We start from the raw sequence: 40,808 nt of genomic DNA on the forward strand, positions 1-40,808 counted from the left end.
AACAGCGGATCGATCGGAAAGGCGATGTCGCCACAGAATTGCTGCACCGATCCGGCCCCATTCCTGGCCGCAAGACGCGACAGCAGCGACGATGCTGGCTCGAACGCGGCATGGGGAACCGTCAGCGGCAATGGGGCGAAGCTGGTACCGGCGAGGGCTGGAAGGCTTTTGGCCAAGCGCGTCCTCCAAGCGGGAAAGAGGAACGGGTCTCCCTCAAGACTACGATCGGACGCTCAGTTGAGCAACGCCGCTTAACCGCCGAAGGACGGCCCTGTGGGTCAGCGATCTGACAGGAAAGTCATCTTTGCTTGACAGCCCACAACGGTTTTAATGGCGCGCTGGGGAGGATTCGAACCCCCGACCCCTTGATTCGTAGTCAAGTACTCTATCCAACTGAGCTACCAGCGCGTGGGAGGCTCATGTAACGCCGTTCGGAGGGGGGTGCAAGGGGCAAACCGACCGAAAGGGCGCAGTTTTTTTGCCGACGACCGGCAGGTCGTCAGCCGGGCAGATCGCCCTCGCCAGGCAAGGCCGCCGCAGCCTTCGGCAGGCGGATCTCGAAGGCGGTGCCGGAGGCGTCGCTGCTGCGCAGCTCAAGCGCGCCGCCATGGCCGCGAACCAGCTCCATCGCGATCGCGAGGCCCAGACCCGTGCCGTCCTTCCGTGTGCCGCCATGGAACGGCTGGAACAGATGCTCGCGCGCCTTGGGCGGCAGGCCCGGACCGGTATCGGTGACCTTGATCACCCAATCCTCTTCGGTCTCGTCGGCACGGATGCCGATCTCGCCGGGTTTGCCCGACGCCACGATGGCCTGGCGGGAGTTGCGCACCAGATTGGTCAGCACCCGCAGCAGCTGTTCGACATCGGCGCGCAGCGTCAGACCGGCCGGCACATCCTCGGAGAAGCTGATGTCGTAGTCGCCCGCCGCCAGCCGCTCGCCGTCGACGACCTCGTTGACGATGGGCGCCAGCGCCACCCGTTCGAGCCGGGGCGGCGGCTCCTGTGCGCGCCCGAAGGCCAGCGTCGCCTCGCACAGATGCACCGCGCGGCTGATCGCGCCGACGATCTTGGGCGCGGCGCGCTTGACCGCCGGATCGTCGCTAAGCTCCATCCGGTCGGCGAAAAGCTGGGCCGTGGTCAGGATGTTGCGCAGATCGTGGCTGATCTTGGCGACGGCCGCGCCCAGCTGGGCCAGCCGATCCTTCTGGCGCAGCGCGCCGGTCAGCTCTTCCTGCAGGGCCCGTAGCGCTGTCTCGGCCTCGTTCAGCTCGCGCACCCTGGCCGAGGGGACGATGATCCGCCGGTTGTCCTCGGGGGCCTCGGCATAGACCAGCATCGCCCGCACCACGCGCCGGATCGGCACCACCAGAAGCCGCCGCGCCGCCAGGAACAGCAGCAGCGCCGACAGCACCGAGATCACCGCCGACAGCACCAGAATCCTGAGCCCATAGTCGATCATCGCCTTGCGCAGTTCGGCCGTGCTCATCGTGACCTCGATCAGCAGGCCCGCGCGCTGGACCGGCTGGCCGATCACCCGGATCACCCGGGTCTTGGGGTCGACCAGCCGGATCAGCGCATCGGGGATGAGGTCGAACACGCCCGCCTCGCGCAGATCGAAGCTGCGATAGACCGGCTCGGGAATCGGCGAGGACAGGACCAGCTCGCGCGCCTGGTCGCGGCGCAGCACGACGTTGTAGACGCCCGCGTTCTGCAGCAATTCGCGTTCGAGCTCGTCGCTGATCATGCCGTCGCTGGCCAGCAGCGCGAGCGAGGCGATCTGCGACCGTTCCAGCCGCGCCAGCAGGAAATCGACGCGAAACCGGGCAACCGACGGCACGAAGATCAGGACCTCGGCCAGCATGACGAAGACGATCGTCAAAAGCAGGAAGCGTCCCGACAGGGAATTGAGAAACATGTGCCTCGCCCTCGCCCCGGCCGGGCATCAGGGCAGCAGGCGCTGAATCGCCCTCACCCCCCGCTTGACCCAGGGATTCTCGAACAGTTTTGGGGAAAAATAGGCGCCCGCTGCCCGCTTGTTAAGCTCACCCAGTGTCGGATAGGGCGCAACCATGCCGGTCATGGCGGTCATCCGCTGACCGCTGGCGATGGCAAGGGCCCAGGGGGAGACCAGTTCGCCGGCCTCGGCGCCGACCAGGGTCACGCCCAGCGGACGGCCGCGATGGACCACGACCTTGACGAATCCCTCGGTGCGGCCGCTGGCCACGGCGCGGTCATTCCCGGCGTAATCGGCCCGCACCACATCGATCGCATCGCCATGGGCGGCACGGGCCTCGGCCTCGGTCGGGCCGATCTGCGCCAGTTCGGGGTCGCAATAGGTGACGCGCGGGATGTGGCCGGTCCGGGCCCGGGCGGGCAGACCGAACAGGATCGGCCGGATCACGACGCCCGCGTGATAGCCCGCCAGATGGGTGAACTGCCCCTGCCCCGCGGCATCGCCGATGGCATAGATCCGGCGGTTGGAGCTGCGCAGGCCGACACCGACCCGGATTCCCCGGGCATCGGTCTCGACCTCCGCCGCGGACAGGTTCAGCCTGTCGAGCGCCGGACGGCGGCCCGCCGCGATCAACAGGTGGCTGCCCTTAATCGTGCCTCCCTCGGTCTGCGCCGAGATCGCTCCCGGCCCGCCCGAGACGCGCCGCAACTCGGTATCTTCAAGCACCTCGACCCCTTCGGAGCGGAGCCGGTCCAGAACAAGCGCCGCAGCCTCGGGGTCTTCGCGGCCAAGCGCCTTGCGGCCTTCGATCACCGTCACCGGCACACCCAGCCGGGCATGGGCCTGGGCCATCTCGATGCCGACGGGCCCGCCGCCCAGGATCAACAGGCGTTCGGGGCGCTCGCGCAGGTCGAACAGGGTCTCGTTGGTCAGGTAGGGCACCTCGTCGAGGCCGAGGATCGGCGGGATCGAGGGCCGCGAGCCGGTGGCGACGACGAAGCGGCGGGCACGGATCACCTCTCCCCCCGCCTCGAGCTCGCGCGGTGAGAGAAACCGCGCCCAGTCGCGGATCACCCGCACCCCGAGCCCCTCGAACCGCTCGACGCTGTCATGGGGGGCGATGGCGGCGATGGTGGCATGCACATGCGCCATCACCGCGGCATGATCGATCCGGGGCGCGGTCCCGGCGATGCCGCAACCGCCCGTCCGCATCATCTGGGCCTGGGCCGCAGCCGCGATCAGGGCTTTCGACGGCACGCAGCCATAGTTCAGGCAGTCGCCGCCCATCTTGTGGCCTTCGATCAGCACGACGCGCGCGCCCATCTGCACCGCGCCAGCCGCCAGCGACAGCCCGGCGGACCCCGCCCCGATGATGCAAAGATCGGTCTTCGTCGGTGCCATCGGGCTAGCGCCTCCGCCGCAGGGCCCGGAGCACGATGGGCAGCGCGGCCAGCGCCGCGAGCCCCAGAAGCGGCCCCAGCACCTGCGGCTCGAAGACGATCCCCAGATCGGGCCGCTCGCCCCGGGCGAAGACCTCGCCCAGCCCGGCGCCGACCCAAGTGTAGACCAGCGCCCCCGGCATGATCCCGAAGAAGGTGGTGACGGCAAAGCGCCCGGCCGAAACGCCCACCAGCGCGGGCAAAAGGTTCGCAACGAAGAAGGGCACGGCTGGCACCAGCCGGATCAGGAAGAGGACAGACAGCTCGTTTTCGCGCAGCCCCTCGCGAAGTGCGGCCACGCGGCCCTCGCTGGCGTCGAGCCGGGCCGCGAGCCTGTCGCCCAGCCCCCAGCGTGCCGCAAGGAAGATCAGCACCGCGCCAAGCGTCGCGGCGGTCACGTTGAAAAGCACGCCCGGGAAGACCCCGAACAGGAAGCCGCCCGCCAGCGTCGCCACTGTCGCCCCGGGCAGCGAGAAGGCCACGATCGCGACATAGGCCAGCATGAAGCCCAGCGCCGCCCCGGCATAATTTGCATCGCGCAGCGCGATCAGCGCCTCGCGATGGGCGGCGAGCGCCTCGAAATCGAGCTGGTCGCGCAGGGTCAGCGCGCCGACAACGGCCACCGCGGCAATCGCGATCAGCGGCAGGTGGCGGGCTCGGGTCGGCCGGGTCTGGGGCGTCTCGGTCGTCTCGGTCATGTTCCTCTGGGCCGCTCTGGCGGAGAATGAAGGGTGGGATGCGTCCCTGAAAGGGTGGGATGCGTCCCTGAACAAGATGCATGGCGCCTGCCGCCCTGCACAGGCCGTTCACGCCGCATTGATCGTCGGTGACCGGCCCCGGCCCCTTCGGAGCCACTTGCGCGGTGCGGACGCAGCCGATTGCAACATTTCCCGCGCGGGACGAATTGACTTGCCCGCGCCAAGCCCCTAAAGGACGGGCTTCGAACACCATGGGGCCTTCGAATCCGCACGCGGTTTGGGTCCATCTCGACGGAGCGACGCGCGATGAAACGCACCTATCAACCTTCGAACCTGGTCCGCAAGAAGCGTCACGGCTTCCGGGCCCGCATGGCCACCAAGAGCGGCCAGAAGATCCTGAACGCCCGCCGTGCCCGTGGCCGCAAGCGTCTGTGCGCCTGAGACCACGCCTGACGGCGAACGTGACATGACACCGCCGGGGATGGGCGGGGCCTCCGATATGCCGGAGCGTTCCGAAACGTCCCCGGCGGTTTCGTCATGCCTGACGGTGTTGTCCAAGCGCGCCGATTTCCTGCTGGCCGCGCGCGCCCGGCGGCAGTCGGCCCCGGCCTTCACGCTGCAGGCGCGGCGCCGGGACGAGGCGCCCGGGGGCGGCATCCGGGTCGGCTTTACCTGTTCGAAGAAGGTCGGCAATGCCGTCGCCCGCAACCGCGCCAAGCGCCGGTTGCGCGAGATCGCCCGAGCCGAGCTGCCGCGGCATGGCCGCCCGGGCTGGGATTACGTGTTGATCGGCCGCCCCGACGTGACCGCGACCCGTGAATTCGAGGCGCTTCGCGCCGATCTGCGCCGCGCCCTCGACCGGCTGCATGCCGACGCGCCATGAGCCCGCTTGCCCGCCTTTTCGCCCTGCCGATCCGGGCCTACCGGCTGGTGCTGTCGCCCTGGATCGGGTTCAACTGCCGCTATCAGCCGACCTGTTCGGCCTATGCGCTGGAGGCGCTGGAACGGCACGGCGCGCTGCGCGGCGGCGCGCTGGCGATCTGGCGGATCCTGCGCTGCAATCCCTGGGGCGGCTGCGGCTACGACCCGGTGCCGCCAAAACCCGGCGAACCGCCGCCAGAGCGCTGACGGCGGGCCGCACTCTGGCGCCGCGCCTTTCCCCTTCCCCGGCGGCGGGCGATCTGGCATAGCCAGCGCCATGTTCGACGAGCCAGACGATATCCATCCGCTGTTTTACGGCGCGCCCTCGACCACCGAGTTCAAGAAGCTGCGTAAGCGGATCATCCGCGACACCCGCGAGGCCATCGAGCAATACGGGATGATCGAGCGCGGCGCGCGCTGGCTGGTCTGCCTGTCGGGCGGCAAGGACAGCTTTACCCTGCTGGCCGCACTCTACGAGCTGAAATGGCGGGGGCTGCTGCCGGTCGATCTTCTGGCCTGCAATCTCGATCAGGGCCAGCCGGGCTTTCCGGCGACGGTCCTGCCCGAGTTCCTGACGAAGATGGGCGTGCCGCACCGGATCGAGTACCAGGACACCTATTCCATCGTCATGGACAAGATCCCCGAGGGGCGCACCTATTGCGCGCTATGCTCGCGGCTGCGGCGCGGCAACCTCTACCGGATCGCCCGCGAGGAGGGCTGTTCGGCGGTGGTGCTGGGCCATCACCGCGACGATATCCTCGAAACCTTCCTGCTGAACCTCTTTCATGGCGGGCGGCTGGCAACGATGCCGCCGAAGCTTGTGAACGAGGAGGGCGACCTGTTCGTCTACCGCCCGCTCGCCCATGTCGCCGAGGCCGATTGCGCGCGCTTCGCCCAGGCGATGAGCTATCCGGTGATCCCCTGCAATCTTTGCGGCAGTCAGGACGGGCTGCAGCGGATGCAGGTCAAGGCGATGCTCGACCAGTGGGAGGCGAACCATCCCGGGCGCCGGCAGAAGATGTTCCGCGCGCTGATGCATGTGCGGCCCTCACATCTGCTTGACCCCGCGCTGTTCGATTTCGCGGCGCTGGCGCGTCCGGCGGCCGGGACGCCCGGCGCCCTGCCCGGGGAGGCGCCCGACCCCTGACGGCCAGCCCCTTGCCTGTGTTGCGTATCGGGTATTTTATCCAAGAAGAAGAACGCACTGTCGTCTTCGCGGTCCGGATACCCCCAGAGGACGCCCGAGCCGGGCGATCCGCCGGGACGAGGCCGGGCCAAGGCCCTCGCCGCCCCGGCCCGGGTGCCGTGCGTCGGCAAAACGACTTGACCTCCCCGGCCTCAATCTGTTGAAGCACCCACACCTTTAAAAGGACGGGGTGGCGGTCTGCCATGGACGATCAGAACAAGAATCTCATTCTCGCAACGGCGCTCAGCTTTCTGGTAATCCTCGGATGGTTCCTGCTGTTCCCGCCCGAACAGCAGACCCCGAGCGAGGAACCGGCCGTCGCGACGACGACCGCGACCGACAGCGGCACGACGCCGGACGTCGCCGCCGCCCCGCCCGCGACCCCGGGCACCGGCGCGCTCGCCACGCCCGAGACCGCCGCGCCCTCGCTGGCCTCGGAGGCGCCCCGGCTGTCGATCGAGACGCCGCGCCTGACCGGGTCGATCTCGCTTCTGGGCGGGCGCATCGACCGGCTGGCGCTGAAGGGCTATCACGAGACGCTGGACCCGGACTCGCCGCTGGTCTCGCTGCTGGAGCCGGTCGGGACGGACCGGCCCTATTACGCGCTTTACGGATGGGCGCCCGCGGGCGATCTGGGCTACGAGGACGTGCCCGGCGCCAACACGCTCTGGACGCTCGACGGCAATGACGCGCTGAGCGTCGAGACCCCCGTCTCGATGCATTGGGACAACGGCAAGGGCCTGACCTTCCACCGCACGATCAGCATCGACGAGAACTACATGTTCACCGTCGCGCAGAGCGTCGAGAACGCCACCGGCAGCGCGGTGCGCCTGGCCCCCTACGGCATCGTCGCGCGTCATGGCCAGCCCGAGGGCAGCCGGTTCTACATCCTGCACGAAGGTGTCGTCCGGCAGACCGACGAGGAACTGGAAGAGATCAAGTACAAGAAGATGCCCGACATGGATTATGTCGAGCGCGAAGGGGCCAATGCCGAGGTCACCGACGTTCAGGAGAACGGCTGGATCGGCTTTACCGACAAGTACTGGATGACCACGCTGATCCCGGAACCGGGTCAGCCCTTCACCTCTGTCGCGAAATACGTCTCGGGCCCCGACATCTATCAGGTCGAGGCGCGGCTGCCGGTCGTGACCGTCGCCCCGGGCGCCACCGAGGGCACCTCGACCATGCTCTTCGCGGGCGCCAAGGAATGGGAGACGATCCACCATTACCAGACCGATGACGGCATCTTCCGCTTCATCGACTCGATCGACTGGGGCTGGTTCTTCTTCTTCACCAAACCCATCTTCCGCGTCCTGCACTGGCTGAACGGCGCGATGTCGGGTCTGGGCGTTCCGGGCTCGATGGGCTGGTCGATTATCCTTCTGACCGTCATCATCAAGGCGATCGTGCTGCCGCTGGCCTACAAGTCCTACAGCTCGATGGCGAAGATGAAGGAACTTCAGCCCAAGATGGAAGAGCTGAAGGAGCGCTGCGGCGACGACCGCCAGAAGCTGCAGCAAGAGATGATGACGCTCTACAAGAAAGAGAAGGTGAACCCGGCCGCGGGCTGTCTGCCGCTCTTCGTGCAGATCCCGATCTTCTTCTCGCTCTACAAGGTGATCTTCGTCACCATCGAGCTGCGCCACGCGCCCTGGATCGGCTGGATCCACGACCTGTCGGCGCCCGATCCGTCCTCGATCCTGAACCTGTTCGGCCTGCTGCCCTATGCGCCGCCGGAGCCGGGCTCGTTCCTTGCGATCCTGTCGCTCGGTGTGCTGCCGATCCTGCTGGGGATCTCGATGTGGCTGCAGCAGAAACTGAACCCGACGCCCACCGATCCGACGCAGGCCATGGTCTTCGCCTGGCTGCCATGGGTGTTCATGTTCATGCTTGGCAACTTTGCCAGCGGGCTGGTGCTGTACTGGATCTGCAACAACACGATCACCTTCATCCAGCAATATGCGATCATGCGCATCCACGGCTATCACCCCGACGTGCTGGGCAATATCAGGTCGAGCTTCCGCAAGAAGAAGCCGGAACCGGAGCACAAATGACGGCACGGCTGGCCCGGATCTATCGCCACCCGATCAAGGGCCACGGCGCCGAGGCGCTGGAGGCGGTGGATCTTGAGGCCGGCCGGACCCTGCCCTGGGACCGCACCTGGGCCGTGGCGCATGAGGCGTCGCGAACCGACGGAACCGGCTGGGCGCCCTGCGCGCACTTCTCGCGCGGGGCGAAGGCGCCGCAGCTGATGGCCATCGGCGCGCGGCTGGACGAGGCGGCCGGGCAGGTGACCCTGACCCATCCCGACCGGCCCGATCTGACATTCTCTCCCGACAACGAGGGCGCGGCCCTGATCGACTGGGTCCGCCCGCTGATGCCCGGGGACCGCGCCGCCTCGACCCGGATCGTCCGGGCGCCGGGGCGGGGCATGACCGACAGCGCCTTTCCCTCGATCAGCCTGCTGGGGCTCGCCTCGCTCGCGGCGCTGTCCGACAGGGTTGGCCAGAACCTGTCGCCACTGCGCTTTCGCGGCAATTTCTGGATCGAGGGGCTTGCCCCCTTTGCCGAATTCGACTGGGTCGGACAGAAGCTGCGGCTGGGCCGGGCGGTGATCGAGGTGCGCGAGCGCATCACCCGCTGTCTGGCCACGGCCGCCAACCCCGAAACCGGCGAACGCGACGCCGACACGCTGGGCGCGCTGCAGGCCGGCTGGGGGCACAAGCAATTCGGCGTCTATGCCGAGGTGATCGAGGGCGGCCGCGTGGCCCTTGGCGACGCTGTGGAGGCGCTATGACCCCCCTTCCCTTCCCCCTGACCCCCGAGCCAGATGCCGAGGCCGCCGAACGCGGGCGCAAGCTGTTCGCGGGGCCCGTCGAATTCCTGAAAGGCGTCGTTGCGATGGACGGGCTGCCGCCCGCCGACCGGCCCGAGCTGTGCTTTGCCGGGCGCTCGAATGTCGGCAAGTCGAGCCTGATCAACGCGCTGACCGGGCGCAAGGGGCTGGCGCGGGCCTCGAACACGCCGGGCCGGACGCAGGAGATCAACTACTTCACCCTGGGCGACAGCCATTACCTGGTCGACCTGCCGGGCTATGGCTATGCAGAGGCCCCGGTGAAGATCGTCGAGAAATGGCAACGCCTGCTGAAGTCCTATCTGGCCGGGCGGCAGACGCTGCGCCGCGCCTTCGTGCTGATCGACGCGCGGCACGGGGTGAAGGCGGTCGACGACGAGATCATGAAGCTGCTCGACGGCGCCGCCGTGACCTTCCAGACGGTGCTGACCAAGGCCGACAAGGTGAAGGCCGCCGATCGCGAAAAGGTTCTGGTCCAGGTGAGGGGCGCGTTGGCGCGCCACCCCGCCGCCTTCCCCGAGATCCTGCTGACCTCGTCCGAGAAGGGCGACGGGATCGCCACCTTGCGCGCGGTGATCGAGGGTATCGGCTAGGGCCGGCAGCGCGCCCCTGAGCCTCCACGGCGCCCCGGCCCACCGCGCCCCCGGGCCAGCCTAGACGTGCTGGCCCGCATTCACCTCGATCTCGGTGCCGGTCACGTAGCTGGCCTCGTCCGAACAGAGGAAATGGATGACGCTTGCCACCTCCTCGGGCTGGCCCAGACGGCGAAGCGGCAGGCCCTCGACGATCTTCTCGGTGCCGGGCGACAGGATCGAGGTTTCGACCTCTCCGGGCGCGATGGCATTCACCCGGACGCCGAGCGGGCCGAAATCATGGGCCATCTCGCGGGTCAGCGCCGCCAGCGCCGCCTTGGATGTCGCATAGGCCGCGCCCGCGAAAGGGTGCACCCGGCTGCCCGCGATCGAGGTCACGTTGACGATGGCGCCCTTGGCGGCGGCCAGTTCGTCCTGCAGCCCGCGCGCCAGCACGATCGAGGCGAAGAAGTTCACGTTGAAGACCTGCCCCCAGGTCCGCATGTCGGTGTCCAGCGTGTTCAGCCGCCCGCCCTCTTCGGTCTTGGGCGAGATCCCGGCATTGTTGACCAGCGCGTGCAGCTTGCCGTCGGTCAGCTTGCCGCGCACCACCTCGATGGCGCGTTTGGTCATGGCGGGGTCCGCGAGGTCGATCTGGATATGGTTCTCGGCGCCGCCTGGCCAGGGGCAGCGCGGGTCGAAGGGCTGGCGCGAACAGGTCAGGACCCGCCAGCCTTCGGCCGAGAACCGCTTGACCGTCGCATGCCCGATGCCCCGGCTCGCCCCGGTCAGCAACATTACCCTCTGTTCCATCGCACCCTTCCCGTTCTGCGGCGTGCTGAACGTAAGCCCGGCGCGCCAAAAGACAATCGCCCTTGGCCTGCGGCTGCGCAGGCGCTAACAGAAGTTCAGCAAACGGACCCGCAGGATGAGAAAACAGACGGCCATGAATCGCGACTGGATCGCCACCGCCCGGACCCTGTCCGAGGCGTTGCCCTATCTTCAGCGCTATACCGGCGCCATCGTCGTCATCAAGTTCGGCGGCCACGCCATGGGCGACGACGCCGAGATGGAGAGCTTTGCCCGCGACGTGGTGCTGATGCGCCAGGTCGGCGTGAACCCGGTGGTGGTGCATGGCGGCGGGCCGATGATCAACGAGATGCTGGCCAAGCTCGGTGTCGTGTCGGAATTCGTCAAGGGCAAGCGGGTGACCGATGCCGCCACCGTCGAGGTGGTCGAGATGGTGCTGTCGGGCCGGGTCAACAAGCGGATCGTGCAGGCGATCAACGATCAGGGCGGCAAGGCGGTCGGGCTGTCGGGCAAGGATGCGGGGCTGATCGTCTGTGACCAGACCGACCCGGCCCTGGGCTTCGTCGGCACGCCGTCGGAGGTCAACCCGCTGGTGCTGCGCCAACTCTTCGAGGCGGGGATGATCCCGGTCGTGGCGCCGCTGGGCGCGGGGCACGAGGGCGAGACCTTCAACATCAACGGCGACACCGCGGCGGGTGCCATCGCCGCCGCGCTGAAGGCCGACCGGCTGCTGCTGCTGACCGATGTGGCCGGGGTCAAGAACGCGGCCGGCGAGGTGGTGACCGAACTGACCCCCGATCATATCCGCAAGATGACCGCCTCGGGCGTGATCGCGGGCGGGATGATCCCCAAGACCGAAACCGCCCTGATGGCCATCGAGGGCGGCGTGCGCGCGGTGGTGATCCTTGACGGGCGCGCGCCCAATGCCTGCCTGCTGGAGCTTTTCACCGATCACGGGGCGGGGTCGCTGATCCGCGCGCCGCGTCCCTGACGCCGAACGCGCTGGCCGGGAGACCCGAGCTGTGACAGGATGCGCCCGACCCGCGACACGCAAAGCGGCCTGCCGATGAGTTTGCGCCTGATCCTCGTCCGACACGCGAAATCGAGTTGGGACGACCCGAGCGAGGACGATCACGACCGCCCGCTCAACCCGCGCGGCCGCGAAGCGGCGCCGAAGATCGGCCAATGGCTGGCCGAACGGGGGCATGTGCCCGCCGAGGTCGTCAGCTCTACCGCCCGCCGCACGCTGGAAACCTGGGACCGGATGGCCCCGGTTCTGGGCGAATCGACGGTGATGCGGCGCGATCCGGGGCTGTACCACGCGCCTGCCGAACGGATGCTGGAGGCGCTGAACAATTGCGCGGCCTCGCCGGTCCTGATGCTGGGCCACAATCCCGGCATCGCCGATTTCGCGCTGCGTCTGCTGGACGGCCCGCCCGACCCGCCGCCCTTCGCGACCTTTCCCACCTGCGCGACGCTGGTCGCCGATTTCGACGCCGCCGACTGGACCGCGGTCGAGTTCGGCACCGGGCGGATGATCGACTTCATCACCCCCAAGCAGCTTGTGCCCTGACCCGCGGGCGCGACCGGTCGCGCCCGCAAGCCGGTATCAGGCTTAGTCGCCGCCGCCGGGCGTGCCGCTGAAGGTCACGGTCACGTCCTCGTCGCGGGCGATGAACTGGCAGGCCAGGCGATAGCGCGGCGGCATGTCCCGCACTTCGGCATCCTCGATTTCCTCCTGGGTGAGCTTGCCCAGATCCTTCAGCTTCTGCTTTTCCTTGTCGGTCAGCATGATCGCCTTCTTCTGGTCGGGGTTGTCATAGGTGACCTCGATCAGGCACGAGCCGCAATTTCCGTCCCGGCAGTCGAAGGGAATCGGAATCCGGTTGTCCTCGGCCAGAGCCAGGATGGTCTTGGTATCTCCCGCCACGCCGTAGACGGCCTTGTCCTTGTGCATCAAGGGGGAGGAGAAGGTGATGATCGCCATGTCGCTAGATCCCTTGGCTGGGGCCGCCCGCACCCGAAGGCCCGGACGGCAGATGGTTGGTTCGAACCGTGTGCGCGCCTCCACCCTTGGGGAAGCAGCATTCATGCCAGCGCCGGGCGCGGCTTTCGCGGTCCTCGCCCCGCCAAAGTGGGGGAAATCCGACATCGCCCCCGCCAAAGACGACAAGGGCGCCCGGGCAGACCCGGGCGCCAGTCGCGGAGAGGTCGCGGAAAAAATGCGGTCAGTGCCCGAGGATCTGACTGAGGAAAAGCCTGGTCCGGTCGGAGCGCGGGTTGTTGAAGAAGGCCTCGGGTTCGTTCTGTTCGACGATCTGGCCCTGATCCATGAAGATCACCCGGTTCGCCACCTGCCGGGCAAAGCCCATCTCGTGGGTCACGCAGATCATCGTCATGCCCTCTTCGGCCAGCTGGATCATGGTATCGAGCACCTCCTTGATCATCTCGGGATCGAGCGCCGAAGTCGGCTCGTCGAAGAGCATGATGTTGGGCCGCATGCAAAGCGAGCGCGCGATGGCCACCCGCTGCTGCTGGCCGCCCGACAGCTGACCGGGATACTTGTTCGCCTGTTCCGGGATCTTGACCTTCTCGAGGTAGTACATGGCGGTTTCCACCGCTTCCTTCTTCGGCACCTTCCGGACCCAGATCGGGGCGAGGGTGCAGTTTTCCAGGATCGTCAGATGCGGGAAGAGATTGAAGTGCTGGAACACCATCCCGACCTCGGACCGGACCTGGTCGATATGTTTCAGATCGTTGGTCAGTTCGATCCCGTCGACGACGATCTTGCCCGACTGGTGTTCCTCCAGCCGGTTGATGCAGCGGATCAGGGTCGACTTGCCCGACCCCGAGGGGCCGCAAACGACGATCCGTTCGCCCTTGTTGATGGTCAGGTTGATGTCGCGCAGGACGTGAAACGCCCCGTACCACTTGTTCATGCCGAGGATCTGGATCGCGACCTCGTCCGAAACGGTCAGCCTGGACCGGTCGATGGCAGTGTCAGACATGGATGGACCTCCTCAGCGGTGCCCGGTCCGGAGCCTGCGCTCCAGATACATCGAGTAGCGGGACATGGAGAAACAGAAGATGAAGAACATCAGCGCGATGAAGCCGTAAAGCTCCCAGACGATGCCGTTCCAGTTGACGTCGGCCCGGATCGAGTTCGAGAAGCCGACCGGGTCGAGCAGCCCGATGATCGACACCAGCGTCGTGTCCTTGAAGACGCCGATGAAGGTCGAGACGATCCCGGGGATCGAGATCTTCAGCGCCTGCGGCATGACGATCAGCCGCTGCGCCTTCCAGTAATCGAGCCCCAGCGCATCGGCCGCCTCGTACTGCCCCCTGGGCAGCGCCGCCAGCCCGCCACGGATCACCTCGGCAACATAGGCCGAAGCGAACAGCGTCACCATGATGATGACCCTGAGGATGATGTCGAAATTGGTGTTCGGCGGCATGAAGTAGTTCAGCAAGAGCCAGGCCACGAAGAGCAGCGTGATCAACGGCACGCCGCGCACGAACTCGATAACGCCGACGCAGATCACCTTGACGATGAACATCCGCGACTGCCGCCCCAGGGCCAGCAGGATGCCGATCGGAAGCGATAGCGTGATCGCCGTCAGCCCGATGGTGATCGACAGCATGAAGCCGCCGAAATTGCGGCTCGAGACAGGCTCGATGCCCAGCGGCAGGATCTCCTGCAGCCCACCGGCGGCCTTCCCCGCCAGCAGCAGCCACCACAGCACGGGCACAAGCCCCGCCGCGATCGCGCCGAGAATCCCGCCCGCCCAAGGCGCAACCACCCGGAAGCCCGCATAGCCCAGCACGAAACCGAAGGCGACCGCGACCGGCAGCCAGACCGTGCCGCCCCACAGCAACCAGGGCACCAGAAAGGGCGCAGCCGCTGTCAGGTAAAGCGCCCTGCGCGGAACGCCGGGGAACAGGACCGGAGCCAGTCCGCCCAGCGCGGTCCCGAAGGCCAGGATCGGGCGCCAGTAGATCTCGGACGGGTAGAAGCCGAAGATCAGTTGCGACCAGCGCTCGCGTATCACCGCCCAGCAGGCGCCGCTTTCCTCGGGTCCGTAGGCCGCCTTGATCTGTTCGCGACACTCGGAAAGCGAGTTGGCGGTCCAGCTGGAATGCACGACCCAAGGCAGGACCGCCGCCAGCAGGGCCCCGATCAGGGCCAGAGACACCAGGGTCAGTGCCGCATTCAGCCAGGACGAGAACAGGTTCTGGCGCAACCATCCCAGCGCACCGATCGAGCGGTCGGGGGGCGGTTCCTGGGGTATCATGCGGTCGCGGACGAAGGCGGCGCTATGGGCATGGGTTCCGCTCATCTCACCGCTCCACCAGCCGGACCCGGGCATCGTACCAGTTCATCGCCGTCGAGATGACCAGAGAGATCGCCAGATAGAACGCCATCATCAAGAGCACGCATTCCAGCTCGCGCCCGGTCTGGCCCATGGTGATGCCGCCGAGCGTGCCGGTGATGTCCATGTAGCCGACCGCGATCGCCAGCGACGAGTTCTTCGTCAGGTTCAGGTATTGCGAGATCAGCGGCGGGATGATGACCCGAAGCGCCTGCGGCAGGATCACCAGCGACATGATCCGGTTCGGCCGGAGGCCCAGCGCCGCCGCGGCCTCGGTCTGGCCCTTCGATATGGCCAGGATGCCGCCCCGCACGATCTCGGCGATGAAGGCCGCGGTATAGAAGCTGAGCGCCAGCCAGAGCGCGATCAGCGAGTTCCGCATGTAGATCCCGCCGCGGAAGTTGAAGCCCTTGAGTTCGGGATAGCCAAGGTGAAACCCCAGTGCGACCAGCACGATCAGCACCGGCACCGCGACCACGCCGAGGCGCAGATACCAGGTGGTGGGCCGGAGGCCGGTCTGGTTCTGGATCCGGTCGGCCCGCGCCCGGATTCGCGCCGAGGCCCAGAGCCCGGCTGCAAGGACCGCAAGGAACGCGATCAGGTCGAGGCTGATGTCGAAGGCTCCGAAGACCGAAATATCGCCCAGGCTGCGGGAAAACAGCGGCTCTGGGATGTAGAAGCCGCGATTGGTCAGCGCCACGCTGTCGCCCAGAAGCATCGAGGCGGTGGCATTTTCGCCCCGGAAGGCGTTCGGCGGCGGCAGGGTCTCGATCAGGATCGCCATGAAGAACACGATCCAGAGCAGCACCGGCACGTTTCGGAACAATTCGACATAGACGGTCATCAGCCGCGCCACGAGCCAGTTGCGCGACAGTCGCAGCACGCCGATGATGACGCCGAGGACGGTGGCCAGCGTGCAGCCGAGGGCCGCCACCAGCAGGGTGTTCAGAAGTCCGACGAAGGCGGCCCTCAGATGGCTGTCGCGGTTGGTGTACTCGATGAGGGTCTGGTTGATGTCGTATTGCGCCGCCCCCGTCAGAAAGCCGAAGTCGATGGGCTTGCCCAGATCGGCGAGGTTCTGCACGGTGTTGCTGACGATCCAGGCCACCAGCAGCATGAAGGCGATCAGCGCGACCACCTGGATGGTGAGCGATCGGTAGCGGGTATCGAAGATCAACATGCGCAGACGGAACGTCTCGCGCGATACGTCCGGATAGCTGGTCATGCGGGCGCTCCCTGTAGCTCCCTCCCGGCAATAGAATATCATGCGCGGACCGTTGCGGCCGCGTCCCTCCGGGATTCTCTTGTTCTTGGTCCAGATAGGCGAAGGGCGCGGTCTGGTGCCGCGCCCTTCGAAGTCTGGTCTTACCGGAACGGCGGCGCGTACATCAGGCCGCCATCGGTCCACTGCGCGTTCAGCCCGCGGGCAAGGCCGATGGGCGTGTTCTGGCCGATATATTTCTCGAACAGCTCGCCGTAGTTGCCGCCCGCCTTGATCGCCTTCACCGCCCAGTCGGCCGGCAGGCCCAGCATCTCGCCAAGGCCACCCTCGGTGCCGAGCAGACGGTTGATTTCCGGGTTGGTGGTCGGCGCAGCGGCCAGTTCGTCGATATTGGCCGAGGTCACGCCATATTCCTCGGCGGCGATCAGCGCGTTCAGCGTCCAGCGGACGATATCGGCCCATTCGTCGTCGCCATGGCGCACCAGCGGGCCCAGCGGCTCTTTCGAGATGATCTCGGGCAGGACCACATGCGCGGTCGGGTCCTCGAAGGTGGCGCGCGTCGCGGCCAGACCCGAGGCGTCGGTGGTGTAAACGTCGCAGGCGCCTGCCAGATATTGTTGCTGCGCCTGTTCGTTGGTCTCGATCGGGACCGGCTCGTAGGTGATGTTGTTCACGCGGAAGAAGTCCGCGAGGTTCAGCTCGGTCGTGGTGCCGGTCTGGATGCAGACAGTGGCGCCGTCGAGTTCCTTGGCCGAGCTGACGCCCAGCGCCTTCGGTACCATGAAGCCCTGACCGTCATAGTAGTTCACGCCGACAAAAGTGAACTTGAGGTCGACATCGCGCGAGAAGGTCCAGGTGGTGTTGCGCACCAGCATGTCGATCTCGCCGGAGGCCAGAGCGGTAAAGCGGGTCTTGCCCGTGGTGGGCACGAATTCGACGGCGGAGGAATCCCCCAGCACGGCGGCGGCCACCGCGCGGCACACCGCCACGTCGAAGCCCTGCCAGTCGCCGTTGGCATCCGGCGCGGCGAACCCGACAAGGCCCGTGTTGGTGCCGCAGTTCAGCTTGCCGCGTGCCTTGACATCGTCGAGGGTCGCCGCTCCCGCCGCCCCCGCGGCGCAGGCGGCCACGGTCAGCGCGCCAAGAATAACGGATTTCTTCATGTTTACCTCTTCCTGAATATCCGTCCGTTCAGACGGCTTATAGTTCACCCCCCCGGCGGGCAGGAGCGTGGCTATGAGAGATCCCAACCCCTCTGCGCCTCAAGTTTGGGCAAAATACCGCCATCAGGTCAAGGGCACAGGGGGTCCCCGCGCTTTCCCCGGCGGGCAGGGCTGCGACCATTGTGGCTTGCACAGTATTTAGGCAGCCGGGATCACCCCGGCGGCATCAGCGCGATGCCCGGGACAGATCGAGAAAACGCCGGGCCTGCAGGAAGTCGCGCCGCCGGGCGGCCGCGGCCTCGGCGGCCTCGGCATCGCTGCCCCATTGCTCTTCCTGCCAGGTTTCGTCGATCCGCGACAGATCCCACAGCCGTTCGGGGGTCTCGACCGTCTCGGCGGCCGCCAGTCCGATCACCAGGGAACCCGAGAGCCCGACCAGATCGTGCAGCGCGGTCAGTTCGAACGGGTCGAAACCGGCGACGCGGGCCCGGAGCCGTGCCAGGCTCTCGGCCGGTTGACGCATCGGAATCACCCCCACCGTGGGGGTTAGCGGCGCGCCCAGCGCCTCGGCCGCCCAGGCCAGCAAGGGGTCCCAGGCCGCGGCCTGACGGCGGGCCAGCGCGGGCGGGCTTTCGGCGCGGTGGCACAGCAGGTCGCTTTCGCCATAGGCGGCGATCAGCTCGGCCACCTCTGCCCGCTGCACACGCACCTTGTCGATGGCGGCATTGGCGGCCCGGGTGACCGGCATGGTCAGCGGCGCAACCTGGGCGTCCTGCGCGTCCCATTCAAGCGCGATGGCCTCGGCCATGGCGCGGGTCGGCACCACCAGCGGCATCTTGGCGGGGGTCTTGACCGGGCGTCCGTCCAGCAGCACCGCATAGCCGCCCTCGGCCGCGTCGATGCCCGCCTCGGTCCAGAAGCGTTTGAGCGCCCATTCGGTCATGCCATCTCTCCCACCAGCGCCAGTACCGCCGCGGGCAGGTCGGCAAAGCGCTCGACCACCGCATCGGCCGCGCCCAGACGGTCGGCCGGGTGATAGCCCCAGGCCACGGCCAGGGTGCGAACACCGGCCGCGCGGCCCATTTCCATGTCGAATTCGGTGTCGCCGATCATCACCGCCCGGTCGGGCGCGACCCCGGTCTCGGCCAGTGCCGCCAGCACCATCGAGGGATGCGGCTTCGAGGGGTGATCGTCCGACACCTGCCGGGTGGCGAACTGTCCGGACAGCCCATGCGCCTCGAGGATCGCGTCGAGCCCGCGCCGGGACTTGCCGGTGGCGATGCCCAATTCCATTCCCTCGACGCCAGCCAGCGCCGCCAGCGCTTCTCTTGCACCGGTGAAAAGCGGCGACGCCGCCTGCCCGACCCGGAGCGCGAAGAATTGCTGCCGGTAGGCCTCGACCATGCGGTCGAGCCGCTCTGCGGGCGCATCGGGGGCAAGCGCCGCCAGTGCCAGCGGCAGCGACAGGCCGACGACGCCAAGCACCTCGTCATGGGGCGGCAGCGGCAGGCCCTCGGCGGCAAAGGCCGCCTCCATCGCCCCGGCGATATGGGCCTGACTGTCGACGAGGGTGCCATCGACATCGAAAAGGGCAAGACGGCGAACGGTCATTCCAGATCCTCGAAGGGGTCGATCGGCACATCGGTCTCGGACCAGCCGAGCATGTCCCAGGTGCGTTTCATATGCGGCGGCAGCGGCGCGGTCAGTTTCAGATGCGCCCCGGTCACCGGATGGGTCAGCGACAGGTGGCGGGCATGCAGATGCAGCTTGCGGCTGATCTCGCCGCCCAGCTGGGCGCCCCAGCCCTCGCCCAGGTTCTCCTGCCCCGAACCGCCATATTTGCCGTCGCCGACGATGGGGTGCCCGATCTCGGCCATATGCGCGCGCAGCTGGTGGGTGCGGCCCGTGACCGGGACCAGCGCGCACCAGCTGGCCCGCGTGCCCAGCGCCGACAGAACCGCGTAATCCGACGTGGCGCGCTTGGCGCCCTCGGTCTGGTCGACCTTGGCGGGATGGATGCACAGCATCTTTTCGCCCTCGCCGCCCGAGCCGTGCCCCGGCGCCTTGACCAGCCCGAAGCGGATCGTGCCCATCCGGGGATGCGGCACGCCCGCCACCACGGCCCAGTAGATCTTGCGGGTCTCGCGAGCGCGGAAGGCGGCGGTCAGGTCCTTGGCGACGGCGCGGGTCCGCGCGAGGATCAGCACGCCCGAGGTGTCGCGGTCGAGCCGGTGCACGAGGCGCGGGTTCTCGTCATAGCCGAAGCGCAACGCCTCGCCCATGCCGTCGACATGGCGCGCCTGCCCGCTGCCGCCCTGCACCGGCAGGCCCGGCGGCTTGTTCAGCACGAGGACATGGGCGTCGCGGAAGATCACGCAGCCGCGGATCATCTCGGCATCGGCGTCCGAAACCCTGGGTTTCGGCGCGGCTTCGATCTCGCCCGGGTCGGGCAGCGGCGGCACCCGCACCTGCTGGCCCGCCTCGAGCCGGGTCGCGGGCTTGACCCGGCCGCCATCGACCCGGATCTCGCCCTTGCGGCAAAGCTTTTCGATGCGCCCCTGCGAGACATGGGGAAACTGCCGCCGGAACCAACGGTCGAGCCGCTGGTCGCCATCGCCGGGGGCCACGGTCAGGGTCTGCACACCGCTCATGCCAGAAGGCTCCGCATCAGCCAGAAGGCCAGCGCGATAGCCCCCAGCGACAAGATCAGCGACCCGGCCACATAGGCCATCGCCAGTTCGGCCTGGCCGCGTTCGTAAAGGGTCAGCGCGTCCAGCGAGAAGGACGAAAAGGTGGTGAACCCGCCCAACAGACCGATCTGGAAGAAGGGCGCGAAGGGCGCGCCGCCCTTTTTGGCCAGAACCACGATCAGCACCCCCATCAGGAACGAGCCAAGGATATTGACGAAGATCGTGCCCCAGGGAAAGCCGCGCCCCAGAAGCGAGGTCATCGCCACGCCGGACAGATAGCGGCCCACGGAGCCGATCGCGCCCCCGAGGGCGACTTGCAGGAGTGTCGCGCCAGTCATGGGCTTCCCATCGCGCCGCCGCGCGGGCTTGTCAACTGTCCTGCCGCCGGTCGCGCAGCTTTGAGAAATAGTCCAGCCGCCGTTTCAGCTCGCGTTCGAACCCGCGCTCGACGGGCGTGTAGTAGACCCCCCGCTTCATGCTGTCGGGAAAGTAGTTCTGGCCCGAAAAGCCGTCCTCGGCGTCGTGGTCGTACTGATAGCCCGCGCCATAGCCCTGGTCCTTCATCAGCCGGGTCGGCGCGTTCAGGATATGCTTGGGCGGAGGTTCAGACCCGGTCTTCTGCGCCGCCTGCCGCGCCGCCTTGTAGGCGCTGTAGCCCGCGTTCGATTTCGGCGCGAGCGCAAGATAGATCACCGCCTGGGCCAGCGCCAGTTCGCCCTCGGGCGAGCCCAGCCGTTCATAGACCGACCAGGCATCGAGGCAGATCGTCTGGGCCTGCGGATCGGCAAGGCCGATATCCTCGATGCTCATGCGGGTGATGCGGCGGGCCAGAAAGCGCGGATCTTCGCCGCCCTCCAGCATCCGGGTCAGCCAGTAAAGCGCGGCGTCGGGGTCCGAACCGCGCACCGACTTGTGCAGCGCCGAAATCAGGTTGTAATGGCCGTCGCCGCTTTTGTCGTATTGCGCGGCGCGTTTCTGCAGCCGCCGCGCCAGATCGGCGGGCGCGAGCGACCCCGTCACCTTCCAGGCCATGACCTGCTCGATCAGGTTCAGAAGGGCGCGCCCGTCGCCATCGGCCATGGCGATCAGGTCGTCCCGGGCCTCGCCGGTCAGGGGCAGCGGGCGGCCAAGCTCGTGCTCGGCGCGCTGCGCCAGCAGCTCCAGATGCGCGGGGTCGAGCCGTTCCAGCACCAGCACCTGCGCCCGGGACAGCAGCGCCGCGTTCAGTTCGAAGCTTGGGTTCTCGGTCGTGGCCCCCACCAGAAGGATCGTCCCATCCTCCATATGCGGCAGAAACCCGTCCTGCTGGGCCTTGTTGAAGCGGTGGATCTCGTCGACGAACAGAAGCGTGCCCTGCCCGTTGGCATGGCGCAGCCGCGCCGCCTCGAACACCTTCTTGAGATCGGCCACGCCCGAGAAGATCGCGCTGATCTGCACGAAGGCCAGATCGGTCTCGTCGGCCAGCAGCCGGGCGATGGTGGTCTTGCCGACGCCGGGCGGCCCCCAGAACACCAGCGAGGACAGCGTGCCCGAGGCCAGCATCACCCCCAGCGGCGCCTCGGGGCCCAGCACATGGTCCTGCCCGATCACCTCGGCCAGCCGCCGCGGCCGCAGCCGGTCGGCCAGCGGGCGCGGCCCGGCCCCGGTCCGGTCCGGCGCGGTCTTGGGGGTCTGGTCGAAAAGGTCAGCCATCGGCAGAGCCTACGCCGAAGCCGTCAGACACGAAAGCGCAAGACGCTGCGCCGCCCGCCCCGGAGATATTCGACATACCAGCTGCGCCCACCCTCACGCGCGGCCCGGGCCACATCTGCGGTGGTGGCAACGGGCCGGTCGTTGATCTGCAGCAGGATGTCGCCGGGCGCCAGCCCGACGCGGCCGCCGACCGATCCGGGATCGGTGACCAGAACGCCCGAAAGCCCTGAGGGCAGGCCGTTTTCCTGCAAAACGGCGGGATTGAGGTTCACCACGGAAAGACCCGCCAGCACGCTTTGCCCGCGCACCGTCAGCGGGTCGCGCGGCGGCGTCTCGGGCGGGGCGATCAGATCGACGCGGGCGGTGCGTGGCCGACCATCGCCCTGATGCAGATAGCTGACTTCGATCTGGCGGCCGACGCCCTCGGCCGAGAGACGGAACAGCATCTCCTGCGGGGTGTTGACCGGATCGCCGCCCAGCGACAGCACCACATCGCCGACCCCAAGCCCCGCGGCGCGGAACGGGCTTTCGGGATGCAGCTCGTTCAGGACCACGCCACGCGGCGTGTCCATCCCCAGCGCCTCGGCCAGGCCCGCATCGACCGGCTGGCCCGCAAGCCCCGCCCAGGGGCGCTGGAACCGCCGCGCGCCGGTCTGGGCCTGTTCGATGAAGCGCGAGACCAGATTGGCGGGAATCGCGAAGCCGATGCCGTTCGACCCGCCCGAGCGCGACAGGATCGCGGTATTGATGCCGACGAGCCGCCCGGCCATGTCGACGAGCGCGCCGCCGGAATTGCCCGGGTTGATCGCCGCGTCTGTCTGGATGAAATAGCCGCGCCCGCCACCGATCGAGAGCCCAGAGCGGGCGAGCCCCGAGACGATGCCCGAACTGACGGTCTGGCCGATCCCGAAGGGGTTGCCGATTGCCAGAACCAGATCGCCGACCTCGATTTCGTCGGAATCGCGCAACGGCAACGAGGGCAGGTCGCGCGCGCCGGTCAGTTGCAGGACGGCCAGATCGGCCTCTTCGTCGGCCAGCAGCACCTGGGCGTCGAATTCGCGGCGGTCGGCCAGAACGACCCGGATCTGATCGGCGCGGCCGACGACATGGTAGTTCGAGACGACCATCCCGTCCGGCGACACGATCACCCCCGACCCCAGCGCGTTCTCGACCCGGGGCTGGGCCCGGCCGAAATTGCGGAAGAGATCGGAAAAGAAGGGATCGGCGGCAAAGGGTGTCGGCGCGTCGGCGACTGTGCGGCTGGTAAAGACGTTGACCACCGCCGGGGCGGCTTCGCGGACCACCGGGGCAAAGCTCAGCTGGATCTCGGCCCGGCTGTCGGGGGCGCGGGTCTCGGCCCATAGCGGCGCGGCGATCAGCACAAGACAGAGGAATGCGACAAGTCGGGTCATCGAAACGCTCCGGGGCGGCGGCATGGCCGATCATATGAGGCCGCACGCGCCAGAGTGCAACGGCTGCCCTGACCGGGTCGGGCCGGGGCGCCCCGTTGGATGCGCGCCCCGGCCCCCCTCGCCGGTCCGGACGGTCTAGTGAAGGTTGGCGGCGAAGTTCATCGAGATCACCTGGTTCTTGATGCCGTCGATTTCCATCACCGGTCCCATCGCGGTCATGTCGATCCCGACCCGCTTGTTCCAGAGCGGCCAGTTGGCGTTCAGAAGCGCCAGGCACTGGGTCGCGCCAAGGCTCCGGGCGGCCCGGGCCAGTTCCTGCACCAGGTTGAAGTAGATCGGCCGGCGCAGATGCAGCGGCACCTTCTGGGTGACGAAGCAGCGCGAGCTTTCCCAGACGGTTTCGCCGACCGGGGCCTCGTCATAGAGAAGATGCGACGGGATCGTGTCCAGAAGCCCCTTCTGCGCATCGCGGATCATGTAGGAATAGATCCCGCAGCGCGCCGTGGTGGGGGTCAGCCGGTTGCCGGCAAGAACCTGGCCCAGATCGTCATGCACGACGACCCAGCGGCTGGCGGGGGTGTCGTACTGGTCGTATTCCATGCCCATGGCCTCGGGCAGGTCCCACTTGTTGCGCTCGATGAAGAGATCGCGCCTTGCGCGAAGCATGTTCGCAAAAAGCTCGCCATGGTTGTGGAGATTTTCAAAGGAAAGAGTCGTGGTCTGCATAGGTGCCTCCTGCAGGGTGGTGGTGGGTAAGAACCGTGCGGAGGGCGACTGCGTTCAAAGCAGTCTGTAGTCTTTTGCGCGCTGAATCGCTTCGGCCGTCGTGCGCGCCATCAGCCTCTGTCGGGCAGAGGACAATCTGGCCTTGAGCGCACTTTCGGAGATTCCCAGCTTGCAGGCCGCAGCTGCATGGCGATCGCCATCCGCAATGCATTTCAGCGCATCGATCTGAGCCTTGGTGAGCTCTTGCGGTGGCTCGGTCATGTCGTGAAGACGACGCACGAGGGCTTCGATCTCGGCGATCTCGGCATCCTCGAATTCCCGATCTGCTCTTGCCACACTCGCAATGGTTCTGGAGGTGATAGGCCCCCAGGAGATCGTCACGCCGTACTTGAGGCCGAACCGCGCGGCATCGAGGAAGATGCCGAAGGGATCGGGCATGTTTTCATTGCTCCACCGTGTCGCGCCGGTGGTTGAAAAGCCCCAGGCGACCGACGGGTCGCGCAGGAGGTAGCCATGTTCGGTATAACGCGCCAGCCACTCTGGCGCATACGTCTGGAATGCCAGCAACGGGGAGGTAAAGCGGATGTGCAAGCCGATATTGTATCCCTGAGGCGCAAGCGCATCGAGGGTCCGCAGTTCCCGATCGAACACCGACTTTTCGAACATGGCTTTTTAGACAAGTTGCCTCGATGCCAGTCAACCGTAAATTGACGTTGGTTACGTGTAGTTTTGTTTGAGTCTGTCGGAGCAATCAGTGCGGGCAATGCATCCTGGTTTGTTCAATCGTGTCATGCGCTTGCCGACACCCCTTCGGACCGAGATCCTGGAATATGCGGGCTCGGCACAGGTGGAGGATGCCCAGCTTCTATCTTTGCTCGATGACGCTGTCGCGCGCATCGAGCACGCTGGCCTGACGGCGCAGGAGCGCCCGGGCCAACCCAAGGGCCGCCGCAACGCGGCCTGAGATCATGGCGCCTGGGGGGGCGTGGATCCGGGGGAACGAAAACGAAGGGGCCCTGCCGATTGGCTGGGCCCCATGTTTTTCCGGGGCTCTCCGGCTTTCCCGAAGACGTCCCGCTCATTTTTACGTTGTGCCGTTTCCGGTGCTTCGTGTCCGATGCGCCGGTATCGGCCCGCCCGGGCCCGCGCAAGGCAGGCCTTCCCGGCGGGCCGGGAGGATCAGTCCTCGGCCGACTCTTCGGCTTCCAGACGGGCGCGGTCCGCAAGGCCCTTGGCGTCGAGATCGCGGTCGACGAATTCGACGATGGCCATCGGGGCCATGTCGCCATAGCGGAAACCGGCTTTCAGCACGCGGACATAGCCGCCATTGCGTTCGGCATAGCGCGGGCCGAGCACCTCGAAAAGTTTCGCAACATGGGCGTCCTGTTTCAGGCGCGCCGCAGCCTGACGGCGGGCGTGCAGGTCGCCGCGCTTGCCAAGCGTAATCAGCTTGTCGGCAATGCGCTTGAGTTCCTTGGCCTTGGGCAGCGTGGTCTTGATCTGCTCGTGCTCGATCAGCGAGCCGGCCATGTTGGCGAACAGCGCCTTGCGGTGTTCGTGGGTACGGTTCAGGCGGCGATAGCCGCGGGCGTGACGCATTTCAAACTCCTACGTTTTGCTTTGTCCGGCGGTCCTGCGTTCGGAACCGCTCTCCTTGGGGCGGAATTGCCCGGGTCTTGCACGCCGGGCGGACCTGCCGCCCGGCGCGAATTGGGTGCCTCAGAACTGGTCCTCGAATTTCTTGGCCAGTTCCTCGATGTTTTCCGGCGGCCATTCCTCGACATCCATGCCGAGGTGCAGGCCCATGCCGGACAGCACTTCCTTGATCTCGTTCAGCGACTTGCGACCGAAGTTCGGGGTCCGCAGCATTTCGGCCTCGGTCTTCTGAATGAGGTCACCGATATAGACGATGTTGTCGTTCTTCAGGCAGTTCGCCGAGCGGACCGACAGTTCCAGTTCGTCCACCTTCTTCAGCAGAAGCGGATTGAACTCGAGCCCGTCATCGTCCGACTCGCGGCTGGCCGATTCCGGTTCGTCGAAGTTGACGAAGATCGACAGCTGGTCCTGCAGGATGCGCGCGGCAAAGGCCACGGCGTCGTCCGGCGTGACCGACCCGTCGGTCTCGATCTTCAGGGTCAGCTTGTCATAGTCCAGAACCTGACCCTCGCGGGTCGGCTGGACGTCATAGGCCACCTTCTTCACCGGCGAATAGATCGCATCGATCGGAATGAGGCCGATCGGCGCGTCTTCGGGCCGGTTCTTGTCGGCGGCGACATAGCCCTTGCCGGTGTTCACGGTCAGTTCCATGAACAGGTCGGCCCCGTCGTCGAGGTGGCAGACCACGTGATCGCGGTTCAGGACCTCGATCCCGGCGCTTTCCGAGATGTCGCCGGCGGTGACGACGCCCGGCCCCTTGGCCGAGATCGACAGGCGTTTCGGCCCCTCGACATCCATCCGCAGAGCGATGCCCTTGAGGTTCAGCACGATGTCGGTGACATCCTCGCGGACCCCGGCCACCGACGAGAACTCATGCAGCACGTTGTCGATCTGGACGGAGGTGATAGCCGCCCCCTGCAGCGAGCTCATCAGCACCCGGCGCAGCGCGTTGCCGAGCGTCAGCCCGAAGCCCCGCTCCAGCGGCTCGGCCACGACCGTCGCCTGGCGCGACGGATCGTTGCCCGGCTTGATCTCGAGCTGGGTCGGCTTGATGAGTTCCTGCCAGTTCTTGTGGATCATGCGTGTCTCCTCAATTCCTGCCCGCAGCCCATGTCCAGAAGCAGCAGACGCCCGAGGTCAATTAAGACAGGCGCGGGCCACGCGGAAGCCGCGCAGCCCGAGCGAAAGGTTCGAAATCAGACCCGGCGGCGTTTCGGCGGACGGCAGCCGTTATGCGCGATCGGGGTCACGTCGCGAATCGACGTGATGTTGAAGCCGATGGCAGCCAGCGCACGCAGCGCGCTTTCACGGCCCGAACCGGGGCCCTGCACTTCGACTTCGAGCGTCTTGACGCCATGTTCCTGAGCCTTGCGGCCGGCATCCTCGGCAGCCATCTGGGCGGCATAGGGGGTCGACTTGCGCGAGCCCTTGAAGCCCATGGTCCCGGCCGACGACCAGGCGATGGCGTTGCCCTGAACGTCCGAGATCAGGATCTTGGTGTTGTTGAAGGACGAGTTCACATGCGCCACACCGGCGGCGATGTTCTTGCGTTCCTTGCGGCGGACCCGGGTTTTATCGCGTGCCATATCTCGAGCCCTCCCTTATTTCTTCTTGCCGGCGATGGGTTTCGCCGGGCCCTTGCGGGTACGGGCGTTGGTATGCGTCCGCTGACCGCGAACCGGCAGGTTGCGGCGGTGACGCAGGCCGCGATAGCAGCCGAGGTCCATCAGGCGCTTGATGTTCATCTGAACTTCGCGGCGCAGGTCGCCCTCGACGGTCAGGTTGGCGTCGATATGTTCGCGGATCGACAGCACCTCGGCGTCCGACAGCTCGTTGACCCGGCGGGTCTTGTCGATGCCGACGGCCTCGCAGATCGCGTCGGCCGTGGTCGGCCCGATGCCATGGATGTAGGTCAGGGCGATCGGCACCCGTTTCCCGGTGGGGATGTTGACGCCAGCAATACGTGCCACGCGCAATATTCCTTTCGTTGCGGTTCCGTCGCTCCAGAACCTTTTTTCACAACTATGGCCCGAAAGCCTGTCGCCTCCGGGCCGCCTTGATCGGACCGCCGATTCGGGTCAGCTTCACCCGCCTGCGGCAATTGGTCGATTCTCTATCGAGACGCCGTGCGTAGGGCGATTCCACGCACCCGTCAAGGGTATTCGTAAGCTGTCAAGATCCATTTCGACGATTTGCCACCCATGCGCCGCATCGCACCTGGGCAGCCATCGCGATGGACCGGGGGCCGCCGGGGCGCTATCCTTTCGGTTGTATCCCTCGCCCGCGGGCCGCGGCAGCGGCGTCCGCATGTCCTGCCAGAAAGGAGGACCCGCGTGAAGTCTTCTGCCACACGGTCCCGTCCGCGCGCGCCCGTCAGGACCGCAGCCGCGCCGGGCCAGGCATCCTCTTCCATGCCCGCGACCGCCACGCTCGATACCCTCAGGGGCCTTGCAGAGATCAGCGCCCCTGTCCAGCGGTTGCGCGCCCTCGGACCGCCCCTGCAGCGCGAGGTCGACACCTCGCCCAGCCCCTTCCTGCCCACCTACGGCCAGAACGAGACGCCGGCCTGGAAGAAGGAAACCGGCATCCCGAAATGGGCGCTGGACGAGCTTGGCGGCAACGAGGAGGTGACGCTGATCTGCAGCCTGAAGGACGGCATCATCGGCAGCGTCTATTTCCCCGAGGGCGGGCGCATCCGGACGACCCATGGCAGCGGACCGGAAAAGGAGCAGACACCCGAGCGCGAGACCCAGCAGTTCAACATGGACATGAGCAAGGCCCGCAAGATCTTCAAGGACGGCTCGCCCAAGCTTCTGGCCAAGCTTTACGACAAGACCGACGCGACCAAGACCGAGGAAGAGCGCAAGAAGGCGGCCGCCAAGGCCTGGGACCGTGCCTTCAAGAGCTGGCTGTCAAACCAGCTGGTCAAGACCCCCAAGGACAAGCTGCCCGACTGGATCGAACCCGTCACCGATCCCGACACCGCCTTCGACCCCACGACCGGAGCACCGCCCAAGGACAGGAAGCTGTTCGAGGTGTTCACCACGCTCGAAGGCGTCGTCACCGGCTGGCACCCGTCGCGCGGGCTGGCCGCCAAGTTCCAGACCAGCAAGAAGGTGGTGAACGTGCTGAACGCCGCCATCGCGCAGATCAAGGGCATCAAGGACCCGGGCGAACGGAACAAGGCCTTCTATGCCTATATCGAACCCCGCATCCCCGAATTCGCCGCCCAGATCAGAAAGCCCGACGAGGTGTGACGGCCCGCCGCCCTGCTGGGGCGGGCCGTGCGGATCCGTGCCGGATCAGGAGTCGAGAATGGCCTTGATCGCACCCGAGACCTCGTCGATCTCGGCCAGACCGTCGACCCCGGTCAGATCGCCCTTGGCATAGTAATAGCCGATCAGCGGCGAGGTCTTCTTGTAGTATTCCATCAGCCGCTGACGCAGGCTGGTCTCGTTGTCGTCGGCCCGGCGCTTGAACTCGGTGCCGCCGCATTTGGTGCATTTGCCGTCGGCCGGGATCGGCCTGGTCAGGTCGTTATAGACCTCGCCGCAGCTGCCGCAGGTCGAGCGCGCGGTGATCCGGGCGACCAGCGCCTCGTCATCGACCCGCATCTCGATCACGGCATCGAGCTTCTGCCCCATCCGGTCCAGCAACGCGCCAAGCGCATCGGCCTGGGCCAGCGTCCGCGGAAAGCCGTCGAAGATGAACCCGCCCCCGGCGCCCGCCTCAAGCTTCTCGGCGATCAGGCCGATCACGATCTCGTCGGTCACCAGTTCGCCGCGGTCCATGACCTCGGCCACCTTCCGTCCCATCTCGGTGCCCGAACTGCGCGCCTCGCGCAGCATGTCACCGGTGGAAAGCTGGGTCATGCCCCGTTCCTCCACGAGCCGGCGGGCTTGCGTGCCCTTACCGGCTCCGGGCGGGCCCAGTAGGATGATGTTCATCTGCGAGCTGTCCCTTTTCTTGCGCCTTTGCGCTTGCGCCTGAGTTGCGATTTTTCGATCAGCCCCTCGTACTGATGCGCCAGCAGGTGGGACTGGATCTGTTGGATCGTGTCCATCGTCACCGACACCACGATCAGGACGGACGTGCCGCCGAAGTAGAACGGAATGGCCAGTTGCGACCGCAGGATCTCGGGCAGCAGACACACCAGCGCCAGATAGGCCGAGCCCAGCACCAGGACCCGCGTCACGACATAGTCCAGATAGTCCTGGGTCCGCTTGCCGGGACGAATGCCGGGGATGAAGCCGTTCTGGTTCTTGAGGTTGTCGGCCACGTCCTCGGTCTTGAAGGCCACGTTGAACGTGTAGAAGTAGGTGAAGAACACGATCATGGCCGAGAAGAACAGCAGGTACAGCGGCTGACCGGGTCCGAAATAGGCCAGGATCACCGACATCACCGGCCCGGTCTGGGTGCCCGAGAAGGTCGAGATCGTGGTCGGCAGCAGAAGCAGCGACGAGGCGAAGATCGCCGGGATCACGCCCGCCGGGTTGACCTTGACCGGCAGGTGGCTCGACCCGCCGTCATACATCTTCATGCCGACCTGACGGCGCGGATACTGGATATGGATCTTGCGCAGCGCGCGTTCCATGAAGACCACGAAGGCGATCACCAGAACGACCATCACCAGCACGCCGATGATCACGCCCGGATGGATCGCGCCCGACCGCCCCTGGCTGAGGAACTGCGCCAGCGCCGCCGGGGCCTGGGCGATGATGCCCACGAAGATGATCAGCGAGATGCCGTTACCGACGCCGCGGGCGGTGATCTGTTCGCCGAGCCACATCAGGAACATGGTGCCGCCGACGATGGTGATCACCGTTGAGGCCCGGAAGAACCAGCCCGGATCGGTCGCGAGGTTGCCCGCCTCGAGGCTGACCGCCAGCCCGTAAGCCTGGAACGCCGCCAGGAACACCGTGCCATAGCGGGTATACTGGTTGATCTTCTTGCGGCCCTGTTCGCCCTCTTTCTTGAGCGCCTCGAGCTGCGGAACCATCGCCGCCAGAAGCTGGACGATGATCGAGGCCGAGATATACGGCATGATCCCCAGAGCGAAGATCCCCATCCGTCCCAGCGCGCCGCCGGTGAACATCGACAGGATGCCGCCGAGCCCGGTCGAAGCGCGCTCCATGAAGTCGCGAAGCGCCGCCCCGTCGATGCCGGGAACGGGGATGTAGGTGCCAAGCCGGTAGACGATCAGAAGCCCCAGGGTGAACAGGATCCTCTGGCGAAGCTCGGTGGCCTTGCCAAAGGCCCCCCAGCTCATGTTCGCCGCCATTTGCTCTGCTGCTGATGCCATGCTGAGCCTCTTTCAAGGACAGCGCCGCCGGACCGTCTTCCGGCTCCGGCGGCGCATTGGAAAACTAGGGGAGATTTAAGCGGCGCGGACGCCGCCCACAATCCCTTAATTCGAAGCCTTACGCGGCCTCGGCCGCAACGGTCGCGACCTTGAGCGACCCGCCGGCCTTCTCGACCGCCTCGATGGCGGCTTTCGAGGCACCGGTAACTTCGATCGAAAGCTTCGACGTCACTTCGCCTTTCGCCAGCACGCGGATGCCGTCGAGCTTGCGGCGCACCAGACCCGAGGCGACCAGCGCGTCTTCGGTGATCGCGGCCGAGCCATCGAGTTTGCCGGCCTCGACGAATTTCTGGATCAGGCCCAGGTTCACCACCGCATAGTCCTTGCGGTTCGGCTTGTTGAAGCCGCGCTTGGGCAGACGTTGGTAGAGCGGCATCTGACCGCCTTCATACCCGTTGATCGCCACGCCCGAGCGGGATTTCTGACCCTTGATACCGCGACCGGCGGTCTTGCCCTTGCCCGAGCCCGGGCCGCGGCCGACCCGTTTGGCCTTCTTTGCGGCGCCGTCATTGTCGCGCAGTTCATGCAGTTTCATGTCGCTTCTCCTTTGCCGGACGCGCCCCCGAAGCGAATTGGGCGGCCACGGCGTTTCTTGACTGTTTCCGGGCGGCCCTGCGGGGCCACCGGGGGCGTATAGACGCAGAGCCGCCGCGAAGCAAGGGATTCGCAGGCGCCCGCTTCCGGCGCCCTGCCCTCCCCGTCTTGCCCTGCCCTGCCCGCGCCGCAGCGTCCCCGCGAAACGGCAAAGGCGCCCCGGGTTCCCGGAGCGCCTTTCAGATCTGCGAACGGGCGATCAGCCGCGCTCTTCGATGATCTCGACCAGGTGCGGGATCTTGGCGACCATGCCGCGGATCGCGGGGGTGTCTTCCAGTTCCCGGGTCTTGTGCATCTTGTTCAGCCCCAGACCGATCAGGGTTCGGCGCTGGATGTCGGGGCGGCGGATCGGCGAGCCGATCTGCTTGACGACGATGGTCTTGGCCATGCTCGGATCTCCTTACGCTTCGGCCGCTTCGGCAACCGGCGCATCGTCCTTCTTGAGGATTTCAGCGACCTTCTTGCCACGGCGTTGCGCAACCTGACGCGGCGAGCTTTCGCGGGCAAGCCCGTCCAGCGTCGCGCGGATCATGTTGTAGGGGTTCTGCGAACCGATCGACTTGGCGACCACGTCCTGGACGCCCAGCATCTCGAACACGGCGCGCATCGGACCGCCGGCGATGATCCCGGTCCCTTGCGGGGCGGTGCGCATCACAACGCGGCCCGCACCATGGCGGCCCTCAATGTCATGGTGCAGGGTGCGGCCTTCGCGCAGCGGGACGCGCATCAGGCTGCGTTTGGCCTGCTCGGTCGCCTTGCGGATCGCCTCGGGCACTTCCTTGGCCTTGCCCTTGCCGAAGCCGACGCGGCCCTTCTGGTCGCCCACCACCACGAGAGCGGCAAAGCCGAAGCGCTTGCCCCCCTTCACGGTCTTGGACACGCGGTTGATCGCCACGAGACGATCGGCGAATTCCGGGGTTTCCTCGCGATCGCGACGGTCCCGGCGGTTCTCACGTTCTGCCATATCTCGTCTCCTTAGAACTTCAGGCCGCCTTCACGCGCGGCGTCGGCCAGAGCCTTGACGCTGCCGTGAAAGAGGAAGCCGCCGCGGTCGAAGTAGCATTCCTCGACGCCGGCTTTCTTGGCGCGCTCGGCGATGGCCGAGCCCACCTTGGCCGCCGCCTCGACGTTGTTCTTGCCGATGACGCCCAGCTCTTTCTCGAGCGAGGAGGCCGCGGCCAGGGTCACGCCCTGAACGTCGTCGATCAGCTGCACGCTGATGTTCTTGTTGCTGCGATGAACCGACAGGCGAAGCCGCCCGGCATTCATCTTGCGAAGCTTGTTCCGAACGCGCAGGCGGCGTTTCAGGAACAGGTGTCTTTTGCTGTTTGCCATCTGTCGCGCCCTTACTTCTTCTTGCCTTCCTTACGGAAGATGAACTCACCCTTGTAGCGGATGCCCTTGCCCTTGTAGGGCTCGGGGCCGCGCCACTCGCGGATGTTCGCGGCAACCTGGCCGACCTGTTGCTGGTCGATGCCTTCCACCACGATCTCGGTCGGTTTCGGGGCGGTCACGGTGATGCCCTGCGGAACCTCGAAGTTGACTTCGTGCGAGTAGCCGAGGTTCAGCTTGAGCACGTTGCCCTGCATCGCGGCCCGGTAGCCGACGCCCTGGATCTCAAGCTCGCGCTTGAAGCCCTCGGTCACGCCCTTGACGAGGTTCTGAACCATCGTCCGGGACATGCCCCATTGCTGACGGGCGCGCTTCGACGTGCCGCGCGGCGTGACGCTGACGGCGTTATCCTCGACCGCGATGGTGACATCGTCGGTCGCGGTAAAGCTGCGGGTGCCCTTGGGCCCCTTCACTTCGACGGTCTGGCCGGAGACGGATGCCGAAACACCCGACGGCAGCTCGACCGGTTTCTTACCAATACGAGACATTGCCTTCCTCCTTAGAACACCGTGCAGAGCACTTCGCCGCCGACATTCGCCGACCGCGCAGCCGCATCCGACATCACGCCCTTGGACGTCGACACGATCGACACACCCAGACCTTGGCGCACCGAGGGCAGGTCCTTCACGCTCATGTAGACGCGCCGGCCGGGGGTTGAGACGCGCTTGACTTCGCGAATGACCGGCTGGCCTTCATAGTATTTCAGGCTGACTTCCAGCTCGGGCAGGCCGGTCTTGCCGGTCGTGGCCTCGTAGCCGCGGATGTAGCCTTCGTCTTTCAGCACGTCGAGCACCCAGGCGCGAAGCTTGGAGGCGGGCGTACGCACCGTCGATTTGCCACGCATCTGCGCGTTGCGGATGCGGGTCAGCATATCGCCGAGAGGATCGTTCACGGACATCTCTTCCCCTCCTTACCAGCTCGACTTCACCATGCCGGGGATCTGGCCCATCGAGCCCAGATCGCGCAGCATGATCCGCGAGATTTTCAACTTGCGGTAATAGGCGTGCGGACGCCCGGTGAGCTGGCAGCGGTTGTGCAGCCGGGTTGCCGAGGAATTGCGCGGCAGCTTGGCGAGCTTGAGGCGCGCCTTGAACCGCTCTTCCATCGGAAGATCCTCGTTGGTCGCGATCTCTTTCAGCTTGGCGCGTTTGGCGGCGTATTTCTCCACCAGGCGCTGGCGCTTGAGTTCGCGCTCGACCATAGATTTCTTAGCCATGTGGTGTTCTCCCTCCCGCGATCAGCTGTTGAACGGCATGTTGAAATGCTTCAACAGCGCCTTCGCTTCCGCGTCGGTACGCGCGGTGGTGGCAATGACGATATCCATGCCCCAGACCTCGTCGACCTTGTCGTACTCGATCTCGGGGAACACGATGTGCTCTTTCAGGCCCATCGCGTAGTTGCCGCGGCCGTCGAAGGCCTTGCCCGAGACGCCCCGGAAGTCCCGGATGCGCGGCATCGCGATGGTGATCAGGCGGTCGAGGAATTCGTACATCCGGTCGCCGCGCAGCGTGACCTTGGTGCCGAGCGGCATGTCCTCACGGACCCGGAAGCCGGCGATCGACTTCTTGGCCTTGGTGATGACCGCTTTCTGACCGGCGATCCGGCTCAGGTCTTCCTGGGCGGATTTCGACTTCTTGGAATCGCGCACCGCTTCGGCACCGCAGCCGATGTTCAGCACGATCTTGTCGAGCCGCGGGATCATCATGTCGTTCTTGTAGCCGAACTCTTCCTTCAGAGCGGCCCGGATGGTTTCCCGGTAGAGCGACTTGAGGCGCGGGGTGTAGGTGGCAGCATCAAGCATCGATCACTTCCCCCGATTTCTTGGCAAAGCGAACCTTCTTGCCGTCTTCCACGCGGAAGCCGACGCGGGTCGGGCCGCCCTCTTTGGGGTCGACCATGGCGAGGTTCGACAGGTCGATCGGCATGGCTTTCGGCATGCGGCCGCCCTGGCTGGTCTGGGTCTGGCGCTGGTGACGGACCGCCATGTTCAGGCCCTCCACCACGGCCTTGCCGGCCTTGGGGTCGACCGACAGGATGGTGCCTTCACGACCCTTGTCCTTGCCGGCGAGCACGACGACCTTGTCGCCCTTTTTCAGCTTGGCAGCCATCAGAGCACCTCCGGAGCCAGCGAGATGATCTTCATGAAGTTCTTCGCACGCAGTTCGCGCACGACGGGCCCGAAGATCCGGGTGCCGACAGGTTCGTTGTTGTTATTGAGGATCACGGCGGCGTTGCGATCGAAGCGGATCGCGGTGCCGTCCTCGCGGCGGACTTCCTTGGCCGTGCGCACGACGACAGCCTTGCGGACATCGCCTTTCTTGACGCGGCCGCGCGGAATGGCTTCTTTCACGGAAACGACGATGATGTCGCCGACCGAAGCGTATTTCCGCTTGGACCCACCGAGGACCTTGATGCACTGCACCCGGCGTGCGCCGGAGTTGTCAGCGACATCCAGATTGGTCTGCATCTGGATCATTTGGTTTCTCCCGACCTTTGGGAACTGGTCCCAGGGTTTCGCTCAAACCGGAAGGCGGTACAGGTCAGACCTGCGCCACCACCTCCCAGCGTTTCGTCTTCGACTTGGGCGCGCATTCCTGAATGCGGACCATGTCGCCCACCTTGAAGGTGTTGTTCTCGTCGTGAGCCCGGTATTTCTTGGACTTACGGATGGTCTTCTTCAGCACGGGGTGCGTGAAGCGGCGTTCGACCAGGACGGTGACGGTCTGATCGTTCAGATCGCTGGTCACGGTGCCTTGCAGGATACGTTTGGGCATCTGTCAGGCTCCCCTTATTCCGACGCCTTGGCGGCTTTTTCGTTCAGCACCGTTTTCACGCGGGCGACGTCGCGGCGGACTTCGCGGATGCGGGCGGTGTTCTCGAGCGCGTTCGTGGCCTGCTGAAAGCGCAGGTTGAAGGCCTCTTTCTTCAGGCTCGCCAGCGCGTCGCGCAGCTGGTCGGGCGTCTTGTCTCGCAGTTCCTGGGCGTTCATCGCCTTTTTCGTCCTTTCAACATCAACGGAGGGCCCCAAGCCTCTCGCGAGGGTCACCCTGATTCCGATGGAGGTTAGCGGATGAGAGGCCCCCATAAGCCCCTAACCCGAATAAAGCAAGCCCCGATCGCATTCGCCCGGCCGGGCCGCGGTTCGGGAACCACCGGAAAGAAAAGGCCCCCGCCTTGGCGCGGGGGCCCCTCATGATTTCAGGCGACCAGAATTACCAGTCTTCGCGTTCGACGATCCGGGTCTTGATCGGCAGCTTCATGGCCGCCAGACGCAGCGCCTCGCGGGCGATGGTCTCGTTGACACCGTCGATCTCGAACATGATCCGGCCGGGCTTGATCTTCGCGGCCCAGAAATCGACAGACCCCTTCCCTTTACCCATCCGGACCTCGGTCGGTTTGGACGAGACGGGGGTGTCGGGGAAGATCCGGATCCAGACCCGGCCCTGACGTTTCATGTGGCGGGTCAGGGCGCGGCGAGCTGCCTCGATCTGACGCGCGGTCACTCGCTCGGGCTCGGTCGCCTTCAGGCCGAAATGGCCGAAGTTGAGCTCGAATCCGCCTTTAGCCTGGCCGTGAATCCGGCCCTTGTGCATCTTGCGGAATTTCGTGCGCTTGGGTTGCAGCATCTCTGTTCTCCTTCAGGGCTCAGCGGCGCGGACGGGACGGGCCGCTCCCGCCCTCCTGGAGCTCTGCCTGACGACGGTCGCGGGCACTGGGATCGTGCTCCATGATCTCGCCTTTGAAGATCCAGACCTTGATGCCGATGATGCCGTAGGGCGTCGTGGCTTCGGCGGTGGCATAGTCGATGTCGGCGCGCAGCGTGTGCAGCGGCACCCGGCCTTCGCGATACCATTCCGTCCGGGCGATCTCGGCGCCGCCGAGGCGGCCCGACACGTTGACCCGGATGCCAAGCGCACCCATGCGCATGGCGTTCTGCACCGAGCGTTTCATCGCGCGGCGGAAGCTGACCCGACGTTCCAGCTGCTGGGCGATCGATTCCGCCACCAGCTGACCGTCAAGCTCGGGCTTGCGGACCTCGACGATATTGAGGTGCAGCTCGCTCTTGGTCATGTTGGCAAGCTTCTTGCGCAGCGTCTCGATATCCGCGCCTTTCTTGCCGATGATCACGCCCGGACGCGCCGTGTGGATCGTCACACGGCATTTCTTGTGCGGACGCTCGATGATGATGCGGCTGACGCCGGCCTGCTTGCACTCGTCCTTGATGAACTCGCGCATCTTGACGTCTTCGAGAAGAAGATCGCCGTAATCCTTGGTGTCGGCGTACCAGCGGCTGTCCCAGGTCCGGTTGACCTGGAGGCGCATGCCGATCGGATTGACCTTGTGACCCATTAGGCTTGCTCCTCGACCTGGCGGACCTTGATGGTGAGTTCCGAGAACGGCTTCATGATCTTGCCGAAACGGCCACGGGCACGCGGCTGGCCGCGCTTCAGCGTCAGGTTCTTGCCCACATAGGCCTCGGCCACGATCAGTTCGTCGACGTCGAGGTTATGGTTGTTCTCGGCGTTGGCGATCGCGGACTGAAGGCATTTCTTCACGTCTTCGGCGATCCGCTTCTTCGAGAAGGTCAGATCGGCGAGCGCACGGTCGACCTTCTTGCCGCGGATCATCGCGGCGACCAGGTTCAGCTTCTGCGGAGAGGTGCGAAGCATGCGCGTCTTGGCCATCGCTTCATTCTCGGCCACGCGGCGGGGGTTCTTTGCCTTGCCCATGACGCTTACCTCTTCTTCGCTTTCTTGTCGGCCGCGTGACCGTAATAGGTCCGGGTCGGCGAATATTCACCGAACTTCTGGCCGATCATCTCTTCGGTCACCAGCACGGGAATATGCTTGTGGCCGTTGTAGACGCCAAAGGTGAGCCCCACGAACTGGGGCAGGATGGTGGAGCGGCGCGACCAGATCTTGATGACCTCGTTGCGGCTCGACTCGCGGGCTTTCTCGGCCTTCTTGAGGACATAAGAGTCGACGAAGGGGCCTTTCCAGACAGAACGAGACATGGCTTAGCGACCCTTCTTGCGCGCGTGACGGGACCGGAGGATGTACTTGTCGGTCGCCTTGTTGCGGCGCGTCTTGGCGCCTTTGGTCGGCTTGCCCCAGGGGGTCACCGGGTGACGACCACCCGAAGTCCGGCCTTCGCCGCCGCCATGGGGGTGGTCGATCGGGTTCATCACGACGCCGCGGACCGACGGGCGTTTGCCCAGATGGCGGTTGCGGCCGGCCTTGCCGATGTTCTGGTTGCTGTTGTCGGGGTTCGACACCGCGCCCACGGTCGCCATGCATTCCTGACGGACCAGGCGCAGTTCGCCCGACGAAAGCCGGATCTGGGCATAGCCGCCGTCACGGCCGACGAACTGGGCATAGGTGCCCGCGGCACGCGCGATCTGGCCGCCCTTGCCGGGCTTCAGTTCGACGTTGTGCACGATCGTGCCGATCGGCATGCCGGTGAAGGGCATCGCGTTGCCGGGCTTCACGTCGGCCTTCTTCGAGGCGACGACCTTGTCGCCGACGCCCAGGCGCTGCGGCGCCAGGATGTAGGCCTGTTCGCCATCCTCGTAGCGGATCAGGGCGATGAAGGCGGTCCGGTTCGGGTCGTATTCGATCCGTTCAACGGTGCCGACCACATCGAACTTGGTCCGCTTGAAATCAACGATGCGGTAGAGGCGCTTCGCCCCGCCGCCACGGCGACGTGCCGTGATCCGCCCGGCGTTGTTCCGGCCGCCCGATTTGGTCAGGCCCTCGGTGAGGGTCTTGACCGGGCGCCCTTTCCAAAGCTCGGAACGGTCGATCAGAACCAGCCCACGCTGGCCCGGCGTCGTCGGCTTGTACGACTTGAGTGCCATGCTTTCTGTCTTCCGTCAGCTTCGGACCTGAATGGTCCGGTTGTCGTCAGGGGCCCGAAGACCCCGCCTTGAGGAGAAAAAATCCGGCCCCGGTCGGGACCGGGGCCGAAGATTCGCGGCGTTCTATCAGAGACCGGTGGTCACGTCGATAGTGTTGCCCTCTTCGAGGGTCACATAGGCCTTCTTGACGTTCTTGCGGCGGCCGAGAATGCCCTTGAACCGCTTGACCTTGCCCTTGGTGATGGTGGTGTTGACCGCCTTCACCTTGACGCCGAAGAGGTTCTCCACCGCTTCCTTGATCTCGGGCTTGTTCGCGTCCATCGCCACCTCGAAGACCACGGCATTGGCTTCAGAAGCCATCGTCGCTTTCTCGGTGATGATCGGCTTGCGGATCACGTCGTAATGTTCGGGCTTCACGCTCATTTCAGTCGAGCCTCCAGGGCTTCGACACCCGCCTTCGTAAGCACCAGAGTGTCACGGCGGAGGATGTCATAGACGTTGGCGCCCATCGACGGCAGCACATCGAGACCCTCGATGTTGCGGGCCGCCATGGCGAAGTTCTCGTTCACTTCGGCGCCATCGATGATCAGCACGCGCTTCCAGCCCAGGTTCTTGACCGATTTGGCCAGATCCGAGGTCTTGGGCGCGGCCATCTCGGCCGATTCCAGAACGATCAGTTCGCCCGCCTTCAGCTTGGCGCTGAGCGCGTGCTTGAGGCCCAGCTTGCGGAATTTCTTCGGCAGGTCGTGGGCATGGCTGCGCGGGGTCGGGCCCTTGTAGACGCCACCCTTGCGGAAGATCGGCGCGTTCCGGTCCCCGTGACGCGCGCCACCGGTGCCCTTCTGGCGATAGATCTTCTTGGTCGAGTAGCTGGTCTCGGACCGGGTCTTGACCTTGTGGGTGCCAGCCTGCGCGCGGGCGCGCTGCCAGCGCACCACGCGGTGCAGGATGTCGGCGCGGGGCTCGAGGCCGAAGATCTCGTCGCCGAGATCGACGGTGCCGGCCTTGGCGCCGTCCAGTTTGATCACGTCGAGTTTCATTCTTCGCCTCCTTCGGCGGTCGCTTCGGCAGCGGGCGCCTCGGCCTTGGCCGATTTCAGGGCCGCGGGCAGCACCAGATTGTCCGGGGTCGCCTTCTTGACCGCGTCCTTGATGGTGACCCAGCCGCCCTTGGCGCCGGGGACGGCCCCCTTGATCATGATCAGGCCACGATCGGCGTCGGTCTTGACCACCTGCAGGTTCTGCGTGGTGACGCGGGCCGAGCCCAGGTGACCGGCCATCTTCTTGCCCTTGAACACGCGGCCCGGGTCCTGACATTGCCCGGTCGAGCCATGCGAGCGGTGGCTGACCGACACGCCGTGCGAGGCGCGCAGACCGCCGAAATTGTGCCGCTTCATGACACCGGCAAAGCCTTTACCGATCGACGTGCCGCTGACATCGACGAACTGGCCTTCGAAATAGTGGTCGGCCGTGATTTCCTCACCGACGCCGATCAGGTTTTCGGGGGCCACGCGGAATTCCGCGAGCTTCCGCTTGGGCGCGACGCTGGCCTTGGCGAAGTGGCCGCGCATCGGGGCCGACACGCGCTTGGCCTTGGCCGAGCCCGCGCCCAGCTGGACCGCGGTGTAGCCGTCGGTTTCGACGGTCCGCTGGGCCACGACCTGGCAGCCGTCAAGCTGCAGGACGGTGACCGGCACCTGACGGCCGTCGTCCATGAACAGCCGGGTCATGCCCAGCTTCTTTGCGATAACTCCAGAGCGCATCTTTGGTGCCCTCCTCAAACCTTGATTTCGACGTCGACACCGGCAGCCAGGTCGAGCTTCATCAGCGCGTCCACGGTCTGGGGGGTCGGGTCGATGATGTCGAGAAGCCGCTTGTGCGTGCGGATTTCCCATTGATCGCGGGACTTCTTGTCGATGTGGGGGCCACGAAGAACCGTGAATTTTTCGATCTTGTTCGGCAGCGGAATGGGCCCGCGCACCTGGGCGCCGGTCCGCTTGGCGGTGTTCACGATCTCCTGCGTGCTGGCATCCAGAACGCGGTAGTCGAAGGCCTTCAGCCGAATGCGGATATTCTGACTTTGCATGTTTTTGTGCCCTCAGGCTGAAGGGCGGGTCCATCGGACCCGCCCGGGCCTTTTCGTTACTTGATGATCTTGGAGACGACGCCGGCGCCGACGGTGCGGCCGCCTTCGCGGATGGCGAAGCGGAGCTTCTCTTCCATCGCGATCGGCGCGATC

The 40,808-nt window shown here is 66.0% G+C and carries 55 protein-coding genes and 1 tRNA gene; 10 read left to right on the plus strand and 46 right to left on the minus strand.

Translation table 11 applies throughout. The features are described from left to right. Positions 1 to 331: 331 nt before the first annotated feature. The 4 genes from C8N38_RS19450 to C8N38_RS19465 form a co-directional block, all read right to left on the minus strand. Positions 332 to 408: transfer RNA gene (locus C8N38_RS19450), tRNA-Arg, on the minus strand. Between the two features lie 91 nt (positions 409 to 499). Beyond that, entirely contained in the window at positions 500 to 1,915 is a 1,416-nt protein-coding gene (locus tag C8N38_RS19455; protein ID WP_108028795.1) for a sensor histidine kinase, read from the minus strand. Positions 1,916 to 1,942: 27 nt separating this feature from the next. Beyond that, positions 1,943 to 3,355 carry a dihydrolipoyl dehydrogenase family protein gene (locus C8N38_RS19460; protein ID WP_108028796.1) on the minus strand — a complete coding sequence of 471 codons (1,413 nt, stop codon included), beginning with the start codon at positions 3,353 to 3,355 and terminating at the stop codon, positions 1,943 to 1,945. A gap of 4 nt (positions 3,356 to 3,359) precedes the next feature. Then, positions 3,360 to 4,091 carry a TVP38/TMEM64 family protein gene (locus tag C8N38_RS19465; RefSeq protein WP_108028797.1) on the minus strand — a complete coding sequence of 244 codons (732 nt, stop codon included), beginning with the start codon at positions 4,089 to 4,091 and terminating at the stop codon, positions 3,360 to 3,362. 306 nt (positions 4,092 to 4,397) lie between these two features. On the opposite strand from C8N38_RS19465, the gene rpmH reads away from it, so the two are divergent. The 7 genes from rpmH (at position 4,398) to yihA (ending at position 9,645) form a co-directional block, all read left to right on the plus strand. Then, positions 4,398 to 4,532 carry a 50S ribosomal protein L34 gene (rpmH, locus tag C8N38_RS19470; RefSeq protein WP_108028798.1) on the plus strand — a complete coding sequence of 45 codons (135 nt, stop codon included), beginning with the start codon at positions 4,398 to 4,400 and terminating at the stop codon, positions 4,530 to 4,532. Positions 4,533 to 4,557: 25 nt separating this feature from the next. Continuing rightward, entirely contained in the window at positions 4,558 to 4,974 is a 417-nt protein-coding gene (rnpA, locus tag C8N38_RS19475; RefSeq protein ID WP_108028799.1) for a ribonuclease P protein component, read from the plus strand. Beyond that, positions 4,971 to 5,219 (plus strand): membrane protein insertion efficiency factor YidD, encoded by a 249-nt coding sequence (yidD, locus tag C8N38_RS19480; RefSeq protein ID WP_108028800.1) that lies wholly within the window; start codon positions 4,971 to 4,973, stop codon positions 5,217 to 5,219. Before rnpA ends, yidD begins: the two co-directional genes overlap by 4 nt. Positions 5,220 to 5,289: 70 nt before the next feature. After that, a complete protein-coding gene (ttcA, locus tag C8N38_RS19485; RefSeq protein WP_108028801.1) occupies positions 5,290 to 6,159 on the plus strand; it encodes a tRNA 2-thiocytidine(32) synthetase TtcA in 870 nt (289 codons plus the stop codon). Positions 6,160 to 6,401: 242 nt separating this feature from the next. Next, the gene (gene yidC, locus C8N38_RS19490; protein WP_108028802.1) at positions 6,402 to 8,252 is read left to right on the plus strand and encodes a membrane protein insertase YidC; all 1,851 of its coding nucleotides are present in this window, start codon (positions 6,402 to 6,404) and stop codon (positions 8,250 to 8,252) included. Further along, entirely contained in the window at positions 8,249 to 8,995 is a 747-nt protein-coding gene (locus C8N38_RS19495; RefSeq protein WP_108028803.1) for an MOSC domain-containing protein, read from the plus strand. Before yidC ends, C8N38_RS19495 begins: the two co-directional genes overlap by 4 nt. Then, positions 8,992 to 9,645 (plus strand): ribosome biogenesis GTP-binding protein YihA/YsxC, encoded by a 654-nt coding sequence (yihA, locus tag C8N38_RS19500; protein WP_108028804.1) that lies wholly within the window; start codon positions 8,992 to 8,994, stop codon positions 9,643 to 9,645. The genes C8N38_RS19495 and yihA overlap by 4 nt, the downstream gene beginning before the upstream one ends. Before the next feature lie 60 nt (positions 9,646 to 9,705). On the opposite strand, the gene C8N38_RS19505 is transcribed toward yihA, so the two are convergent. Then, a complete protein-coding gene (locus C8N38_RS19505; protein WP_108028805.1) occupies positions 9,706 to 10,437 on the minus strand; it encodes an SDR family NAD(P)-dependent oxidoreductase in 732 nt (243 codons plus the stop codon). Positions 10,438 to 10,552: 115 nt separating this feature from the next. Between C8N38_RS19505 and argB the strand changes: the two genes are divergently transcribed. Next, positions 10,553 to 11,425, plus strand: coding sequence for an acetylglutamate kinase (gene argB / locus C8N38_RS19510; protein WP_108028806.1), 873 nt, complete (start codon positions 10,553 to 10,555; stop codon positions 11,423 to 11,425). A 75-nt stretch (positions 11,426 to 11,500) separates the two neighbouring features. Next, positions 11,501 to 12,007, plus strand: a complete 507-nt coding sequence (locus tag C8N38_RS19515) for a SixA phosphatase family protein (RefSeq protein WP_108028837.1) — start codon at positions 11,501 to 11,503, stop codon at positions 12,005 to 12,007. A gap of 42 nt (positions 12,008 to 12,049) precedes the next feature. On the opposite strand, the gene C8N38_RS19520 is transcribed toward C8N38_RS19515, so the two are convergent. From C8N38_RS19520 to rpsM, 17 genes are all read right to left on the minus strand, one after another. After that, positions 12,050 to 12,421 carry a 2Fe-2S iron-sulfur cluster-binding protein gene (locus C8N38_RS19520; protein WP_108028807.1) on the minus strand — a complete coding sequence of 124 codons (372 nt, stop codon included), beginning with the start codon at positions 12,419 to 12,421 and terminating at the stop codon, positions 12,050 to 12,052. 241 nt (positions 12,422 to 12,662) lie between these two features. Then, the gene (locus C8N38_RS19525; protein WP_108028808.1) at positions 12,663 to 13,442 is read right to left on the minus strand and encodes an amino acid ABC transporter ATP-binding protein; all 780 of its coding nucleotides are present in this window, start codon (positions 13,440 to 13,442) and stop codon (positions 12,663 to 12,665) included. A 12-nt stretch (positions 13,443 to 13,454) separates the two neighbouring features. Then, positions 13,455 to 14,771 carry an amino acid ABC transporter permease gene (locus tag C8N38_RS19530; RefSeq protein ID WP_108028809.1) on the minus strand — a complete coding sequence of 439 codons (1,317 nt, stop codon included), beginning with the start codon at positions 14,769 to 14,771 and terminating at the stop codon, positions 13,455 to 13,457. 1 nt (position 14,772) lies between these two features. After that, positions 14,773 to 16,029: an amino acid ABC transporter permease gene (locus tag C8N38_RS19535; protein ID WP_108028810.1), complete on the minus strand. Its 1,257-nt coding sequence runs from the start codon at positions 16,027 to 16,029 to the stop codon at positions 14,773 to 14,775. A 140-nt stretch (positions 16,030 to 16,169) separates the two neighbouring features. Next, positions 16,170 to 17,189 (minus strand): amino acid ABC transporter substrate-binding protein, encoded by a 1,020-nt coding sequence (locus C8N38_RS19540; RefSeq protein ID WP_108028811.1) that lies wholly within the window; start codon positions 17,187 to 17,189, stop codon positions 16,170 to 16,172. Positions 17,190 to 17,415: 226 nt separating this feature from the next. Continuing rightward, the gene (locus C8N38_RS19545) at positions 17,416 to 18,132 is read right to left on the minus strand and encodes an ATP12 family chaperone protein (RefSeq protein WP_108028812.1); all 717 of its coding nucleotides are present in this window, start codon (positions 18,130 to 18,132) and stop codon (positions 17,416 to 17,418) included. After that, a complete protein-coding gene (locus tag C8N38_RS19550; protein WP_108028813.1) occupies positions 18,129 to 18,800 on the minus strand; it encodes an HAD-IA family hydrolase in 672 nt (223 codons plus the stop codon). The genes C8N38_RS19545 and C8N38_RS19550 overlap by 4 nt, the downstream gene beginning before the upstream one ends. Then, positions 18,797 to 19,840, minus strand: coding sequence for an RluA family pseudouridine synthase (locus C8N38_RS19555; protein ID WP_108028814.1), 1,044 nt, complete (start codon positions 19,838 to 19,840; stop codon positions 18,797 to 18,799). Before C8N38_RS19555 ends, C8N38_RS19550 begins: the two co-directional genes overlap by 4 nt. Continuing rightward, entirely contained in the window at positions 19,837 to 20,217 is a 381-nt protein-coding gene (gene crcB / locus C8N38_RS19560; RefSeq protein WP_108028815.1) for a fluoride efflux transporter CrcB, read from the minus strand. Before crcB ends, C8N38_RS19555 begins: the two co-directional genes overlap by 4 nt. Before the next feature lie 31 nt (positions 20,218 to 20,248). Then, positions 20,249 to 21,571 carry a replication-associated recombination protein A gene (locus C8N38_RS19565; RefSeq protein ID WP_108028816.1) on the minus strand — a complete coding sequence of 441 codons (1,323 nt, stop codon included), beginning with the start codon at positions 21,569 to 21,571 and terminating at the stop codon, positions 20,249 to 20,251. 23 nt (positions 21,572 to 21,594) lie between these two features. Beyond that, positions 21,595 to 22,983 carry a trypsin-like peptidase domain-containing protein gene (locus C8N38_RS19570; protein ID WP_108028817.1) on the minus strand — a complete coding sequence of 463 codons (1,389 nt, stop codon included), beginning with the start codon at positions 22,981 to 22,983 and terminating at the stop codon, positions 21,595 to 21,597. Between the two features lie 135 nt (positions 22,984 to 23,118). After that, entirely contained in the window at positions 23,119 to 23,709 is a 591-nt protein-coding gene (locus C8N38_RS19575) for an acyl-homoserine-lactone synthase (protein WP_108028818.1), read from the minus strand. Positions 23,710 to 23,763: 54 nt separating this feature from the next. Further along, complete coding sequence (locus tag C8N38_RS19580) at positions 23,764 to 24,375, minus strand: helix-turn-helix transcriptional regulator (protein ID WP_108028819.1); 612 nt, start codon at positions 24,373 to 24,375, stop codon at positions 23,764 to 23,766. Between the two features lie 513 nt (positions 24,376 to 24,888). Further along, the gene (gene rplQ, locus C8N38_RS19585; protein WP_108028820.1) at positions 24,889 to 25,308 is read right to left on the minus strand and encodes a 50S ribosomal protein L17; all 420 of its coding nucleotides are present in this window, start codon (positions 25,306 to 25,308) and stop codon (positions 24,889 to 24,891) included. Positions 25,309 to 25,428: 120 nt separating this feature from the next. Beyond that, positions 25,429 to 26,445, minus strand: coding sequence for a DNA-directed RNA polymerase subunit alpha (locus tag C8N38_RS19590; RefSeq protein WP_108028821.1), 1,017 nt, complete (start codon positions 26,443 to 26,445; stop codon positions 25,429 to 25,431). A 116-nt stretch (positions 26,446 to 26,561) separates the two neighbouring features. Further along, the gene (gene rpsK / locus C8N38_RS19595) at positions 26,562 to 26,951 is read right to left on the minus strand and encodes a 30S ribosomal protein S11 (protein ID WP_075784681.1); all 390 of its coding nucleotides are present in this window, start codon (positions 26,949 to 26,951) and stop codon (positions 26,562 to 26,564) included. Positions 26,952 to 26,966: 15 nt separating this feature from the next. Continuing rightward, entirely contained in the window at positions 26,967 to 27,335 is a 369-nt protein-coding gene (gene rpsM / locus C8N38_RS19600; protein ID WP_075784680.1) for a 30S ribosomal protein S13, read from the minus strand. A gap of 441 nt (positions 27,336 to 27,776) precedes the next feature. On the opposite strand from rpsM, the gene C8N38_RS19605 reads away from it, so the two are divergent. Beyond that, positions 27,777 to 28,622 (plus strand): hypothetical protein, encoded by an 846-nt coding sequence (locus C8N38_RS19605; RefSeq protein WP_108028822.1) that lies wholly within the window; start codon positions 27,777 to 27,779, stop codon positions 28,620 to 28,622. Positions 28,623 to 28,667: 45 nt separating this feature from the next. Here the strand turns inward: C8N38_RS19605 and C8N38_RS19610 are convergent, their stop codons facing one another. From C8N38_RS19610 to C8N38_RS22175, 24 genes are all read right to left on the minus strand, one after another. Continuing rightward, positions 28,668 to 29,312, minus strand: a complete 645-nt coding sequence (locus tag C8N38_RS19610) for an adenylate kinase (RefSeq protein WP_108028823.1) — start codon at positions 29,310 to 29,312, stop codon at positions 28,668 to 28,670. Then, positions 29,309 to 30,667, minus strand: a complete 1,359-nt coding sequence (gene secY / locus C8N38_RS19615; RefSeq protein WP_108028824.1) for a preprotein translocase subunit SecY — start codon at positions 30,665 to 30,667, stop codon at positions 29,309 to 29,311. The genes C8N38_RS19610 and secY overlap by 4 nt, the downstream gene beginning before the upstream one ends. 118 nt (positions 30,668 to 30,785) lie before the next feature. Next, entirely contained in the window at positions 30,786 to 31,262 is a 477-nt protein-coding gene (gene rplO / locus C8N38_RS19620; RefSeq protein WP_108028825.1) for a 50S ribosomal protein L15, read from the minus strand. Positions 31,263 to 31,520: 258 nt separating this feature from the next. Next, the gene (gene rpmD, locus C8N38_RS19625; RefSeq protein WP_075784675.1) at positions 31,521 to 31,709 is read right to left on the minus strand and encodes a 50S ribosomal protein L30; all 189 of its coding nucleotides are present in this window, start codon (positions 31,707 to 31,709) and stop codon (positions 31,521 to 31,523) included. A gap of 12 nt (positions 31,710 to 31,721) precedes the next feature. Further along, on the minus strand, positions 31,722 to 32,285 hold the full coding sequence (gene rpsE / locus C8N38_RS19630; protein WP_075784674.1) for a 30S ribosomal protein S5: 564 nt from the start codon (positions 32,283 to 32,285) through the stop codon (positions 31,722 to 31,724). A gap of 11 nt (positions 32,286 to 32,296) precedes the next feature. After that, positions 32,297 to 32,656, minus strand: coding sequence for a 50S ribosomal protein L18 (rplR, locus tag C8N38_RS19635; protein WP_075784673.1), 360 nt, complete (start codon positions 32,654 to 32,656; stop codon positions 32,297 to 32,299). An 11-nt stretch (positions 32,657 to 32,667) separates the two neighbouring features. Further along, entirely contained in the window at positions 32,668 to 33,201 is a 534-nt protein-coding gene (gene rplF, locus C8N38_RS19640) for a 50S ribosomal protein L6 (RefSeq protein WP_108028826.1), read from the minus strand. 11 nt (positions 33,202 to 33,212) lie between these two features. After that, positions 33,213 to 33,611 carry a 30S ribosomal protein S8 gene (gene rpsH, locus C8N38_RS19645; protein WP_108028827.1) on the minus strand — a complete coding sequence of 133 codons (399 nt, stop codon included), beginning with the start codon at positions 33,609 to 33,611 and terminating at the stop codon, positions 33,213 to 33,215. Positions 33,612 to 33,623: 12 nt separating this feature from the next. Then, positions 33,624 to 33,929 carry a 30S ribosomal protein S14 gene (rpsN, locus tag C8N38_RS19650; RefSeq protein ID WP_075784671.1) on the minus strand — a complete coding sequence of 102 codons (306 nt, stop codon included), beginning with the start codon at positions 33,927 to 33,929 and terminating at the stop codon, positions 33,624 to 33,626. A 21-nt stretch (positions 33,930 to 33,950) separates the two neighbouring features. Then, a complete protein-coding gene (gene rplE, locus C8N38_RS19655; RefSeq protein ID WP_108028828.1) occupies positions 33,951 to 34,514 on the minus strand; it encodes a 50S ribosomal protein L5 in 564 nt (187 codons plus the stop codon). Then, entirely contained in the window at positions 34,507 to 34,821 is a 315-nt protein-coding gene (gene rplX / locus C8N38_RS19660; RefSeq protein WP_108028829.1) for a 50S ribosomal protein L24, read from the minus strand. Before rplX ends, rplE begins: the two co-directional genes overlap by 8 nt. Beyond that, complete coding sequence (rplN, locus tag C8N38_RS19665; RefSeq protein ID WP_005621870.1) at positions 34,821 to 35,189, minus strand: 50S ribosomal protein L14; 369 nt, start codon at positions 35,187 to 35,189, stop codon at positions 34,821 to 34,823. Before rplN ends, rplX begins: the two co-directional genes overlap by 1 nt. Before the next feature lie 64 nt (positions 35,190 to 35,253). After that, positions 35,254 to 35,487, minus strand: a complete 234-nt coding sequence (rpsQ, locus tag C8N38_RS19670) for a 30S ribosomal protein S17 (RefSeq protein ID WP_108028830.1) — start codon at positions 35,485 to 35,487, stop codon at positions 35,254 to 35,256. A gap of 14 nt (positions 35,488 to 35,501) precedes the next feature. Next, positions 35,502 to 35,702: a 50S ribosomal protein L29 gene (rpmC, locus tag C8N38_RS19675; protein WP_108028831.1), complete on the minus strand. Its 201-nt coding sequence runs from the start codon at positions 35,700 to 35,702 to the stop codon at positions 35,502 to 35,504. A gap of 223 nt (positions 35,703 to 35,925) precedes the next feature. Continuing rightward, positions 35,926 to 36,339 carry a 50S ribosomal protein L16 gene (gene rplP / locus C8N38_RS19680; protein ID WP_075784666.1) on the minus strand — a complete coding sequence of 138 codons (414 nt, stop codon included), beginning with the start codon at positions 36,337 to 36,339 and terminating at the stop codon, positions 35,926 to 35,928. A 19-nt stretch (positions 36,340 to 36,358) separates the two neighbouring features. After that, positions 36,359 to 37,063: a 30S ribosomal protein S3 gene (rpsC, locus tag C8N38_RS19685; RefSeq protein ID WP_075784665.1), complete on the minus strand. Its 705-nt coding sequence runs from the start codon at positions 37,061 to 37,063 to the stop codon at positions 36,359 to 36,361. Then, entirely contained in the window at positions 37,063 to 37,443 is a 381-nt protein-coding gene (gene rplV, locus C8N38_RS19690) for a 50S ribosomal protein L22 (RefSeq protein ID WP_108028832.1), read from the minus strand. The genes rpsC and rplV overlap by 1 nt, the downstream gene beginning before the upstream one ends. Positions 37,444 to 37,448: 5 nt before the next feature. Next, complete coding sequence (gene rpsS, locus C8N38_RS19695) at positions 37,449 to 37,727, minus strand: 30S ribosomal protein S19 (RefSeq protein WP_108028833.1); 279 nt, start codon at positions 37,725 to 37,727, stop codon at positions 37,449 to 37,451. A 3-nt stretch (positions 37,728 to 37,730) separates the two neighbouring features. Then, the gene (rplB, locus tag C8N38_RS19700) at positions 37,731 to 38,570 is read right to left on the minus strand and encodes a 50S ribosomal protein L2 (protein ID WP_108028834.1); all 840 of its coding nucleotides are present in this window, start codon (positions 38,568 to 38,570) and stop codon (positions 37,731 to 37,733) included. A gap of 126 nt (positions 38,571 to 38,696) precedes the next feature. After that, on the minus strand, positions 38,697 to 38,993 hold the full coding sequence (locus tag C8N38_RS19705) for a 50S ribosomal protein L23 (protein ID WP_042456841.1): 297 nt from the start codon (positions 38,991 to 38,993) through the stop codon (positions 38,697 to 38,699). Continuing rightward, a complete protein-coding gene (gene rplD / locus C8N38_RS19710) occupies positions 38,990 to 39,610 on the minus strand; it encodes a 50S ribosomal protein L4 (protein WP_108028835.1) in 621 nt (206 codons plus the stop codon). The genes C8N38_RS19705 and rplD overlap by 4 nt, the downstream gene beginning before the upstream one ends. Further along, the gene (gene rplC / locus C8N38_RS19715) at positions 39,607 to 40,332 is read right to left on the minus strand and encodes a 50S ribosomal protein L3 (protein WP_108028836.1); all 726 of its coding nucleotides are present in this window, start codon (positions 40,330 to 40,332) and stop codon (positions 39,607 to 39,609) included. The genes rplD and rplC overlap by 4 nt, the downstream gene beginning before the upstream one ends. Before the next feature lie 14 nt (positions 40,333 to 40,346). Continuing rightward, positions 40,347 to 40,655: a 30S ribosomal protein S10 gene (rpsJ, locus tag C8N38_RS19720; protein ID WP_042456850.1), complete on the minus strand. Its 309-nt coding sequence runs from the start codon at positions 40,653 to 40,655 to the stop codon at positions 40,347 to 40,349. A gap of 56 nt (positions 40,656 to 40,711) precedes the next feature. Then, positions 40,712 to 40,808: EF-Tu C-terminal domain-related protein (locus C8N38_RS22175; RefSeq protein WP_146176322.1), on the minus strand; the 97-nt coding region annotated here is incomplete at its 5' end.

It is taken from the genome of Rhodovulum kholense (assembly GCF_003053725.1).
In the GTDB taxonomy this organism is placed as follows: Bacteria; Pseudomonadota; Alphaproteobacteria; order Rhodobacterales; family Rhodobacteraceae; genus Rhodovulum; species Rhodovulum kholense.

Bases quoted from the DNA above. Each gene is read 5' to 3' on its own strand.
- rplE (WP_108028828.1), bottom strand. From the start codon at position 34,514: ATGCTTGATGCTGCCACCTACACCCCGCGCCTCAAGTCGCTCTACCGG.
- yidC (WP_108028802.1), top strand. From the start codon at position 6,402: ATGGACGATCAGAACAAGAATCTCATTCTCGCAACGGCGCTCAGCTTT.
- rplP (WP_075784666.1), bottom strand. From the start codon at position 36,339: ATGCTGCAACCCAAGCGCACGAAATTCCGCAAGATGCACAAGGGCCGG.
- C8N38_RS19465 (WP_108028797.1), bottom strand. From the start codon at position 4,091: ATGACCGAGACGACCGAGACGCCCCAGACCCGGCCGACCCGAGCCCGC.
- rpsQ (WP_108028830.1), bottom strand. From the start codon at position 35,487: ATGCCCAAACGTATCCTGCAAGGCACCGTGACCAGCGATCTGAACGAT.
- C8N38_RS19515 (WP_108028837.1), top strand. From the start codon at position 11,501: ATGAGTTTGCGCCTGATCCTCGTCCGACACGCGAAATCGAGTTGGGAC.
- rplX (WP_108028829.1), bottom strand. From the start codon at position 34,821: ATGGCTGCCAAGCTGAAAAAGGGCGACAAGGTCGTCGTGCTCGCCGGC.
- rpmH (WP_108028798.1), top strand. From the start codon at position 4,398: ATGAAACGCACCTATCAACCTTCGAACCTGGTCCGCAAGAAGCGTCAC.
- C8N38_RS19540 (WP_108028811.1), bottom strand. From the start codon at position 17,189: ATGAAGAAATCCGTTATTCTTGGCGCGCTGACCGTGGCCGCCTGCGCC.
- ttcA (WP_108028801.1), top strand. From the start codon at position 5,290: ATGTTCGACGAGCCAGACGATATCCATCCGCTGTTTTACGGCGCGCCC.
- C8N38_RS19555 (WP_108028814.1), bottom strand. From the start codon at position 19,840: ATGAGCGGTGTGCAGACCCTGACCGTGGCCCCCGGCGATGGCGACCAG.
- C8N38_RS19550 (WP_108028813.1), bottom strand. From the start codon at position 18,800: ATGACCGTTCGCCGTCTTGCCCTTTTCGATGTCGATGGCACCCTCGTC.
- rplD (WP_108028835.1), bottom strand. From the start codon at position 39,610: ATGAAACTCGACGTGATCAAACTGGACGGCGCCAAGGCCGGCACCGTC.
- C8N38_RS19705 (WP_042456841.1), bottom strand. From the start codon at position 38,993: ATGAGCGTGAAGCCCGAACATTACGACGTGATCCGCAAGCCGATCATC.
- C8N38_RS19455 (WP_108028795.1), bottom strand. From the start codon at position 1,915: ATGTTTCTCAATTCCCTGTCGGGACGCTTCCTGCTTTTGACGATCGTC.
- yihA (WP_108028804.1), top strand. From the start codon at position 8,992: ATGACCCCCCTTCCCTTCCCCCTGACCCCCGAGCCAGATGCCGAGGCC.
- crcB (WP_108028815.1), bottom strand. From the start codon at position 20,217: ATGACTGGCGCGACACTCCTGCAAGTCGCCCTCGGGGGCGCGATCGGC.
- rplC (WP_108028836.1), bottom strand. From the start codon at position 40,332: ATGCGCTCTGGAGTTATCGCAAAGAAGCTGGGCATGACCCGGCTGTTC.
- C8N38_RS19460 (WP_108028796.1), bottom strand. From the start codon at position 3,355: ATGGCACCGACGAAGACCGATCTTTGCATCATCGGGGCGGGGTCCGCC.
- rpmC (WP_108028831.1), bottom strand. From the start codon at position 35,702: ATGAACGCCCAGGAACTGCGAGACAAGACGCCCGACCAGCTGCGCGAC.
- rplN (WP_005621870.1), bottom strand. From the start codon at position 35,189: ATGATCCAGATGCAGACCAATCTGGATGTCGCTGACAACTCCGGCGCA.
- rpsS (WP_108028833.1), bottom strand. From the start codon at position 37,727: ATGTCTCGTTCTGTCTGGAAAGGCCCCTTCGTCGACTCTTATGTCCTC.
- C8N38_RS19605 (WP_108028822.1), top strand. From the start codon at position 27,777: ATGCCCGCGACCGCCACGCTCGATACCCTCAGGGGCCTTGCAGAGATC.
- C8N38_RS19575 (WP_108028818.1), bottom strand. From the start codon at position 23,709: ATGCAGACCACGACTCTTTCCTTTGAAAATCTCCACAACCATGGCGAG.
- rpmD (WP_075784675.1), bottom strand. From the start codon at position 31,709: ATGGCCAAGACCATCGTCGTCAAGCAGATCGGCTCGCCGATCCGCCGC.
- rplQ (WP_108028820.1), bottom strand. From the start codon at position 25,308: ATGCGTCACGCCCGCGGCTATCGCCGCCTGAACCGTACCCACGAACAC.
- rplR (WP_075784673.1), bottom strand. From the start codon at position 32,656: ATGGCAAACAGCAAAAGACACCTGTTCCTGAAACGCCGCCTGCGCGTT.
- secY (WP_108028824.1), bottom strand. From the start codon at position 30,667: ATGGCATCAGCAGCAGAGCAAATGGCGGCGAACATGAGCTGGGGGGCC.
- rpsH (WP_108028827.1), bottom strand. From the start codon at position 33,611: ATGTCCGTGAACGATCCTCTCGGCGATATGCTGACCCGCATCCGCAAC.
- argB (WP_108028806.1), top strand. From the start codon at position 10,553: ATGAGAAAACAGACGGCCATGAATCGCGACTGGATCGCCACCGCCCGG.
- C8N38_RS19525 (WP_108028808.1), bottom strand. From the start codon at position 13,442: ATGTCTGACACTGCCATCGACCGGTCCAGGCTGACCGTTTCGGACGAG.
- C8N38_RS19495 (WP_108028803.1), top strand. From the start codon at position 8,249: ATGACGGCACGGCTGGCCCGGATCTATCGCCACCCGATCAAGGGCCAC.
- C8N38_RS19570 (WP_108028817.1), bottom strand. From the start codon at position 22,983: ATGACCCGACTTGTCGCATTCCTCTGTCTTGTGCTGATCGCCGCGCCG.
- yidD (WP_108028800.1), top strand. From the start codon at position 4,971: ATGAGCCCGCTTGCCCGCCTTTTCGCCCTGCCGATCCGGGCCTACCGG.
- rpsC (WP_075784665.1), bottom strand. From the start codon at position 37,063: ATGGGTCACAAGGTCAATCCGATCGGCATGCGCCTCCAGGTCAACCGG.
- rplV (WP_108028832.1), bottom strand. From the start codon at position 37,443: ATGGGCAAGGCAAAGAACCCCCGCCGCGTGGCCGAGAATGAAGCGATG.
- C8N38_RS19545 (WP_108028812.1), bottom strand. From the start codon at position 18,132: ATGACCGAATGGGCGCTCAAACGCTTCTGGACCGAGGCGGGCATCGAC.
- C8N38_RS19520 (WP_108028807.1), bottom strand. From the start codon at position 12,421: ATGGCGATCATCACCTTCTCCTCCCCCTTGATGCACAAGGACAAGGCC.
- rplB (WP_108028834.1), bottom strand. From the start codon at position 38,570: ATGGCACTCAAGTCGTACAAGCCGACGACGCCGGGCCAGCGTGGGCTG.
- C8N38_RS19530 (WP_108028809.1), bottom strand. From the start codon at position 14,771: ATGAGCGGAACCCATGCCCATAGCGCCGCCTTCGTCCGCGACCGCATG.
- rplF (WP_108028826.1), bottom strand. From the start codon at position 33,201: ATGTCTCGTATTGGTAAGAAACCGGTCGAGCTGCCGTCGGGTGTTTCG.
- rnpA (WP_108028799.1), top strand. From the start codon at position 4,558: ATGACACCGCCGGGGATGGGCGGGGCCTCCGATATGCCGGAGCGTTCC.
- C8N38_RS19580 (WP_108028819.1), bottom strand. From the start codon at position 24,375: ATGTTCGAAAAGTCGGTGTTCGATCGGGAACTGCGGACCCTCGATGCG.
- C8N38_RS19535 (WP_108028810.1), bottom strand. From the start codon at position 16,029: ATGACCAGCTATCCGGACGTATCGCGCGAGACGTTCCGTCTGCGCATG.
- C8N38_RS19505 (WP_108028805.1), bottom strand. From the start codon at position 10,437: ATGGAACAGAGGGTAATGTTGCTGACCGGGGCGAGCCGGGGCATCGGG.
- rpsJ (WP_042456850.1), bottom strand. From the start codon at position 40,655: ATGCAAAGTCAGAATATCCGCATTCGGCTGAAGGCCTTCGACTACCGC.
- C8N38_RS19590 (WP_108028821.1), bottom strand. From the start codon at position 26,445: ATGATCCACAAGAACTGGCAGGAACTCATCAAGCCGACCCAGCTCGAG.
- rpsK (WP_075784681.1), bottom strand. From the start codon at position 26,951: ATGGCACGCGATAAAACCCGGGTCCGCCGCAAGGAACGCAAGAACATC.
- rpsN (WP_075784671.1), bottom strand. From the start codon at position 33,929: ATGGCTAAGAAATCTATGGTCGAGCGCGAACTCAAGCGCCAGCGCCTG.
- C8N38_RS19565 (WP_108028816.1), bottom strand. From the start codon at position 21,571: ATGGCTGACCTTTTCGACCAGACCCCCAAGACCGCGCCGGACCGGACC.
- C8N38_RS19610 (WP_108028823.1), bottom strand. From the start codon at position 29,312: ATGAACATCATCCTACTGGGCCCGCCCGGAGCCGGTAAGGGCACGCAA.
- rplO (WP_108028825.1), bottom strand. From the start codon at position 31,262: ATGAAACTGCATGAACTGCGCGACAATGACGGCGCCGCAAAGAAGGCC.
- rpsE (WP_075784674.1), bottom strand. From the start codon at position 32,285: ATGGCAGAACGTGAGAACCGCCGGGACCGTCGCGATCGCGAGGAAACC.